At 74.7% G+C, this 57,671-nt stretch carries 42 protein-coding genes and 2 riboswitches (1 of these 44 running past the window's edge); of the genes, 18 read left to right on the forward strand and 24 right to left on the reverse strand.

What is annotated here, in order from left to right:
- The 4 genes in view from ACIRD3_RS02660 to ACIRD3_RS02675 are tightly spaced (at most 7 nt apart) and all read left to right on the forward strand, a layout consistent with a single transcriptional unit that may run on beyond the window.
- On the forward strand, nucleotides 1-353 hold the end of the coding sequence (locus tag ACIRD3_RS02660) for a glycosyltransferase family 2 protein (RefSeq protein ID WP_402210428.1). Its footprint begins 967 nt before the window's first position; the window shows 353 of its 1,320 coding nt (coding positions 968-1,320); its start codon lies off the left edge, out of view; it ends in the stop codon at nucleotides 351-353.
- Nucleotides 354-360: 7 nt separating this feature from the next.
- Nucleotides 361-1,944 (forward strand): lipopolysaccharide biosynthesis protein, encoded by a 1,584-nt coding sequence (locus ACIRD3_RS02665; protein WP_402210431.1) that lies wholly within the window; start codon nucleotides 361-363, stop codon nucleotides 1,942-1,944.
- On the forward strand, nucleotides 1,941-2,918 hold the full coding sequence (locus tag ACIRD3_RS02670; protein WP_402210434.1) for a glycosyltransferase family 2 protein: 978 nt from the start codon (nucleotides 1,941-1,943) through the stop codon (nucleotides 2,916-2,918). The genes ACIRD3_RS02665 and ACIRD3_RS02670 overlap by 4 nt, the downstream gene beginning before the upstream one ends.
- Nucleotides 2,915-3,730, forward strand: a complete 816-nt coding sequence (locus ACIRD3_RS02675; protein WP_402210436.1) for a polysaccharide deacetylase family protein — start codon at nucleotides 2,915-2,917, stop codon at nucleotides 3,728-3,730. The genes ACIRD3_RS02670 and ACIRD3_RS02675 overlap by 4 nt, the downstream gene beginning before the upstream one ends.
- A 94-nt stretch (nucleotides 3,731-3,824) precedes the next feature.
- Here the strand turns inward: ACIRD3_RS02675 and ACIRD3_RS02680 are convergent, their stop codons facing one another.
- From ACIRD3_RS02680 to ACIRD3_RS02695, 4 genes are read right to left on the reverse strand one after another with little or no spacing between them, the layout of a single operon-like run.
- A complete protein-coding gene (locus ACIRD3_RS02680) occupies nucleotides 3,825-5,165 on the reverse strand; it encodes a family 16 glycosylhydrolase (protein ID WP_402210439.1) in 1,341 nt (446 codons plus the stop codon).
- Nucleotides 5,162-7,114: a glycosyltransferase gene (locus tag ACIRD3_RS02685; protein WP_402210442.1), complete on the reverse strand. Its 1,953-nt coding sequence runs from the start codon at nucleotides 7,112-7,114 to the stop codon at nucleotides 5,162-5,164. Before ACIRD3_RS02685 ends, ACIRD3_RS02680 begins: the two co-directional genes overlap by 4 nt.
- On the reverse strand, nucleotides 7,093-8,403 hold the full coding sequence (locus tag ACIRD3_RS02690) for a phosphotransferase family protein (RefSeq protein WP_402210445.1): 1,311 nt from the start codon (nucleotides 8,401-8,403) through the stop codon (nucleotides 7,093-7,095). The genes ACIRD3_RS02685 and ACIRD3_RS02690 overlap by 22 nt, the downstream gene beginning before the upstream one ends.
- Entirely contained in the window at nucleotides 8,400-11,414 is a 3,015-nt protein-coding gene (locus ACIRD3_RS02695) for an HAD family hydrolase (protein WP_402210448.1), read from the reverse strand. The genes ACIRD3_RS02690 and ACIRD3_RS02695 overlap by 4 nt, the downstream gene beginning before the upstream one ends.
- A 376-nt stretch (nucleotides 11,415-11,790) precedes the next feature.
- Between ACIRD3_RS02695 and ACIRD3_RS02700 the strand changes: the two genes are divergently transcribed.
- The gene (locus tag ACIRD3_RS02700; RefSeq protein ID WP_402210451.1) at nucleotides 11,791-15,057 is read left to right on the forward strand and encodes a hypothetical protein; all 3,267 of its coding nucleotides are present in this window, start codon (nucleotides 11,791-11,793) and stop codon (nucleotides 15,055-15,057) included.
- Nucleotides 15,058-15,099: 42 nt separating this feature from the next.
- Here ACIRD3_RS02700 and ACIRD3_RS02705 read toward each other — a convergent pair whose 3' ends face one another.
- On the reverse strand, nucleotides 15,100-16,455 hold the full coding sequence (locus tag ACIRD3_RS02705) for a lipopolysaccharide biosynthesis protein (RefSeq protein WP_402210454.1): 1,356 nt from the start codon (nucleotides 16,453-16,455) through the stop codon (nucleotides 15,100-15,102).
- A gap of 296 nt (nucleotides 16,456-16,751) precedes the next feature.
- On the opposite strand from ACIRD3_RS02705, the gene ACIRD3_RS02710 reads away from it, so the two are divergent.
- The gene (locus ACIRD3_RS02710; protein WP_402210457.1) at nucleotides 16,752-17,828 is read left to right on the forward strand and encodes a GNAT family N-acetyltransferase; all 1,077 of its coding nucleotides are present in this window, start codon (nucleotides 16,752-16,754) and stop codon (nucleotides 17,826-17,828) included.
- A gap of 47 nt (nucleotides 17,829-17,875) precedes the next feature.
- Here ACIRD3_RS02710 and ribA read toward each other — a convergent pair whose 3' ends face one another.
- Nucleotides 17,876-18,505 carry a GTP cyclohydrolase II gene (gene ribA, locus ACIRD3_RS02715; RefSeq protein ID WP_402210460.1) on the reverse strand — a complete coding sequence of 210 codons (630 nt, stop codon included), beginning with the start codon at nucleotides 18,503-18,505 and terminating at the stop codon, nucleotides 17,876-17,878.
- A gap of 372 nt (nucleotides 18,506-18,877) precedes the next feature.
- Here ribA and gdhA point away from each other — a divergent pair, with 372 nt between their 5' ends.
- From gdhA to ACIRD3_RS02730, 3 genes are all read left to right on the forward strand, one after another.
- Entirely contained in the window at nucleotides 18,878-20,260 is a 1,383-nt protein-coding gene (gene gdhA / locus ACIRD3_RS02720; RefSeq protein WP_402210463.1) for an NADP-specific glutamate dehydrogenase, read from the forward strand.
- A gap of 183 nt (nucleotides 20,261-20,443) precedes the next feature.
- Entirely contained in the window at nucleotides 20,444-21,316 is an 873-nt protein-coding gene (locus tag ACIRD3_RS02725) for a GyrI-like domain-containing protein (RefSeq protein WP_402210466.1), read from the forward strand.
- 226 nt (nucleotides 21,317-21,542) lie between these two features.
- Complete coding sequence (locus ACIRD3_RS02730; RefSeq protein WP_402210469.1) at nucleotides 21,543-22,304, forward strand: VOC family protein; 762 nt, start codon at nucleotides 21,543-21,545, stop codon at nucleotides 22,302-22,304.
- On the opposite strand, the gene lnt is transcribed toward ACIRD3_RS02730, so the two are convergent.
- The 3 genes from lnt to ACIRD3_RS02745 all read right to left on the reverse strand — a co-directional run bounded on the left by lnt (nucleotide 22,280) and on the right by ACIRD3_RS02745 (nucleotide 27,923).
- On the reverse strand, nucleotides 22,280-23,779 hold the full coding sequence (lnt, locus tag ACIRD3_RS02735) for an apolipoprotein N-acyltransferase (RefSeq protein WP_402210471.1): 1,500 nt from the start codon (nucleotides 23,777-23,779) through the stop codon (nucleotides 22,280-22,282). The genes ACIRD3_RS02730 and lnt overlap by 25 nt on opposite strands.
- A gap of 365 nt (nucleotides 23,780-24,144) precedes the next feature.
- Nucleotides 24,145-27,771: a cobaltochelatase subunit CobN gene (cobN, locus tag ACIRD3_RS02740; RefSeq protein ID WP_402210474.1), complete on the reverse strand. Its 3,627-nt coding sequence runs from the start codon at nucleotides 27,769-27,771 to the stop codon at nucleotides 24,145-24,147.
- Nucleotides 27,768-27,923: a hypothetical protein gene (locus ACIRD3_RS02745; protein WP_402210476.1), complete on the reverse strand. Its 156-nt coding sequence runs from the start codon at nucleotides 27,921-27,923 to the stop codon at nucleotides 27,768-27,770. Before ACIRD3_RS02745 ends, cobN begins: the two co-directional genes overlap by 4 nt.
- Before the next feature lie 47 nt (nucleotides 27,924-27,970).
- Nucleotides 27,971-28,056, reverse strand: a riboswitch (cobalamin riboswitch).
- A 226-nt stretch (nucleotides 28,057-28,282) separates the two neighbouring features.
- On the opposite strand from ACIRD3_RS02745, the gene ACIRD3_RS02750 reads away from it, so the two are divergent.
- From ACIRD3_RS02750 to ACIRD3_RS02760, 3 genes are read left to right on the forward strand one after another with little or no spacing between them, the layout of a single operon-like run.
- A complete protein-coding gene (locus tag ACIRD3_RS02750) occupies nucleotides 28,283-29,683 on the forward strand; it encodes a hypothetical protein (protein ID WP_402210479.1) in 1,401 nt (466 codons plus the stop codon).
- On the forward strand, nucleotides 29,680-30,306 hold the full coding sequence (locus ACIRD3_RS02755) for a precorrin-8X methylmutase (protein WP_402210482.1): 627 nt from the start codon (nucleotides 29,680-29,682) through the stop codon (nucleotides 30,304-30,306). The genes ACIRD3_RS02750 and ACIRD3_RS02755 overlap by 4 nt, the downstream gene beginning before the upstream one ends.
- Entirely contained in the window at nucleotides 30,303-31,823 is a 1,521-nt protein-coding gene (locus ACIRD3_RS02760; protein ID WP_402210484.1) for a precorrin-2 C(20)-methyltransferase, read from the forward strand. Before ACIRD3_RS02755 ends, ACIRD3_RS02760 begins: the two co-directional genes overlap by 4 nt.
- A 149-nt stretch (nucleotides 31,824-31,972) precedes the next feature.
- Here the strand turns inward: ACIRD3_RS02760 and ACIRD3_RS02765 are convergent, their stop codons facing one another.
- Nucleotides 31,973-33,712, reverse strand: a complete 1,740-nt coding sequence (locus ACIRD3_RS02765) for a TIGR03767 family metallophosphoesterase (RefSeq protein WP_402210486.1) — start codon at nucleotides 33,710-33,712, stop codon at nucleotides 31,973-31,975.
- Between the two features lie 352 nt (nucleotides 33,713-34,064).
- Here ACIRD3_RS02765 and ACIRD3_RS02770 point away from each other — a divergent pair, with 352 nt between their 5' ends.
- Both ACIRD3_RS02770 and ACIRD3_RS02775 read left to right on the forward strand, forming a co-directional pair.
- Nucleotides 34,065-35,258 carry a cobalt-precorrin-5B (C(1))-methyltransferase gene (locus ACIRD3_RS02770; protein WP_402210488.1) on the forward strand — a complete coding sequence of 398 codons (1,194 nt, stop codon included), beginning with the start codon at nucleotides 34,065-34,067 and terminating at the stop codon, nucleotides 35,256-35,258.
- Nucleotides 35,259-35,427: 169 nt separating this feature from the next.
- Nucleotides 35,428-36,957: a UDP-N-acetylglucosamine 1-carboxyvinyltransferase gene (locus ACIRD3_RS02775; RefSeq protein ID WP_402210491.1), complete on the forward strand. Its 1,530-nt coding sequence runs from the start codon at nucleotides 35,428-35,430 to the stop codon at nucleotides 36,955-36,957.
- A 45-nt stretch (nucleotides 36,958-37,002) separates the two neighbouring features.
- On the opposite strand, the gene ACIRD3_RS02780 is transcribed toward ACIRD3_RS02775, so the two are convergent.
- The 5 genes from ACIRD3_RS02780 to ACIRD3_RS02800 form a co-directional block, all read right to left on the reverse strand.
- Nucleotides 37,003-37,509: a protein phosphatase gene (locus ACIRD3_RS02780; RefSeq protein WP_402210494.1), complete on the reverse strand. Its 507-nt coding sequence runs from the start codon at nucleotides 37,507-37,509 to the stop codon at nucleotides 37,003-37,005.
- A gap of 94 nt (nucleotides 37,510-37,603) precedes the next feature.
- Complete coding sequence (locus tag ACIRD3_RS02785) at nucleotides 37,604-38,359, reverse strand: cobalt-precorrin-6A reductase (protein ID WP_402210497.1); 756 nt, start codon at nucleotides 38,357-38,359, stop codon at nucleotides 37,604-37,606.
- 8 nt (nucleotides 38,360-38,367) lie between these two features.
- Nucleotides 38,368-39,129: a precorrin-4 C(11)-methyltransferase gene (gene cobM / locus ACIRD3_RS02790; protein WP_402210500.1), complete on the reverse strand. Its 762-nt coding sequence runs from the start codon at nucleotides 39,127-39,129 to the stop codon at nucleotides 38,368-38,370.
- The gene (gene cbiE, locus ACIRD3_RS02795; RefSeq protein ID WP_402210503.1) at nucleotides 39,126-40,364 is read right to left on the reverse strand and encodes a precorrin-6y C5,15-methyltransferase (decarboxylating) subunit CbiE; all 1,239 of its coding nucleotides are present in this window, start codon (nucleotides 40,362-40,364) and stop codon (nucleotides 39,126-39,128) included. Before cbiE ends, cobM begins: the two co-directional genes overlap by 4 nt.
- Before the next feature lie 183 nt (nucleotides 40,365-40,547).
- Nucleotides 40,548-40,973 carry a gamma-glutamylcyclotransferase family protein gene (locus tag ACIRD3_RS02800; protein WP_402210506.1) on the reverse strand — a complete coding sequence of 142 codons (426 nt, stop codon included), beginning with the start codon at nucleotides 40,971-40,973 and terminating at the stop codon, nucleotides 40,548-40,550.
- Between the two features lie 131 nt (nucleotides 40,974-41,104).
- Here ACIRD3_RS02800 and ACIRD3_RS02805 point away from each other — a divergent pair, with 131 nt between their 5' ends.
- A complete protein-coding gene (locus ACIRD3_RS02805; RefSeq protein ID WP_402210509.1) occupies nucleotides 41,105-42,205 on the forward strand; it encodes an EamA family transporter in 1,101 nt (366 codons plus the stop codon).
- Here ACIRD3_RS02805 and ACIRD3_RS02810 read toward each other — a convergent pair.
- The gene (locus tag ACIRD3_RS02810) at nucleotides 42,123-42,764 is read right to left on the reverse strand and encodes a dihydrofolate reductase family protein (RefSeq protein ID WP_402210512.1); all 642 of its coding nucleotides are present in this window, start codon (nucleotides 42,762-42,764) and stop codon (nucleotides 42,123-42,125) included. The two genes, ACIRD3_RS02805 and ACIRD3_RS02810, sit on opposite strands and share 83 nt — an antisense overlap.
- 159 nt (nucleotides 42,765-42,923) lie before the next feature.
- Between ACIRD3_RS02810 and ACIRD3_RS02815 the strand changes: the two genes are divergently transcribed.
- Entirely contained in the window at nucleotides 42,924-43,499 is a 576-nt protein-coding gene (locus ACIRD3_RS02815; protein WP_402210515.1) for a TetR/AcrR family transcriptional regulator, read from the forward strand.
- Between the two features lie 174 nt (nucleotides 43,500-43,673).
- On the opposite strand, the gene ACIRD3_RS02820 is transcribed toward ACIRD3_RS02815, so the two are convergent.
- From ACIRD3_RS02820 to ACIRD3_RS02845, 6 genes are all read right to left on the reverse strand, one after another.
- Nucleotides 43,674-44,237, reverse strand: a complete 564-nt coding sequence (locus ACIRD3_RS02820) for an EF-hand domain-containing protein (RefSeq protein WP_402210518.1) — start codon at nucleotides 44,235-44,237, stop codon at nucleotides 43,674-43,676.
- Between the two features lie 162 nt (nucleotides 44,238-44,399).
- On the reverse strand, nucleotides 44,400-44,810 hold the full coding sequence (locus tag ACIRD3_RS02825; RefSeq protein WP_402210520.1) for a cytidine deaminase family protein: 411 nt from the start codon (nucleotides 44,808-44,810) through the stop codon (nucleotides 44,400-44,402).
- Between the two features lie 294 nt (nucleotides 44,811-45,104).
- Nucleotides 45,105-46,790, reverse strand: a complete 1,686-nt coding sequence (locus ACIRD3_RS02830; protein ID WP_402210524.1) for a dipeptide ABC transporter ATP-binding protein — start codon at nucleotides 46,788-46,790, stop codon at nucleotides 45,105-45,107.
- A 49-nt stretch (nucleotides 46,791-46,839) separates the two neighbouring features.
- Nucleotides 46,840-47,832 (reverse strand): ABC transporter permease, encoded by a 993-nt coding sequence (locus ACIRD3_RS02835; RefSeq protein ID WP_402210527.1) that lies wholly within the window; start codon nucleotides 47,830-47,832, stop codon nucleotides 46,840-46,842.
- Between the two features lie 116 nt (nucleotides 47,833-47,948).
- A complete protein-coding gene (locus ACIRD3_RS02840; RefSeq protein ID WP_402210530.1) occupies nucleotides 47,949-49,724 on the reverse strand; it encodes an ABC transporter substrate-binding protein in 1,776 nt (591 codons plus the stop codon).
- 101 nt (nucleotides 49,725-49,825) lie between these two features.
- Nucleotides 49,826-50,797 (reverse strand): ABC transporter permease, encoded by a 972-nt coding sequence (locus ACIRD3_RS02845; RefSeq protein WP_402210533.1) that lies wholly within the window; start codon nucleotides 50,795-50,797, stop codon nucleotides 49,826-49,828.
- Nucleotides 50,798-51,101: 304 nt separating this feature from the next.
- A riboswitch (ZMP/ZTP riboswitch) is annotated at nucleotides 51,102-51,198 on the forward strand.
- A 21-nt stretch (nucleotides 51,199-51,219) separates the two neighbouring features.
- Between ACIRD3_RS02845 and ACIRD3_RS02850 the strand changes: the two genes are divergently transcribed.
- A complete protein-coding gene (locus ACIRD3_RS02850) occupies nucleotides 51,220-52,677 on the forward strand; it encodes a glycine hydroxymethyltransferase (protein WP_402210536.1) in 1,458 nt (485 codons plus the stop codon).
- 69 nt (nucleotides 52,678-52,746) lie between these two features.
- Here the strand turns inward: ACIRD3_RS02850 and ACIRD3_RS02855 are convergent, their stop codons facing one another.
- Nucleotides 52,747-54,174, reverse strand: coding sequence for an aldehyde dehydrogenase family protein (locus tag ACIRD3_RS02855; RefSeq protein ID WP_402210539.1), 1,428 nt, complete (start codon nucleotides 54,172-54,174; stop codon nucleotides 52,747-52,749).
- A 466-nt stretch (nucleotides 54,175-54,640) separates the two neighbouring features.
- Between ACIRD3_RS02855 and ACIRD3_RS02860 the strand changes: the two genes are divergently transcribed.
- On the forward strand, nucleotides 54,641-55,630 hold the full coding sequence (locus ACIRD3_RS02860) for a class I SAM-dependent methyltransferase (RefSeq protein ID WP_402210542.1): 990 nt from the start codon (nucleotides 54,641-54,643) through the stop codon (nucleotides 55,628-55,630).
- 121 nt (nucleotides 55,631-55,751) lie between these two features.
- Here ACIRD3_RS02860 and ACIRD3_RS02865 read toward each other — a convergent pair whose 3' ends face one another.
- Nucleotides 55,752-57,407 carry an APC family permease gene (locus ACIRD3_RS02865; RefSeq protein ID WP_402210544.1) on the reverse strand — a complete coding sequence of 552 codons (1,656 nt, stop codon included), beginning with the start codon at nucleotides 57,405-57,407 and terminating at the stop codon, nucleotides 55,752-55,754.
- Nucleotides 57,408-57,671 lie beyond the last annotated feature (264 nt).

Here is a 57,671-nt window from a genome sequence, read left to right on the forward strand (position 1 = left end):
TGGCCGGCCAGGCCCTCGCGTACGCCCCCGACGCCATCGTCTGGCACCGCCACCGGCGCACCATGGACGCGCTGCCCGACCAGGCCTTCGGCTACGGCGTCGGCTTCGGCGCCTATCTCGCGGCCGCCCTGCACCACGAACCGGCCATGCTGCCCGCGCTGTTGCGCCGCCTGCCCGGCGGGCTGCGCTACGCGGCCCACCGCGCCCGCACCCGGCCGGACCCCGGATGCGCGTCCGGGCACCGCCCGACCTGGCACCTGGCCCGACGGGAACTCCAGGGGCTGCTGTACGGCCCGGTGGGGTACGCGCGCAGCGTCCACCTCGCCCGGGCCGGCGCGCGGGCGGCGGGGTGAGCCCGCCGTGTCCGCGCCCACCACCGCCACCGGGCCGGCCGGGTCCACGGCCACCGGGTCCACGGCCACCGGGTCCACGGCCACGGCGCCCGCCCGGGGCCGGCCCTGCTCCTGCCCGCTTCCGCTGCCCTGCGAGTGCTCCTACGCCACCCTGCTGCGGGCCCGGTTGCGGGCCGCCACCGCCGGAGAGCCGCTGCTGCGCAACGGCCACGTGCTGACCGCCAGTTCGATCCTCACCGCCGGCTTCGGCGCGGTCTTCTGGATGCTCGCCACCCGCTGGTACGGCGCGCAGTACGTCGGTCTCGCCTACGCCGTGCTCTCGGCGGCGATGCTGCTCTCCGAGGTCGGCCAGCTCAACCTCGCGGACGTCCTGGTCCGCTTCCTGCCCACGGCCGGCCGGCGCACCCGCGGCCTGCTGGTCCGCTGCTACCTGGTCGCCACCGCCGCCGACGTCCTGGTCGGCGCCGTCTTCATCGGACTGGTGCCGGTGGTCGCCCCCGGACTCGGCTTCCTGCGCAGCCCGCCGGCCGCCGTCGCCTTCGTCGCCCTGACCGCCGGCTACACGCTCTTCGTCCTCCAGGACGGCGCGCTCACCGGACTGCGCCGCCCGGGCTGGGTGCTCGGCGAGAACGCGCTGTTCGCGGCCGTCAAACTCGTGCTGCTCGCCGCCCTGGCGGGCTGGGCGCTGCACACCGGGATCGTGCTCGCGTGGTCCGGGGCGCTGCTGGTCGCCCTGGTCGTCGCCAACCTGCTGCTGTTCCGCCGGCTGCTGCCCGCCGTCACCGCCCCTCAGGTCACCGCCCCTCAGGTCACCGCCCCTCAGGTCACCGGCCCTCAGGTCACCGGCCCTCAGGCCGCCGTCCCTCAGGTCACCGGCCCTCGCGTCACCGGCCCACCCGCGCCGGGCGGGACGGGCGGGACAGGCGGGACGAGCGGTTCGGAGGGTCCGGGCGGCGGCACCGGGAGCCCGGAAGTCCCGCGGCTCGCCCGCTACGCGACCGCGGACTACCTCGGCGCCCTGCTGCGGCTGGCCGCCGCCACCGTCGTGCCGCTGTACGTGCTGGACACGCTCGGTCCGGAGCAGAGCGCCTACTACTCGCTCCCCTGGGTGATCGCGTACACCTTCCACCTGATCGCCCTCAACATGGGCAGCTCGTTGATCGTCGAGGCCGCGCGGGCCCCCGGGCGGCTCGCCGAGCACGGCCTGCGGGTGCTGCGGCACACCGGCGCCCTGGTCGCGGCCGGCGTGCTGGTCACCGTGGTGGCCGCGCCCTGGCTGCTGTCCCGGTTCGGCGCGGAGTACGCCGACCACGGCACCGCCGTCCTGCGCCTGCTGGCCCTGGCCGCCCTGCCGAACCTCCTGGTCAGCCTCGCCGTCGACGCGGCCCGGGCCCGGCAGCGGCTGGGCCTGATCGTCGGCCTGCAGGGGGTGTACTGCGCGCTGGTCCTCGGCCTGACGGCCTGGCTGCTGCCGCGGCTCGGCCTGGTCGGCGCCGGCCTGGCCTGGCTGATCGCGGCCACCGCCGTCGCCGTCCCGCTGCTGTGCACCCTGCCGCGCTGGCTCCCGACCCCCGAACGGAGACGGCCGTGAACACCCCGGGACTGTCCGTCGTGGTCTGCGCCTACACCCTGGACCGCTGGGACGACCTGCGCGCCGCGATCGGCTCGCTGCACGCCCAGCACCGGCCCCCCGACGAGGTCCTGCTGGTCTGCGACCACTGCCCGGAGCTCGCCCGGCGGGCGGAGGCGGCCTTCCCGGGCGTCCGGGTGCTGCCCAACCGCCACCGGCGCGGCCTGTCCGGCGCCCGCAACACCGGCGTCACCGCGGCCCGGTGCGACGTCGTCGCCTTCCTCGACGACGACGCCGCCGCGGAGCCCGACTGGACCACCCACCTGCTCGCCCCCTACCGGGACCCGGACGTGGACGGGGTCGGCGGCCTCGTGGTGCCGCGCTGGGACGGCGGGCGCCCGCCCTGGTTCCCGGCCGAGTTCGACTGGGTGGTCGGCTGCTCCTACCGCGGCCTGCCCGAACACCGGGCGTCCGTACGGAACTTCATCGGCGCCAACATGTCCTTCCGGCGCACCGCACTGCTCGCCGTCGGCGGCTTCCGGACCGACCTCGGCCGCGTCGGCACCCGGCCGCTCGGCTGTGAGGAGACCGAACTGTGCCTGCGGCTGGCCGAACGGCACCCTCGGGCCCGGCTGCTCCACGAGCCCGCCGCCGTCGTCCACCACCACGTCCCGGCGGCCCGGTCCACCTGGGCCTACTTCCGCTCCCGCTGCTACGCCGAGGGCCGTTCCAAGGCCGTCGTGGCCCGGCACAGCGGGGCCCGGGCCGCGCTCTCCAGCGAACGCCGCTACCTCACCTCGACCGTCCCGGCGGCGCTCGCCCGCTGCCTGCGGCCGACCGCCGCCGCTGCCCGCGAACTCGCCGCCCTGGCCGGGGGAGTGGCGTACACCGTGCTCGGCTACGGCGTCGGGCGGATCACCGCAGGGTGGCCCGGACGCTCCCCGTCCCGCCCCGAGGCGGCGGTGGCCCCGGCGGTCGCCGGGGGCGCGCCATGACCGCCGTACCGGTCCTGCTCTACCACTCGGTCGCGGACGACCCGCCCGACTGGATCGCCCGCTACACGGTGACCCCGCGGGTCTTCACCGAGCAGCTCGACCGGCTGCTGGCCTCGGGACGCCGCGTCGTCCCGCTGCGCCGACTGGTCTCGGCCCTGCGCGGCGGGCCCCCGCTGCCGGAGCGCTGCGCGGTGCTCACCTTCGACGACGGCTTCGCCGACTTCTACTGGACGGTCGCCCCGATGCTGAGCGAACGGGACCTGTCGGCCACCCTTTTCGTCACCACCGGGTCCGTCCACGTCCCCGGACACCCGCCCGAGGGCGGCAGCCTGCTGCCGCCCGCCCCGATGCTGAACTGGCGCCAGGTCGCCACCCTCGACGCCCTCGGCGTCGAGATCGGCGGCCACACCCGCACCCACCCCCAGCTGGACGCGGTGCGCGGCCGGCGGGTGTGGGAGGAGGTGAGCGGCTGCAAGCGGGAGCTGGAGGACGCGGTGGGCCACCAGGTCACCGCGTTCGCCTACCCCCACGGCTATTCGAGCGTCGCGGTGCGCCGCAAGGTCCGGGAGGCCGGCTGGACCGCCGCCTGCGCGGTCGGCAACGCCTTCAGCTCGGAGGGGGACGAGCCGCTGCGGATCTCCCGGCTGATGGTCCGCGCGGACACCTCGGTCGAGGTCTTCCAGGGCTGGGTGGACGGCGTGGGCGCCCCGGTGGCGCCGTACCCGGAGCGGCTGCGGACCCGGGGGTGGCGGGCGTACCGCCGGGGCCGGGCCGCGCTCGGCCGACCGGTGGGCGGGCCGCCGTCGGCCTGAGCGGGCGTGCCGCCGGTGCCGCGAGCGCGTGCCGCGAGGGCGTGCCGTGCGAGGGGCGCGAGGGCGTGCCGGGCGAGGGGCGCGAGGGCGGGGCTCAGTGCTGCCAGACCTGCACCCAGTCCACCGCCATCCGCGCCGAGTCGACGTTCTGCGGCGGTGAGCTGGGGTAGCCGACGGCCAGGTTGATCAGCACCTCCATCGGGACGCCCGGGACCTTCTCGGGATCCGTCACCCGGTAGCGCTCCACGCCGTCGACGTACCAGGTGAGCGAGTCACGCTCCCAGTCGAGCGCGAACACGTGGTAGCCCGCCGGGAAGTCCTGCGGGCCGTAGCGCTCCCACTGGTCGATGTTCTCGCCGTTCGGCCCGGTGTGGTGCACGGTCATCTGGACGTACTGGGTGGTGGAGATGAACTCCGCGACGTCGAGCTCCGGCGGGGTGGTGCGGGAGGCCGGGAGGAGCCAGAAGGCCGGGAACATGCCGGCCTCGGGCGGGATGCGCACCGCGGCGGCGAAGTACCCGTACGTGAAGGTGTGCCGGGGCTGCGCGTTCCAGGAGTCCCGGCCGGTGGAGACCATGCCCGAGGCCCACGGGTAGGTCCTGCCGTCGCTGCCCGGGGTGTTCTCCCGGTTCGCGGTGAGCGTCAGGCCGCCGCCGCCCACCGTCACCTGCTGCGGCCGGTACCACTCCTGCTCGTGGTTGCCGGCGTTGGTGCAGCCGTTGTCGTTCCAGTCGTAGCAGGTGGTCCAGTCGGCCGGGTTCAGCCGGTTGCCGTCGAAGGCGTCGCCGAAGACCAGGTGCCAGGAGCCGGGCGCGGCCGGGGCGGCCGGGCCGCCGTCGGGGCCGCTCGACCCGCCGCCGCTCCCGGGGCTCGGCCGCGCCGTGCCGGGGTCGCCGCCCCCGGTGCCGCCCCCGGCGCAGGCCGCGACCAGCAGCAGGGCCGCCACCCCGGCCCCGCCCGTGCCCCACCACCGCCGTCGTCGTCGCCGGTGCTTGGGGGCGGGGTGCTTGGGGGCGGGGTGCTCCGGCGTGCGGTCCCGCGGGGGCGGGCCGTCGTCCGGGGGCCGGGCGCGGCGCGGCAGGCAGAGCGGCAGCGCCAGCAGTGTGGTGGCGCCGGCCGTCGCGGCCAGGGCCCAGCCGCTGATGAACCCGCCGGTCAGGTAGAAGGCCATGGTGATCACCGTGTCGATGGCCAGGCTCAGGGCCACCGTCAGCACCCAGGCCTCCAGCCGCCCCATCGGCGCGCCGCTCGCGGCCAGCCGGGGCCGGGCCGACCGCACCGCCGCCAGCCCCGGGCAGAGGAGCAGGAACGCGGTGCTCACGGCCACCCGTACCGGGTTGGCGTCGGCGAGCGTGTAGACGGCCAGCGCCACCCAGCCGGAGAGGGCCAGCGCCCAGCCGGTCCGGGTGTCGTGCGCGGACGGGCTGCCGTTCATGGGCCGCCTCCTGGCTGGACGAAGGGCTGCCCCGGCGGCTGGGCGGGCGGCTGGGCCGGTACCGGGCCGGCCGGGACCTGGTCGGGCAGCGGGTTGGGGACGAACCGGTAGACCTCGGCATCGGCGTTGCTGTAGAGGAGGTCGAAGCCCGGCGTCCGGGAGAGCACCTCGGCCAGCCGGTCCACCGTGTCGGCGGGCAGCAGGCCGGTCAGCGAGCACTCGGCGGCCTGGGCCCGGCTCAGGATCAGGTAGGCGGGCACGCCCGGGTGGGTGAAGCCGACCGCGGCCTCCAGCCCGCCCAGCGGGTCCTGCGTCAGCAGCTCTCTGGTCTTCCCGGTCGTCTCGACCAGCCGCACCTCCGGGTGGTCCTCGTAGTGCTCGTAGACCCCCGGCACGGCCCCGGTCACCGAGACCACCACCGAGTACGGCGGCGCGGCCGCGAACAGCTGCTTCGTCGCGGCGACCTCACGGCTGGTGAACCAGTTCATCCGCTCCTTGCTGTCGTAGCCGAAGAACAGGCCGCCCAACAGCGCCAGCAGCAGGACCAGCGAGCAGGCCGAACGCAGCCGCGGCCGCGGCGTGGGCCGCAGCACGAGCGCGGCGACCAGGAACGCGGTAGCGGGCAGCGCGAACAGGTAGGCGCGGAAGAGCATCTCGCCGCCGTAGCTGTTGGCCGCCAGCAGCGGCATCGGGGCCAGCGCGAGGTACGGCACCGGGGTGCGCCGGATCCAGGGGCGGCGGACGAAGCCGATCACCGCCAGCAGGACCACCGCCGCCGACAGCCCCCGGTCGATCCAGCCGACCATCACCTGGTCCGGCGAGACGATCCCGAGGTTGGCGAACCCGGAGCCGACGTTGGAGTCCGGTCTGATCAGCGCCCGGGTGAACTGGCCGAGGTTGGCCGCCAGGTACGGGCGCGCCACCGTGGCGTCCCACACCACCGTCATCGCCACCGCGGCCAGCAGCGGCGGCAGCACCACCCGCCGGTTGCGGCGCGGCACCGCCAGCGCGGCCAGCGAGCTGATCAGCATCAGCGGGGTGAGCTGGTGCGAGCAGACGATCGCGGCCTCCAGCACCAGGACCATCGGCAGCCGGAGCGGCCCCCAGCCGCCGGCCTGGACGCCGACTCCCGCCGCGGGCGACGCGGGCGCGGCGGACCGGTGCGCCCCGCCCGGCGGGGCCGGTCCGGGCGCGCGCGGGACGGGCCGGTCGGGCAGTCGGTGGACCACCGAGGCGATCACGGCGAGGTACATCACCAGCGCGAAGGCCTGCGGGGAGAAGTAGTCCTGGCCGACCCAGGAGCAGGAGTAGTAGATCCAGACCGCCCCCCAGACCAGCGTCCGGTCGGAGCTGATCGCCCGGTACAGCAGCAGCAGCGGGGCCAGCAGCAGGGCGTTGAACAGCGGAGGGCCCCAACTCGCGTACCCGAGCGCCGAGTGCAGGCCGGTGGCCCGCAGCAACAGGCCGTTGACGATGAAGAACCCCGGCCACTGGTTGTACGGGTCCAGCAGGCCGGCGTGCGGGACGGGACCGCCGTGGCGGAGCATCGCGTCGATCACCGCGACGTGCTTCCAGGCCCAGGGGTACCGCAGGTTGGCGTAGAGCAGCGTGGGCGTGGCGTGGATGACCGCGATCAGGGCCAGGGTGTACCCGGCGAGCCACCAGGAGCGGATGCGGCGGTTCCGCAGGGCGAGCACGAAGCCCGCGGTCAGCAGGCCGGCCGCGACCCAGTACAGGACGGGCAGCACCTGCAGCAGGCCGAGGTCGCCCATCCGGTCCAGGCGGACGCGGCGCAGCGACACCAGCCAGACGACCAGGGAGACCGGCAGCAGCGCCCGGGCCGCCAGGGTGGGCAGGCGGGCGGACCACCCGGGCGGGGCCTGTGCCGCCCCGGTGGGCGGGTCCGGCCTCGGCGCCGGCAGCGGCGTCACGGCCGGGTCGCCGGCCATCGGGCGGCCTCCTCCAGGAGCGGGGTCACGTTGCGGGTCACCCACCAGTGGCTGCGCGCGTAGCGGGGGGACTTGGTGAGGTTCGAGACGATGTGCCAGAGCCAGGTCAGCAGGGGCAGCACGGCCTCGTCCGGCGGCCCGGCCGGGCCGCCGCGGCGCAGGTCCACGAGGCCGGCGCGGGTGCCGCGGATCAGGGCGAGGTCCGGGCCGGGCAGCGCGCCGCGGCGCACCACCTCGCACACGGCGCTCCCGAGCTGGCGGCCCTCGCGGCGGCAGATCAGCGCGATCACGAAGGTGTACGCGTCGATGGCGCAGGGCCCGTCCGGCCGGGCCCCGCCCCAGTCGATCACCCCGGTGACCCGGCCGTCCCGCTCGTCCAGCAGGACGTTGCCCGCGTGGAAGTCGGCGTGGGTCCAGGCGACGGTGGTCTCGGTGCCGGCCAGACCGGCGCGCAGCCGGGTGCGGACGCCGGCCAGTCCGGCGGCCCCGGTGCCGGACCGGCACCAGGGGATGCCGGTGCCCAGCACGGCCAGCGGCTCGTCCACCCAGGCCGCCAGCCGCTCGGTGGCGGTCTCGGTGCGTCCGGTGGCCCGGTGCAGCCCGGCGATGGCGGTGAGCGCGCGCTCGGCGATCCGGACGGCGGCGCCCGGGTCCTGCCGCAGCAGCCGGTCGGCGGTGGTCCCGGGCAGCCAGCTCTCGGTGATCAACGGCAGTCGTCCGGTCAGCTCCCGCCGGACCGGGACGGGGACGAGCGTGCGCCAGCCGCCGAGCCGGTCGTCGTCGGCCAGCGTCTCCAGCACCCGCCACTCGTGGTCGAGGGAGGCGACGGCGTGGCCGCTCCGGGCGTGCTTGACCGCCAGCCGGGCCCGGGCCGGTGAGCCGCCGGGGCCCTCTGCGCCCAGGCCGCCCGCGCGGACGCCGTCCACGGCGCGGCGGTCGGTGCCGAGGCGGTCGGTACCGAGCCGGGGCGCTCCGAGGCGGTCCGCTCCGAGCCGGTCCACTGCGAGCCGGTCCACTGCGGGGCCGTCCAGGGAGAGCACCAGGACGTCGGCCAGGCCGGGGGCCCCGGGCCGCAGCGCGCAGCTGCCGTCCAGCCCCAGCCGGCGGGCGATCCGGTGGGCCGTGAGCAGGTCGACGGGCCGGTAGAGCAGCCGGGGGCGGCGCAGCGGCAGCAGGGCCCGGGGGGAGGCCGGCAGCGGGTCGTACCGGCGGGCGGTGGCCAGCAGGGACCGGAGCCGCGATCCGCGCGACTCGGGGGAGCGGGCCGGCCGCCGCACCGCGGGGCTCATCTCGCCGGATCCCTGCCGGTCGGTGCGTCCGCGGCGTCCGCGGCGTCCGCGGCTTGTGCGGCTTGTGCGGCCTGTGCGGCCTGTGCGGCCAAGGTGGTCGGGGCGACCCGTACGCCCGGCCGGGCCGCCGCCGCGGCACGGGTGCCCGGTGCGGCCCCCGCGGCGCGGCCGGCCTGCGCGGCCCGGACCGCGAGGCGGGCGAGGCGCGGCGGCGCGCCGGCCCGGCCGGCCTCCGGGACGGCCAGCAGGGCCAGCAGCGCGCGGGCGTCGGCGGGCGCGCGCGGTGCCCGGCAGCGCGGGCAGCCGCCGGGCCGGTGCCCGATCAGGGCGCCCACCGCCTCGGCCAGTCCGGCCTGGTAGGCACGCCGGGTCACCGGAACGCCCGCCGCGCGGACGGCCGGTTCCGCGTTCGCCGGAGCGGCGCCGTGCTCGGCCCAGCGGAGCAGGGCCACGTCGGCGACGCCGTCCCCGACCGCCAGCGCGGGCGGGCCGTCCGCCCCGAGCCGGGCCAGCAGGGCGTGGGTGCCGGCCAGCTTCCCGGCGCCGCGCGGGACGAAGTCGGTCTGGGCCTGGCCCGGTACGGTCTCGAAGAGCCCGCCGAACGGCGCCTCGGCGAGGAGGGCGGCGACGGCGTCCGGCGGCAGGGCGCGCCGTCGGCCGTCCCCGGGCGCGCGGACCGAGGCGCGCACGCACCAGCGGGCGAGCGGATCGGTGACGGCGGGCGGGTCCAGGGCGCCCAGCCGTTCGCGCAGCCCGCCGTCACCGGCCCGGCGGCGCGCGTCGTCGAGCAGGACCTCGGTGCTGCCGGCCACCGCGTCGACCAGGACCGCGCCGTACTCGGCCACCCCGCCGGGCAGCCGGTAGGCGGCGCAGCGGTCGGCGACCTCGGGGGCGGAGCGGCCGGTGGCGAGCACCGTGCGGTAGCCGTGGACGCGCAGCGCGCGCAGGGCCAGCATGCCCGCGGGGGCGGAGACCGGGAAGCCGAGGACGTCCGACTCCAGGACGCCGTCCAGGTCGAGGACGCAGTAACGACCGCGGGGCTCGGCGTCCGGGGCCGCGAGGTCGTCCAGGTCCGCGAGGTAGAGGCCGGCCAGGAACCGCTGCGCCGCGCGGGCCTGGGCCCGCCGGGCGTCGGCCCGGGTCCGCTCGGAGGGCGGCAGGCCGTCCCGGACGGCGGCGTACCGGGCCTGGACCAGCCGCAGCAGGCACCACCGGGCGGCGGAGACCTCTTCCCCGGTGAGCCGGCGGTACTCGGCGAGCAGCTCGGTCTCGTCGTCGGGCGCGGGGCGGGCCCGTCCGTCGTCCGGAGCGGCCGCGCCGGCGAGGTCGTAGGCGGCGTCGTAGCTGGCCAGGTTGAGGTGGCCGAAGGCGCCGTCGGCGTAGGCGGTCTTGCGCCAGCCGTCGCCGCCGTCGGCCGTCCACCGGTGGCGCGCGGTGAGGCCGTCGGTCACGCAGGGGCGGCGGGATGCCAGCAGGGTGCGGGTGAGCGGGTCCAGCAGGACCGGGCGCAGGACGGTGTGCAGCCGCCCGAAGACGGGCGCGAGCTGACGGGCGGAGGCCTCCCAGACCGGGTCGCGCCCGGCCAGCCGCAGGCTCCGGTCGGCGGGCACGGCCAGCAGCCGCTGCCGTGCGGCCACGTACCCGGCGACCTCGGCGGCGGGGACGCCCCGCCCGTCCGCCGGCCTGTCCGCCGGTCCGCCCTGCGGCCTCTCCTGCGACCCGTTAGCCGGTCCGTCCTGCCGCCTGTCCTGCGGCCGGTGGCGGACCAGCACGCCGTCGGCGAAGCCGAGCGGTTCCGGGACGAGCCCGGCGAGCGCCCCGGCCAGCGTGGGCGCGTACGCCCCGAAGTAGCCGACACCGGTCCACTCGGCGAGCAGCGGCAGGCTCCGTACACCGCCGTCCGGTCCGGCCACCCGGGCCGTGCACGGCACCGCCAGGTGGGTGCGGCGGGCGAGCCGCCCGGGGGTGCCGACGGTGAGGTCCAGCAGGCGCTGCCCGGGCGGCAGCAGCCGGGGCAGCAGGGCGGCCAGGGACTCGGGGGCGAGCAGCGTCCGCACGTGCCAGTCGCGGCCCGGCAGGGTCACGCAGGGCAGGCCGCGCAGGGCGGGCGGCAGCGCGCCGGCCTCGTCGAGGGTCGCGAGGACGGGGACGACCGCCGCCGGTTCGAAGCCGCGGCGGACCGCCAGCGCGGCCAGGCCCGCCAGGGAGCCGCCGGTCACCGGCGGGTCGTCGACGAGCAGCAGCAGGGCGGCCCGCCGCCGGAGGTCGCGCTCCAGGGCCGACCGCCCGGGCAGCAGGGCCGAGCCCGGGCGGGTGGTGGCGACGGTCGGGGACCGGTAGCCGAGCCGGCGCAGCTCCGCCGCGAGCAGCGGCGCGAGGTAGCTGCCCGAGGTGCGCACGCCGAGGACCAGCACCGGGCGGTCCCGGTCCGGGTGGCGGGCGGCGACCAGCCGGGCCAGCGCGACGCAGTCCCGCGGGTGCTGGTCGAAGCTGCGGAAGCAGGCGGGCGGGCGCTGCACCGCCCCGGCGAGCAGCCGGCGGGCCCCGGGCAGTCCGGACGGGAAGGCCACCGCGACGGCCGGCTCCGCGGCAGGACCGGCGTCCGGAGCGGCGTCCGGAGCGGCGCCCGGATCCGGCGTCCCGGGGTGGAGTGCCCGCAGCGCCAGGCGGTCGCGCAGCGCGGCCACCTCCCGGCACCAGCCGCGCAGCTCGCGGGCCGGCGGGGCGGCCAGCCACAGCCCGGTCGCCGCCCGCAGCCCGGCCCGGGCCGGGCCGACCGCGGCGGGCCGGCCGCCCTTCGCCAGGTGCTCCACCAGCCGGCGGGGCCGCCACGCGGTGCCCTCCAGCACGTCCTCGACGGCCTGGACCAGTCCGGCGCTCGTCAGGAAGGCGTCCAGCCACTGCCCACCGGCGGCGTACCCGAGCAGGCGGTCGGTCAGTTCCGGCACCGTGAGGTGCAGGTCCACGGGTGTCAGCGCCCCGTCGGCCGGCTCGGTTCGCGCTTCGTTCATCCCTGGACTCCCGTCAGCTCCGAAGGCGGAGACGAACGCCCTCGGGGCCGTGCAGTCGCTAGTCCTCACCACTCTAGGCAACCGGCGCCCCGGCCGCCCCCCTGAGCCACCCGAGTGACGGCGCGCGGACCGACCGTCACCGCCCGCCGCCCGTCCGGGGCCGCCGGCCGTCGTCCTGAGCCCGCCGCGTCGAGCCCGCCGGGGGTCCGGCCGGAGGCGGGTAACGGCTTGGCCACAGGGCTGCTCGAAAGCGGTCGAACTCGGCAACCCACCGTGTCCGCCTGCGACATGATGGCGACTCAAGGGACTGGCCGGCAGGAGGGGGAACGGCAGGATGGCCGACGGCGCGCCGACGGATGCGGGACCGCGCACACGGGTGGACCGGCGGCCCTGGGGCCGACCCGAAGCCGACACCACCCGGGTACCCGGACCGCCCTCGCGGCTCAAGCGGTTCCGGGCCGACCCCGACGCGCCGACCAGGGTCAAACCGCCCCGCGACCGGGGAACCGACCCCGAGGCGCCGACCAAGGTCAAGCCGCCGCGTGACCGCGGGGCCGACCCGGAGGCCCCGACCAGGGTCAAACCGCCCCGCGACGCGACGCCGGGGACGGTCACCCGCCGCCCGGCGCCCGCCCGCGGCGGCCACTTCGGCGGCGCCTTCCCCGCCGCCCTGCTGGACCGGTACGAGCCGTACAAGGTCGCCGGATCGGGCACCGAGGGCACCGTCTGGCACGTCCGGCGACTGGACGGCCGCGGGGACGCCGCGGTGAAGATCACCCGGGCCGGCCAGGCCATGGACGTCGAGCTGCTGGAGCACCTGCGCGACCGGGCCTACCGGCGGCACGTCCCGGAGATCTTCGACTACGGCCGGGTCGAGCACGCCGGGGTCGGCTGCGACTGGGTGGCGATGGAGTACCTCCCGCTCACCCTCGCCGACCGCATCGCCGCGCTCAGCGAGCAGCGGAACACCGACCCCCGGGTGACCGAGGACATCGTCCGCGAACTCGTCGCGATGCTCGACTTCTGGCAGCGGCGGATCGAGCGCAACCCGATGGACTTCAAGCCCTCCAACATCCTGGTGCGCCCCGGCGGCGGCCCCGGGCAGTTCGTGATCTCGGACTTCGGCGGCGTCGCCCGGCTCACCGCCAGCCGCAGCTTCTCCTCCGAGATGCAGGTGACCGTCGCCTACATGGCCCCCGAACAGCTCGCCGGGGCCAACCACCCGGCCGGGCCGTGGTGGGGCCTGGGCAACGTGCTGTACGAACTGTTCACCGGCCGACCGCACTACCTGGACGCGGACGGCTACCTGGTGAGCGACGAGGTGCTGCAGTACGACCTGGTCTTCGGCGAGGGGGTCAACCTCAACCTCTCCGCCGTCGCCGACCCGCGCCGACTGCTGCTGCTCCAGGGCCTGCTGACCAGGAACCCCGCCCACCGCTGGCGGGCCCCGCAGGTCACCAGCTGGCTGGCCGGCGGCAACCCGGCCGTGGTGCGCCCCCAGCCCGCCGCCGGCGGCAACGCGGGCGGCCACGTCCACCGGCCGGTCACCTTCCTCGGCGACCCGTACCACGCCCCGTCCGTGCTGGCCTGGACGATGCTCAACCGCTCCGGGGAGGCCGCCGAATGGCTGGTCGACGGCGGCGCGCAGCAGCTGCTGGTGTGGTTGCGCGACGAGGTCCGGGACACCCTCTTCGACCTGCACTACCTCCGCGCGGTCGACAGCGCCCGCGGCGCCCGCAGGAGCAGTGCCGCCGCGCTCGCCGTGCTCGCCTTCGGCGCCGCCTTCGCGCCCTCCGCCGCCCCGGTCTACCGCGAGCGCGCGATCGACTCGGCCGGCCTCACCCGGATCGCCGCCGAGCCGGACGCGGTCGCCTTCGTCGACGAACTGCTCGCCGCCTCCGTACCGGCCATCGCCGCCCGCTACGACTGCGACCACCCGGAGTGCCACGGCGAGCACTGCGGACGGCTGCTCGCCCTCGCCCGGGTCCCGCAGGTCGTGGTCGAGACGGACCGGGCCGCCCGGGAACTCGGCGGCGGCCGCCGCACCGGGGACGGGCTGAGCACCGACGAACGGGCCGAGGCGTACCGGCTGGCCGTCTGGCTGACCGTCCAGCCCGAGGAGCACCACCGGCTGCTGGGCCGGCTCTCCCCGCTGCCCGCGGCGCTGCACCGGCTGCCGCGCTCCTGGCGGGTGTCGGCCACCATGGCCGTGGTGGCGGCGGCCGTGGTGGACGTCGTGCTGGCCGCCTGGTCCGCCGTCACGGCCGCCGCATGGCGGCAGCCGGCCGACGGGGTGCGGCGCCGCTGGTCCGCGCTGCGCCGCCGCGCGGTGCGCGCCGACCCCGGGACGGTCGCCGGCTGCGCCACCCTGATCGCCGCCGAGGCACTGCGGGCCCGGCGCGCGCCCGCCGGGCAGGGCGCCACGGCCGGGCAGAGCGGAACCAGCGGGCGCAGCGGTACCACCGGGTGGACGGGCGGCGCCGCGGCGCTGACCGGGCGGCTGCGGGCCTGGCTGGCGCCCCGGGCCCGGATCTGGTGGTCGAACGCCCGGACCGCGCTGCCCCGCCAGGCGGCCGCGGCCCTGCTGCTGGTCGTCGTCCTCGCGCTGCTGCTCTGGGCCGGGGCGCTGGCGCGGATCAGCGTGGACGCCGGGAACCAGCTGAAGATCCTGCCGAACGGCCTGCTCGGCGACCGGCTGCGCACCGCCGGCGACCACGCGGCCCGGTGGGCGGCCCCGCAGCTGGGCGCGGCCCTGGCCGCCGCCGTCATCCTGGTCGGCTTCCCCGCCAAGGTCGGCCGGGGGACGCTGGCGCTGGCGGCGGTCGGCGCCGGGGCGATCGGCTACCTGCGGCTGGGGCCGCCGATGACGGTGCTCAAGCCGCCCCCGGCGGTGGCGGACCGGGTGGTCACCTTCGAGGGCGGCATGGGCAGTTGGTCGGGGGTGGCGGCCACCGCGGGCCTCGTCCTGGCCGTGGTGCTGGTCGAACGCGCCGCCCGGCTGATGCGGACGGCCTGGACCGCCCGGGAGCGGACCGCCGAGCAGTGGCGACGGCTCTCCCGGCCCGCCGGGACCGCCGGGACCGCCGGGCGACCCGGTACGGGCGGTACGGGCGGTACGGGCGGTACGGGCGGCAGGGTCGGTACGGGCGGCAGGGTCGGTACGGGCGGGTCGGGAGCCTCCGCGACGGACTGGGGGCCGGCCGGCGCCGGCGTGCGCGAGCGCGTCCGGTTCGCCCTCGGCAGCACCTTCGTCCTGGTCGTGCTGCTCTGGGCGGCCGTCGAGGTCCGCATGGCCGCCACCGGGCACCACCCCACCCCGGCGTCCTGGGGCACCGGCCAGGTCGGGGCCGGGTACCAGGCCGGGTTCACCGTCCTGCTGGCCGCCGTGTCGGCCGCCACCACGCTCGCCCGGCCCGCCAACGCCCGGCGGCTGTTCGCGCTCTGGCTGCTCGGCACGCTGGTGCTCGGTGCCGTACCCCCGCCGCTCGGCCCGGTGGAGGCGCTGCGCATCCCGGTGGCCGAGCCGCTGTACGGCGCCGTCGCGGAGCTCTGGGGCCACAGCGCCTTCTGGGCCGCCGTCCTGATCGCCCTGCCGCTCGGCTGCCTCGGCATCCGGTGGACCGTCCTGCGGCGCCGCCGCTGAGGGCCGGCCCCGTCGCTGCGGGCCGGCCGTTGCCGGCCCGCCCTAGGCGCGGGGTCCTTCGGCGGCCGGGCCGGGCGCCGACTGCCGGGCGGGCAGCCACCAGGAGCGGCGCCAGAGCAGCACCGCCGCGACGACGGTCTGGCCGATCAGCCAGGCCGCGCCCGCGCCGGTGATGCCGAGCACCGGCAGCAGCGCCTCGGTCAGGCCCAGCACCAGCAGCGACAGCCCGCCGAGCACGCCCACCACGACGCCCATCCGGCGCCGGGCCCGCGACAGCGCGACCACGGTCGTGTTGAGCAGGTTCGGCAGCGCGGACAGGGCGAGCAGCCACAGGACGACCGTGCCGTGGCGGGCGTAACCGGAGCCGAACAGCCGCAGCACCCACGGGGAGACGGCGATCAGCAGCACGACCGAGGCCACCAGCACCCGGCCGGAGTGCCGCAGCACCCGCCGGTAGTCGTCGAGCCGGGTGATGTCCCGGGCCGACTCCACGACCAGCGAGTAGCCCATGTTGGAGCTGAAGCAGTACAGCGCGAACGGCACCATCCAGGCCAGTGAGAAGTACGCGCTGTCGGCGGCGCCGAGCCGGTTGAGCACCATCACGACGGGCAGGTTGACCGCCGCCAGCCAGCACATCGCCCCCAGGTAGTCGGCCGCGAGGTAGCCGAAGGTCGGCGCCGAGGTGTCCGCGCGGGCCTTCGGCGGGGTCCGTTGGTGCCGGGGCACCGCGCGGCCGAAGACGAAGGCGTTCGTCACCACCAGGGCGAGGGCGAGCCCGATCATCCAGGAGAGCAGGATCCCGTTCACCGCGCCGACGGCGGCGAACGCGACCAGCAACCCGATCTTCTCGGCCGAGAAGAGCCCGTTCTCCAGCGCCACCCAGTCCGCCCGCCGGAGACCGGTGAGGACGCCGTCCTGCAGGTTGAAGATGGCGTAGGCGCCGGTGGCCACCACGAAGGCCGCGCCCAGACCCCAGCCGTGCAGGAAGCCGAGCCCCGGGGAGACCACGGGGATCAGCAGCACCAGCCCGGCGGCGAAGGCCAGGGTGACCGTCGCGGCCACCAGGTAGGCCAGCCCCACCAGCCGCCCGGTGCGCGGCCCGGCGGAGGGCACGAAACGCACCATCGCGTTGGCGAGGTTCAGCTGGCCCACCCCGCCGAGGAACATCATCGCGGAGACGGCGGCGGAGTTGCGGCCGACGGTGGCCGGGCTGTACCAGTGGGCCGCCAGCGCCCAGTAGAGGGCTCCGAGCAGCGAGGTCAGGACCGAACTGAGGGTCAGCAGGTGCGCGTTGCGCAGCAGCGGGTCGTAGCCCCGGGCGGAGTTGAGGAGCGCCCGGCCCCGCGACCGCACCGACCGGTGGGCGGCGGCCGACGGGCCGGCCCGGTTGCTCACCACCAGCTGCTCCCGTCCCCGGCCCGCCCGGTGGGGAACGCGACCCGCAGCCGGTAGGGGCCGGCTCGCCCATTTTATGACCGGGCCCCGGGGCGGCGCCCGGCCGTCGCGTGGTGGCGGGCCGGCGGGGGGCGTCGGGGTGCCCGGCCGTCGGGCGGGCGTCGGGGTGCCCGGCCGTCGGGCGGGTGTCGGCGTGCCCGGCTTGTCGGACGGGCGTCGGGCGGGCGGGCGCCCGGGGCGCGTGCCTAGCCTGGAGAGCGGGGGCCCGGAGACTCGAGCCGGAGAGGAGCCCCCGTTCCATGCCCAGGAAGCCTCCCGCCGGGGTCGAGGTGACCAGTCCGGTGCCGCGCGAGCTGTGGTGGGAGCTGATCGAGCGCGACGGCGGTGCGCTGGTGACGCAGACGCCGACCTGGCTCGACTGCCTCTGCGCGACCTGGCCGCTGGCGGACGCGAGCCGGCTGTACCGCTTCGACAGCGGGCGGCGGCTCCTCGTTCCACTGGTCCGGCACCGCCGCCGGGCGGCGCGGCTGCTGACGGAGGAGTCCTGGCCCGGGTGGGGCGTCGGCGGCGCCGTCGTACCGGACACCCCGGACGGAACGCCGGACCCGGGGGAGGCCCGGCTGGTCTTCGAGGACCTCGCGGCCCGGCCCGCGCTCCGGGTGGCCGTGCGGTTCAACCCCCGGGCGGCCCGTGCGGTCTGGGACGAGGCCGTCCCGGGCGCCTTCGCGGCGGTGGACCGCACCACCTACCTCCTCGACCTGGCGGGCGGCTTCGAGGAGGTGTGGGCCCACCGCTTCCACCAGGGGGTGCGCCGGGGGGTGCGCCAGGCCGAACGCGCGGACGTGGAGGTGGAGGTGGACCGGGGCGGACGGCTGGTGCCGCAGTTCCGGCGTCTGCACGAACGGTCGGTCGTCCGCTGGGCCGAGCAGCAGCACGAGCCGGCGGCCCTGGCCCGCTGGCGCCACCGGCGGGAGGAGCCGGCCCGTCTGCTGGAGGCGGTCGCGGAGCGCTTCGGCGACTCCTGCGCGATCTGGCTGGCCCGCTGCGGCGGGGAGCCGGCGGCCGCGATCGTCGTGCTGCGGCACGGCACCCACACCAAGTACTGGCGCGGGGCGATGGACCGGCGGCTGGCGCACCCGGTCCACGCCAACCACCTGCTGCACCGGCTCGCCGTCGAGGACGCGTGCGCGGCCGGGAGCCTCGTCTACGACATGGGCGACGCCCGGCCCGACTCCTCGCTGGCCGCGTTCAAGCAGAGCTTCGGCGCGCGGCCGGTGGCCTCCCCGGCCTACTACCGCGAGCGCCTGCCGCTGACGGCGGCGGACCGGCGGCTGCGCGGCGTGGTCAAACGGGTCATCGGCTTCCGCGACGCCTGACGGCCGCCGGGCGCTCCCCGACCGACCAGCGGACTCGGGTCGGCCGCTCAGCCGACCAGCCGGGACAGCTCGATCGAGTGCCCCGTCCGCTCCACCTTCGCCGTCAGGTACCGGACGTTGCTCGCCGAGAGGTGCACGCCCGTCGGCACCCGGTGCCGCACGGTGACCCCGAGGTCGGCCAACTGCGCCGCCTTGTCGGGGTTGTTGCTCAGCAGGTCGACGCCGGTGGTGCCGAGCGCGGCGAGCATCTGGGCGGCGGCGGTGTAGTCCCGGCCGTCCTCGGGAAGGCCGAGCGCGGTGTTGGCGTCGTAGGTGTCCAACCCGGAGTCCTGCAGGGCGTACGCGTCCAGCTTGTTGTACAGGCCGATGCCCCGGCCCTCCTGGCGCAGGTAGAGCAGGTACCCGCCGGCCTCGCTGATCCGCTCGACCGCCTCGCGCAGCTGCGGTCCGCAGTCGCAGCGGTCCGAGCCGAAGACGTCGCCGGTCAGGCACTCGGAGTGCAGCCGAACCAGCGGGGTCCCGCCCTCGGGGACGGCGCCGAGCGCGAGCGCCAGGTGCTCGGCGCCGTCGGCGAGGTCGTGGAAGGTGAAGACCTCCGCCTCGGCGCGGTAGCCGTCGGGGAAGGTCAACGGGATGCGCACACGCGAGCGCACCGTGGCGGGGCCGGGCTGGGGCATGGGCGGGCCTTCGGGGATCGGGGTGGACCGGGTCGGTTCGGATCCGGGCGGAACGGGCTGACCGGGTGGAGCGGGGTGATCGGCCGATCGGGCTGATCGGGCTGATCGGGTGTCGACCGTACTCGGTTGTTCCAATTTGAACAACTGGACCACTGGGGTCCGATGCGAACACGGAGGCGCGGGGAGGCGTACGGAGGCGCACAACACCCCGCCCGTCCCAGCTGTTCCCGCCCGGCGCACGAGATCGTTCCGGCATCCGGAAGGAGGCCGGTGCGGGGTGTGGACACCGCGAGACTTCCTCCCGTTTCCTGGGCACGGGAACGCCCGCGCACGACCACCCGACGACAAACGGAAGGTCCTGATCAGATGCCCATGAGCCGTCAAACCTCCACCTCCGCACCGTCCTTCGAGGCCGAACAGCGCGCGATCGAGGCCCTCTACGCGGACGTGGTCCGCCGCAACAAGGGCGAGACCGAGTTCCACCAGGCCGTGCACGAGGTGCTGGAGACGCTGGCCCCGGTGCTCGCCCGCCGCCCCGAACTCCGCGACGCCCGGATCATCGAGCGGATCTGCGAGCCCGAGCGGCAGTTGATGTTCCGGGTGCCGTGGACGGACGACTCCGGCGACATCCACGTCAACCGCGGCTTCCGGGTGGAGTTCAGCAGCGCCCTCGGACCGTACAAGGGCGGGCTGCGCTTCCACCCCTCGGTGAACCTCGGCATCGTCAAGTTCCTCGGCTTCGAGCAGATCTTCAAGAACGCGCTCACCGGGCTGTCGATCGGCGGCGGCAAGGGCGGCTCCGACTTCGACCCCAAGGGCCGTTCGGACGCCGAGATCATGCGGTTCTGCCAGTCCTTCATGACCGAGCTGTACCGGCACCTCGGCGAGCACACCGACGTGCCGGCCGGGGACATCGGCGTCGGCGGCCGGGAGATCGGCTACCTCTTCGGCCAGTACAAGCGGATCACCAACCGCTACGAGTCCGGCGTGCTCACCGGCAAGGGCCTGGGCTGGGGCGGCGCTCAGGTCAGGACCGAAGCCACCGGCTACGGCTGCGTGCTGTTCACCGCCGAGATGCTGCACAGCCGCGGCGACGGCCTGGACGGGCGCCGGGTGGTCGTCTCCGGCTCCGGCAACGTCGCGCTCTACGCGATCGAGAAGGCGCAGCAGCTCGGCGCGACGGTGCTCACCTGCTCCGACTCCTCCGGCTACGTGCTGGACGAGAAGGGCATCGACCTCGCCCTGCTCAAGGAGGTCAAGGAGGTCCGCCGCGGCCGGGTCTCCGAGTACGCCGAACTGCGCGGCGGCCACGTCACGTTCGTCGAGGGGCCGGGTGTGTGGAGCGTGCCCTGTGAGGTCGCGCTGCCCTGCGCCACCCAGAACGAGCTGACCGAGGCCGACGCGCTCGCCCTGGTGCGCAGCGGCGTGCTGGCGGTCGCCGAGGGCGCCAACATGCCGACCACCCCGGAGGCGGTGCGGGTGTTCCAGGAGAGCGGGACGGCGTTCGGTCCCGGCAAGGCGGCGAACGCGGGCGGCGTGGCGACCAGTGCGCTGGAGATGCAGCAGAACGCCTCGCGCGACTCCTGGACCTTCGAGCGCACCGAGGAGCGGCTGGCCGCGATCATGAAGCACATCCACGACTCCTGCTTCACCACCGCCGAGCGCTACGGCCGGCCCGGCGACTACGTGACGGGCGCGAACATCGCGGGCTTCGAGCTGGTCGCGGACGCGATGCTGGCCCAGGGCGTGGTCTGACCCGTACCCGTACCCGTACCCGTACCCGTACCGGGTCACCGGTGACCCGGCGATCGGTACACCGGTGACCCGGTACACCGGTGACCCGGCGATCGGTACCCGACCGGAGCGGGCACCGATCGTCGGGTACGGCAGGGTGGGTCCTTCCTACGGTGGTGATCAGCAAGGAAGGACGGGGTCGGAGTGCTGGAACACCTGAACCGGGCGATGGACCACATCGAAGGGCACCTGGACGGCGAGGTCGACGTGACCGAGCTGGCGCGGATCGCGATGACGTCGGAGTACCACTTCCGGCGGCTGTTCTCGATGCTCGCCGGGATGCCGCTCTCGGAGTACGTCCGGCGCCGGCGGCTGACCGTCGCGGGGGCCGAAGTCCTCGCCGGCGAGCGGACGTTGCTCGACGTCGCGGTCCGGTACGGGTACACCTCGGGCGAGGCGTTCGCCCGGGCGTTCCGGGCGATGCACGGGGTCGGACCGGGCGAGGCCCGGCGCGACGGTGCGGTGCTCGTCTCCCAGCCCCGGATGTCCTTCCGACTCGTCGTGGAAGGAAGCAGCAGTATGGAATACCGCGTCGTCGAGAAGCCGGACTTCCGGATCGTCGGCAGGAAGGCCCGGGTCACCCTGATCTACCAGGGGATCAACCCGGGGATAGCCGAGTTCATCAAGGGGCTCGGGAGGGAGACGGTCGAGCGGATCACCGCCCTCGCAGGCCAGGACCCGGTCGGCATCGTGTCGGTGAGCGACGACTTCTCCCCGAACCGCGAGGAGGGGTCCGAACTCGACTACTGGCACGCGGTGGTGGCGCGCGAGGACGCCGAGGTCCCGGAGGACCTGGACGTCCTGGAGGTGCCGGCGGGCACCTGGGCGGTGTTCACCAACACCGGGCCGTTCCCGCAGGCGCTGCAGGAGATGTGGGGGGACGTGGCCGCCCAGTGGTTCCCGTCCAACCCGTACGAGGCCCGGCCGGGCCCGGAGATCCTGCAGACCCGCTTCGTCCCGGGGACGGGTGATGCCGAGGCGGAGCTCTGGATCCCGGTGGCCCGGGCGCTGCGCTGACGGGTGACAGCTGACGACTGACGGATGGCGGCTGACAGATGACAGATGATGAAATCTGTTATCTGTCGGCTGTTATCTGAAATCTGTCAGCTGTCGTCCGTCGGCTGTTATCCGTCAGTCGTCAGCCCCCGTTCGGCCCACCAGCGCCCGCCCCCGGCCCTCCCCGCCCCGCATCCTGGGCGGGGAGGGCCGGGGGCCGAGCGCACGAGCTGGAGAATCCGAACCGATGAAGCTGACCTCCGTGACCACCGACGGCCCCTGCTGGGTCGAACTGGGCACCACCGACCCGGTCGCCGCCCGGGCCTTCTACCGCGAACTCTTCGGCTGGCGGGAGGACGACGCCGCGCGCCCCGCGGACGGCGACTACGTCCAGATGCTCCTGGAGGACACCCCGGTCGCCGCCATCTCCCCGCGCTACGGGCCGCGGCAGCCGACGGCCTGGACGGTCAGCTTCGCGGTCGCCGACGCCGACGCCACCGCGGCGCGGGTCGAGAAGGCCGGCGGCAGCCTCCTGAAGGAGCCCACCGACGTGCTCGACCACGGCCGCTTCGCGGTGGCCGCCGACCCCTCCCACGCGGTGTTCATCCTGTGGCAGGCCCGTACGTTCAAGGGCGCCGGGGTGTTCAACGAGCCCGGCTCGCTCGGCTGGGTGGAGCTGGTCACCCGCGACCCGTCCGGTGCGCTCGCCTTCTACCCGGCGGTCTTCGACTGGTCCGTCTCCCCGTCCGACTACTACACCCAGTGGGGCGTGGCCGGTCAGGACTTCGGCGGCATGCCGATGACGGACGACCGCTCGCCGGAGGCGCCGTCGTACTGGCTGCCGTACTTCTCGTGCGCGGACGCCGACCTCACCGTCAGCCGGGCGGTGGCCCTCGGCGCGGACGTGCTGGTGCCCGCCTCCGGCATGCCGGGCGGTCGGCGGACCGCCGTGCTGCGCGACCCCCAGGGGGCCGCGTTCGCCGTCTACCACGCGCCTCCGGTGGGCTGAGCCGGGCGCCCCGCGGCGGCCCGGCGCCGTGACCTTCCCGCCGCCACCGCCGTCACCCCGGCTCCAGCCGTGATCAGCAACGCGCCCAGCGGGACCACGTCGCCGACCCGGTCGTACCAGGTCAGCGTCCCGGGTGCGGTGAGCGGCAGCCGGACGGTCAGCGCGCCGGTGCCGTCGGTGCCGAGCCGGGCGAGCTCCCGGCCCTGCGCGTCGAAGGCCGCCGAGACCCCGGTCAGCGAGGCCTGGACGGCTGGCCGGCCGGTCTCGGCGGCCCGGATCGCGGCCAGCGAGACGTGCTGCTCGGGCGCCCAGGTGCGCTGGAAGGTCGAGGTCGAGGACTGGTAGACCAGCACCCGGGCGCCGTCCCGCGCGGCGGTGCGGGCCATGTCGGGGAAGGCCGATTCGAAGCAGATCAGCGCCCCGACGGGCAGCGGCGCGCCCGTCCGGTCGGTGGCCGGCAGCAGGTGGAAGGCGGTGCCGGGGGCCCGGTTCTCGCCCGCGGCCCGGCTGACCCCGGCGATCCAGCCGAGCACCGGCCGCAGCGGGATGTACTCGCCGAACGGCACCAGCCGGATCTTGCGGTAGCGGTCCACCACGCCCGCCGGGGAGACCAGCACCGCGTCCTTGGAGATCCGTCCGTCCGCCTTGCGCGCGTCCTCCCCGGCGATGATCCGGGCGCCGGTGGTCGCGGCGAGTCGGCGCAGCGCGTCCAGGGTGGTGGGGTCGTGGTCCAGGTCGGCGGTGGTGCTGCTCTCACCCCAGACCACCAGGTCCACCGGCTGCCCGACCAGGCCGGCGGTGGCCCGCGCGCTGGCGTCGAACCGGGCCTGCGGGTCCTCGACGACGCCGGGCTGGACCAGCGCCACCGTGACGGCCCCGGCCCCGGTCGGCGCCTCGCGCAGCGCGAAGAGCGCCGGACCGGAGAGCAGCGCCAGCACCGCGGCCGCGGCCGCCACGGCGCGCGGCCGCCAGTGCACCGCGGTCAGCGCGATCAGCACCCCGGTGTTCACCGCCGCCACCGCCGCGCTGACCAGCCAGATCCCGCCCGTGGAGGCCAGCCCGAGGATCGCCGGGTGCTGCCACTGGGTGGCGCCGAGCAGCGCCCACGGTCCGCCGAGCGCCGGCAGGGACCGCGCGTACTCGGCGGACACCCAGACCGCGGGAACGACCAGCAGCGCGAGCAGCGCCCGACGGGTGGTCAGCGACGGGCGCAGCAGCCGGTGCACGGCGTACCCGACGGCGCCCTGCAGCGCCCCGAACAGCACCGCGAGCACCGGCAGTCCGGGCCCGATGGACGGCACCAGCCAGTACATCGCGGTCAGGATGAACCCGGCCCCGAACCACCACCCGCGCACCGCCGCCTCCCGCCCCCCGGGCGCCCGCTGCATCAGCAGCAGCCCGGGGACGAGCGCGATCCACGCCAGCCAGGCCTGCCCGGGCGCCGGGAAGGCGAGCACCGGCACCGCCCCGGCCACCAGCGACCCGGTCCGTGCCCGGTACCGGTGCGGCGGGCGCGGCTCGCGTTCCTCCGCTCCCCGGACATCCGCTTCCCGGACACCTGCTCCCCGGACACCTGCTCCCCGGACATCCGCTTCCCGGACACCCGGTTCCGCGACACCCGCTTCCGCGACGCCCGGTGCCGCGACGTCCGCCTCCTCGGCGTCGTCGGCGGGGGTCGTGCTCAGGGCTGGACTGGTGGGACGGGTGCGGCGCGACATGCCCCGTATTGTCCGCTCGGACAGCGCACGCCACCAGTGTGCCCGTCACCCGAATGGGTGACGGGCACACTGGTGGCGCGGTGGAGACCCGCCGTTCCGCGGGCGCCTCCGGACGGCGGGCCTCAGCCCTCGCCGCCCTCCAGGTCCCCTTCCGTCTCCAGGAACGCGGCCTGCAGCTGCGCGATCAGCTCCGGGTCCGGCTGCTCCCACAGCCCGCGGCTGGCCGCCTCCAGCAGGCGCTCGCTGATGCCGTGCAGCGCCCACGGGTTGGCGCCCGCGAGGAACTCCCGGTTGACGGGGTCGAGCACGTACTCCTGGGTCAGCTTCTCGTACATCCAGTCCGCGACCACGCCGGTCGTGGCGTCGTAGCCGAACAGGTAGTCGACCGTGGCGGCCATCTCGAAGGCGCCCTTGTAGCCGTGGCGGCGCATCGCCTCGATCCAGCGCGGGTTGACCACGCGGGCGCGGAAGACGCGGGCGGCCTCCTCGGTCAGCGTCCGGGTGCGGACCGTCTCGGGGCGGGTGGAGTCGCCGATGTAGGCGGTCGGCGCCTTGCCGGTGAGGGCGCGGACGGTGGCGACCATGCCGCCGTGGTACTGGAAGTAGTCGTCCGAGTCGGCGATGTCGTGCTCGCGGGTGTCGGTGTTCTTCGCGGCGACGGTGATCCGCTTGTACGCGGTCTCCATCTCCTCCCGGGCCGGCCGGCCGTCCAGTCCGCGGCCGTACGCGTAGCCGCCCCAGACCGTGTACACCTCGGCCAGGTCGGCGTCGGTGCGCCAGTCGCGGCTGTCGATCAGCTGGAGCAGGCCCGCCCCGTACGTGCCCGGGCGGGAGCCGAAGATGCGGACGGTGGCCTTGCGCTCGTCACCGTGGACCGCGAGGTCGGCCTGGACGTGGGCCCGGACGAAGTTCTGCTCGTCGGCCTCCTCCTGGGCGGCGGCCAGGCGCACCGCGTCGTCCAGCAGGGCGACCACGTGCGGGAAGGCGTCGCGGAAGAATCCGGAGATGCGCAGCGTCACGTCGATGCGCGGGCGGCCCAGCTCCTCCAGCGGGATCGGCTCCAGGCCGGTGACCCGGCGCGAGGCGTCGTCCCAGACCGGGCGGACGCCGAGCAGGGCGAACGCCTCGGCGATGTCGTCGCCGGCGGTGCGCATCGCGCTGGTGCCCCAGAGCGAGAGCCCGACCGAGGGCGGGTAGGCGCCGTCGTTGTCGGCGGTGTAGCGCTCGATCAGCGAGGCGGCGAGGGCCTGGCCGGTCTCCCAGGCGAGCTTGCTGGGTACGGCCTTCGGGTCGACGGAGTAGAAGTTGCGGCCGGTCGGCAGCACGTTGACCAGGCCGCGCAGCGGCGAGCCGGACGGCCCGGCCGGGACGAAGCCGCCCCGCAGCGCGTGCAGTACGGCGTCCAGCTCGTCGGTGGTCGCGGACAGCCGGGGCACCACCTGGGTGGCGGCGAAGGCCAGCACCTCGCGGACGGCCTGCCGGACGGTCTCCGGCAGCTCGGCGGTGACCTTCTCGACCGCCTCGGGCGCCCAGTCCTGCGCCTCCATCGCCTCGACCAGGGCGCGGGCCCTGGCCTCGGCCGCGTCGGTGGCGCCGAGGGTCAGCGCCGCCTCGTCCAGGCCGAGCGCCTCGCGCAGGCCGGGCAGGGCGCTGACGCCGCCCCAGATCTGCCGGGCGCGCAGGATGGCCAGCACGATGTTGACCCGGTCGGTGCCGGTCGGAGCCTGGCCGAGGACGTGCAGGCCGTCGCGGATCTGGGCGTCCTTGACCTCGCACAGCCAGCCGTCGACGTGCAGCAGGAAGTCGTCGAAGCCGTCGTCCTCGGGGCGCTCGTCCAGGCCGAGGTCGTGGTCGAGCTTGGCGGCCTGGATCAGGGTCCAGATCTGGGCGCGGATGGCCGGCAGCTTGGCCGGGTCCATCGCGGCGATGTTGGAGTGCTCGTCCAGCAGCTGCTCCAGGCGCGCGATGTCGCCGTAGGAGTCGGCGCGGGCCATCGGCGGCACCAGGTGGTCGACCAGGGTGGCGTGGGCGCGGCGCTTGGCCTGGGTGCCCTCGCCCGGGTCGTTGACCAGGAAGGGGTAGATCAGCGGGAGGTTGCCGAGGACGGCGTCCGGGCCGCACTCGGCGGACAGCGCGGCGGTCTTGCCGGGCAGCCACTCCAGGTTGCCGTGCTTGCCGAGGTGGATGACGGCGTGGGCGCCGAAGCCGCCGTCCTCCCGCGCGGCCTCGATCCAGCGGTAGGCGGCCAGGTAGTGGTGGCTCGGCGGCAGGTCGGGGTCGTGGTAGATGGCGACCGGGTTCTCGCCGAAGCCGCGCGGCGGCTGGATCAGGACCAGCAGGTTCCCGGAGCGGATGGCGGCCAGCACGATGTCGCCGTCCGGGTTCTGCGAGCGGTCGACGTACAGCTCGCCGGGGGCCGGGCCCCAGTGCTCCTCGACCTGCTCGCGCAGCGCCTGCGGGAGGGTGGCGTACCAGCGGCGGTAGTCGGCGGCGGGGATGCGCACCGGGTTGCGGGCCAGCTGGTCCTCGGTCAGCCAGTCCTGGTCGTAGCCGCCGGCCGCGATCAGGGCGTGGATGATCGCGTCGCCCTCGTGGCCCTCGTCCTCCGTGCCGTCGAAGCCGGGGAGGTCGCTCCCCAGGTCCATGCCTTCTTCGCGCAGCCGGTTCAGCAGGCGGACGGCGCTGGCCGGGGTGTCCAGGCCGACGGCGTTGCCGACCCGGGCGTGCTTGGTCGGGTAGGCGGACAGCACCAGGGCCAGGCGGCGCTCGGCGGCCGGGACGTACCGCAGCCGGGCGTGGCTGACGGCGGTGCCGGCCACGCGGGCGGCGCGCTCCGGGTCGGCGGCGTAGACGGTCAGGCCGTCCTCGTCCAGCTCCTTGAAGGAGAACGGGACGGTGATCAGGCGGCCGTCGAACTCGGGGACGGCGACCTGGGTGGCGGTGTCCAGCGGGGACAGGCCGTCGTCGCTGGCCTCCCACTGGGCGCGCGACCAGGTCAGGCAGAGGGCCTGGAGGATCGGGCGGTCCAGCGCGGCCAGCGCGCCCGCGTCCCAGGCCTCCTCGTCGCCGCCGGCCTGCGCGTCGGCCGGCCGGGTGCCGCCGGCGGCCAGCACGGTGGTGACGATCGCGTCGGCCTCGCCGAGCGCGGCCAGCAGCTCGGGCTCGGCGCCGCGCAGCGAGGCGCAGTAGTACGCCGCGGCCCGGGCGCCCTGGTCCTCGATGGCCCGGCAGAGCGTCTCCACGAAGGCGGTGTTGCCGCTCATGTGGTGGGCGCGGTAGTAGAGCACCGCCACCGTCGGGCCCTCGGACGTACGGGCTTCGCGCTCCAGTGGGCCCCAGGCCGGCGCCGAGGCGGGCGGGGCGAAGCCGTGGCCGGTCAGCAGCACGGTGTCGGAGAGGAAGGCGCCCAGCTCGGCCAGGTTGGCCGCGCCGCCGTGGGCGAGGTAGGCGTGCGCCTCGGCGGCGATGCCGGCCGGGACGGTGGACAGCTCCATCAGCTGGGCGTCGGGGGCCTGCTCGCCGGTCAGCACCACCACCGGGCGGGGGCCGGCCAGCAGCGCGTCCAGGCCCTCCTGCCAGGCGCGGCGCCCGCCGAGCAGGCGGACCACGACGAGCTCGGTGCCCTCCAGCAGCGCGGGCAGGTCCTCGGGGGTGAGCCGGGCCGGGTTGCCGAGCCGGTAGCGCACCGGGCCCTCGGAGGCCCGGGCGCTGAGCAGGTCGGTGTCGGACGTCGACAGCAGCAGGATCATGTGAAGGCCCTCCCGGCCTCGTCGGTGGCCAGGACGGCCGGGGATTCGGCCGGGACGGCCGGGAAATCGGCCGGGGCGGCCGTGATGTGGGCCGGGGCGGCCGCGGTGGCGGCCGTGGACGCGTGCGCGGGCATGCGACAGCGCTGGTGCATTTCTGCCTTCCTCGGGGTCCGCGCCCCGGGCCGGTGGAGGACGGCAGGAGTTCCTGGCTCCCGCGGCCGACCGGTTTCCCGGTGAACCGCGGTCACAGTGGCGGGACCGCACCGGGCTTGCACCGGTTTCCTCCCCTGCGCCGTCGCTGGCGTGCGGACGGTCCGCCGGGACCGTCCGCCCTGCATCGTACGGGGTGTGGCTGACCTGGGGGAGAGTGAGCTTTCGGCCGCGGGCTCAGGCTGCTCGGCGCGGCCGCCCGGCGCCTGCCCGGCGCCCCGCCCGGCGTGCGCGCCGGGTGCGCCGGAGTGTGATGCAGCGGACGGAGGCAACCGATCGGATCATCTGTATGCTCGCCGCCATGCCACCGACACCCGACGCCACCGCGCCGGGCGTCGCCGTACCCGCCCGGGAGGTGCCCGACCGGGGGCGTGCCGACGCCTGCCCCGGGGCCCTGCGACTGCACCCTGCCGACGACGGCGCCCTGGCCCGGATCCGCCTGCCCGGCGGACTGCTGACGGAGCGTCAGGCACTGGCCCTGGCCGAGGCCGCCGAGGCCCTGGGCGACGGGCAGTTGGAGACCACCTCGCGCGGAAACGTCCAACTGCGCGGCCTCGCCGCGCAGTGCGGGGCGGACCTCGCCGAGCGGCTGCGCGCCGTCGGGCTGCTCCCCTCGGAGACCCATGAGCGGGTCCGCAACATCGTCGCCTCGCCGGCGGCGGGGCTGGACGGCACCCCCTCGGCCGATGTCCAGTCCTGGGTACGGGAACTGGACGCGCGGCTGTGCGCGAGCGACTGGGCGGCCGGACTCTCCGGCAAGTTCCTCTTCGCGCTGGACGACGGGCGCGGCGACGTCGCCGCGCTCGACGCCGATGTGACATTGATCGCAGGCTCGCCATCGGGGGCACGGGGTGCCGCCGCGGACCGGACGTCGGCCGGTGACCGGCCCGCCGTGCTGCGGCTCGGGCGCGCCGACCACGGGCACCCGGTCGAGGCCGGGCAGGAGGTCACCGCCGTGCTGGCCGCTGCCCGCGCCTTCCTGGACGCGCTGCGCACCAGCGGGCGCAAGGCCTGGCACCTGCGCGAGGTGCCAGACCTGCTGCCGGCCGGCCCGGTGCCGCTGCCCGCCTTCGCCGGTGCGGCGCCCGTCCTGGGCGTGCTGCCCGGCGGGCTGTCGGTGGGGCTGCGCTTCGGGCGGGCGAGCGCCGCGCAGTGGCGGGCGCTGGTCGCCGCCTCGGGGGCCGCGACCGCTGCGACCACTGCCGCTGCTACGACTGCTATGACCGCTGCGCCCGGCTCAGCCGCGGTGGGAGCCACCACCGGTGGGCTGCGGCTGACGCCCTGGCGCGGCGTGGTCCTGCCCGGTGCGTCGGCCGACCGGCTGCCCGCGCTCGCCGAGGCCGGCTTCCGTACCGGGCCGGGCTCGCCCTGGGAACGGGCCACCGCCTGCACCGGACTGCCGGGCTGCGCCAAGTCGCTCGCCGACGTCCGCGCGGACGCGGCCCGGGCGCTGGACGCCGCGGCTGGGGCTCTTGCCGGGGTGTCCGCCGAGGCTCCGGGCGGTGTTCCCGGTGCGCTGCCCGTCCACTGGTCGGGTTGTGAACGGCGCTGCGGCCACCCGGCCGGGCGGTGGGTGGACGTGCTCGCCACGGGGCACGGCTACCGGGTGACGGTCAACGGACCGGCGCCTCTTGCTTCCGTGGACGTGTCGAACGAGGAGATGGCCGAGGCGGTCGCCGAGGCCAGGAGGACCACGAAGTGATCGAGTACGAGAAGGACGGCGCGTCCATCTACCGCCAGTCCTTTGCCACCATCCGTGCGGAGGCCGATCTGGCCGCCCTCCCGGCGGACGTCTCCCAGGTCGCGGTGCGGATGATCCACGCCTGCGGGATGGTCGACCTGGTCGAGGACCTGGTGTACTCGCCCGGCGTGGTCGCCTCCGCGCGCGCCGCACTGCACGCCGGTGCGCCGATCCTCTGCGACGTCAACATGGTCGCGAGCGGCGTGACCCGCAAACGGCTGCCCGCCGACAACGAGGTGATCTGCACCCTCACCGACCCGTCGGTGCCCGAACTCGCCCGCGCGATGGGCAACACCCGCAGCGCCGCGGCCATGGAGCTGTGGCTGCCCCGCCTGGAGGGCGCGGTGGTCGCCGTCGGCAACGCGCCGACCTCGCTGTTCCGGCTGCTGGAGATGATCGAGGCGGGTGCGCCGCGCCCGGCCGCGGTGATCGGCGTCCCGGTCGGCTTCATCGGCGCCGCCGAGTCCAAGCAGGCCCTGGCCGAGCACCCCTCCGGCCTGGAGCACCTGGTGGTCCGCGGCCGGCGCGGCGGCAGCGCGATGGCCGCCGCCGCCATCAACGCGATTGCGAGCGAAGAAGAGTGACGGACGATCAGAAGCCTTCGACCGGGCGGCTGTACGGCGTCGGGCTCGGCCCGGGCGACCCGTCGCTGGTGACCGTCCGCGCCGCCGAACTCATCGGCAAGGCCGACGTGGTGGCGTACCACAGCGCCCGGCACGGCCGGTCCATCGCACGCTCGATCGCCGAGCGCTACCTGACGGGTGGTCAGATCGAGGAGAAGCTGGTCTACCCGCTCACCGTCGAGACCACCGACCACCCGGGCGGCTACCGCGGCGCGCTGGACGAGTTCTACGAGGAGGCCGCCGCCCGGTTGGCCGCCCACCTGGACGCCGGGCGCGACGTCGTCGTCCTCGCCGAGGGCGACCCGCTCTTCTACGGCTCCTACCAGCACATGCACAAGCGGCTCGCGCACCGCTACCCGACCGAGGTGGTGCCCGGCGTGACCTCGGTCAGCGCGGCGGCGGCCCGGCTCGGACAGCCGCTGACCGAGGCCGAGGAGACGCTCACCGTCATCCCGGGCACGCTGCCCGAGGAGGAGCTGACGGCGCGGATCGCCTCCGCCGACTCCGCCGTGATCATGAAGCTCGGCCGGACCTTCCCGACCGTCCGCCGCGCCCTGGAGCGGGCCGGGCGGCTCGCGGACGCCCAGTACGTCGAGCGGGCCTTCATGGCGGGGGAGCGCATCGCGCCGCTCGCCGAGGTCGACGGCGAGACGGTGCCGTACTTCTCGGTCGCGGTGCTGCCCAGCAAGGTCGCGCCGCTGGAGCCCGAGGTCCGGCTGTCGGAGGGCGTGGGCAGTGTGACCGTCGTCGGCACCGGGCCGGCCGGGCCGCTCTGGCTCACCCCCGAGGCGCGCGGCGCGCTGGCCGAGGCCACCGACCTGGTCGGCTACACCACCTACCTGGCCCGGGTGCCGGAGCGTCCGGGCCAGCGGCGGCACGGCTCGGACAACAAGGTCGAGTCCGAGCGCGCCGAGTACGCCCTGGAGCTCGCCCGGCGCGGACACCGGGTCGCGGTCGTCTCCTCGGGCGACCCGGGGGTGTTCGCGATGGCCACCGCCGTCCTGGAGGTCGCCTGCGAGGAGGCCTACCGGGACGTTCCGGTGCGGGTCCTGCCGGGAGTGACCGCAGCCCACGCGGCCGCCTCCCGGGCCGGCGCCCCGCTCGGGCACGACTACGCGACGGTGTCGCTCTCGGACCGGCTCAAGCCCTGGGACGTGGTGGCCAAGCGACTGCGCGCCGCCGCCGAGGCGGACCTGGTGCTCGCGCTGTACAACCCGGGCTCGCAGTCCCGCACCACCCAGGTCGGACTCGCCCGGGACCTGCTGCTGGAGTACCGCGCACCGGAGACCCCGGTGGTCATGGCGCGGGACGTCGGCGGGCCGACCGAGCGGGTGCGGATCGTCCGGCTCGGCGAACTGGACCCGGCCCTGGTCGACATGCGGACGATCCTGCTGATCGGCTCCTCGCAGACCCGGGCGGTCGAGCGGGGCGGCGGCGTGGAGGTCGTCTGGACGCCCCGGCGCTACCCGGAGGGGTGACGGCGGCCGGGTGACCGGTGGCGGGTGACAGATGACAGCGAACAGATGATGAAATCTGTTCGCTGTCAGCTGTCAGCTGTCAGCTGTCAGCTGTCAGCTGTCACCTGTTCGCCGTCAGCCGTCAGCCGTCAGCCGTCAGCCGTCACCCGTCACCGGGTCGGCTTGGCGAGCAGCAGCTCCGTGTTGTGGTCCTCGCCCGCGCCCAGCAGCGCCGTCACCCGCCCGTTCGGGTCGTTGTACGACAGCTCGCGGTAGAGCGCCGCGAGGTTGGCGTCCGAGGTGCTGCCGAAGTCCGTCCCGTACGGTGCGGAGGATTCGATCAGCGTGGTGAACAGCGAGACCGTGCCGTCCCCGTTGTCCACGACCTCGATGATCCGGCCGTGCTGCGGGTAGTCGATGTGCGAGGCGGTGTTGATCTCCCAGAACGCCCGCTCCGGCACCGCGTGGCCGTGCGGCGTGATCTTGTTCATGTGGGTGTGCCCGTTCACCCACCCGACCACGTTCGGGTAGCGCTGCAGCAGCGCGACCAGCTCGTTGCCGTCGTGCCGCTTCTCGAAGATGTTCCGCGGGTCCGGCAGCAGGTTGCCCATGCTGGTGCTGGTGTGGTGGCTGAAGACCAGGATCAGGTCGTCCGTGCTGCCGCCCGTCACCCGGTTGCCGTTGGTGTCGTACCAGTGGCCGCTGTGCGCCTTCAACTGCTGCTCCAGCCAACGCAGTTGCGCGGTGCCCAGCGAGCCGTCGGCGAACCCGGCCTGGTTGGTGGTGTCCAGGCTGATGCCGACCACCTTCTCCGAGATGCGGAAGGTGTAGTAGAGCTTGCCGCTGCTCACCATGTCCGAGGTGAAGCCGTGCCCGTAGGGGCCCGCTCCGGTGGCCGCCGGGTTCAGGTGGGCCTTGGCGAACTCCTTGAGCGTGAAAGGCTTCCGGCGCTCGTCCGGGGTGATCCGGCGGACCGCCTCGCCGTCGGCGATCAGCTTGGCGAGCAGCAGGACGGCGCCCGCCGGGTCGCGGCGCAGCGAGTCCATCAGCTGGGCGGCCGTGGCGTCGTCGCAGCCCTCCAGCTTGTACTGGCCGGTGTAGAGGTCGTTGAGCAGGCCGAGGTCCGGCAGCGTGCCCTCGATGCTGTCGTCGTGGTTGCCGACCGTCGTGTACCAGGGCGTGCGCAGGCCCGGCGCGTCGAAGGGGCGGCCGGCGGCGGACAGGAAGCCCGGAATCTGCGGGAAGCCCTTGGCCTTGTAGCCGTCGCCGTAGGAGAGTTCGGGGTTCCAGAAGGCCGCGTTGCCGGAGTTCTGCACCCCCTCGTAGCGGTTCGGGTCACCGGTGCTCTGGGCGAGCCTGCCGCCGCCCATGACCTTGAGGTACCAGTCGAGTTCGGCGAGCTCGTGGTTATCGGTGTTGTCGCCGGTGGCCATCACCATGCTGAACGGCATCCCGGTGTAGGGGCCACCGGCGAGCGAGTTGACCCGCTCGACGAGGGCCGAGACACCGCGGGCGTTCAGGGCCTCCTGCGGCCGGTAGGCGCTGCCGTTGAACTTGGCCAGGTACTCGAAGCGCACCGGGGACTCGGTGTCCACCAGGTGCAGGTCGCTGAACTGGACGAAGCTGGCCAGTCCCGTGCGGCGGTCGTCCCGTCCGGCGGCCGGCGCCGCGAGCTCGCCGCGTACCACCAGTGGCCAGCCCGGTCCGGCCGTCAGCCGCTTGTAGCCGCCGGTGCCGACGGGCGTGGCCACCTGCTCCAGAGTGGTCCCGGTCACGGTGACCGCCCGGGCGGCCGTCGCCGCCAGAGCCTGGTCGCGCGCCGCGGCCGAGGCGAACTGCGCGCCGCCCAGCGACAAGGCCGACCACGCGGCGGCCACCGACGTACCGGTGAGGAACGTACGCCGACTCATCCCTGCCACAAAAACCCCCACAGACTGATGGCCCGGCGGGATGGACAACCCCTGTGCCGGGCCGATGTGTCATGAACTCCGCTCCTGGCGGACCGCCAGATTACTCACTGGTAGGCCCCGGGGGCGAGGGCCGTGCAGCGAACTCTTCGGGAACGTGGAGCGGCGACTGCGCCGCAGCTCGCGCATGCGGGCCCGTGGTCCGTGCACCCGCTCCGGCGGTTCGCGGCGCGGGTCCGCGCAGGCCACCCCGGTCGGGCCCCGGCCGGGCGAATGGGGGAAAATCGGCGGCGGCGGCCGGTGCGGCCGCCCGGGAGAGCAGGACGGCGCGGGCGCCGTCGGAAGCGAGGCGCAGGTGGCCGCAGCGGGAGCCGGGGCCCAGCCGGGGGCCGGGGCTGGATCCCAGCCGGGAGGCCGGGCCGGTCAGCTGAAGAGCAGCGGGCTGCGGCACGGCTGGACGACGGGCGCCTGCGCCACCGCCGCCACCAAGGCCGCGTACACCGCGCTGCTCACCGGCGAGTTCCCGGACCCGGTGGTCATCACCCTGCCCAAGGGCCAGCGGCCCGCCTTCGCCCTGGCCGCCGAGCAGCTGCTCGACGGCGGACCCGGGGCGGCCGGGAGCGCGATGGCCGGAGTGGTCAAGGACGCCGGAGACGACCCCGACGTCACCCACGGCGTGCTGATCCGCTCGACCGTGCGGGCCGGCGAGCCGGGGGCCGGGGTGGTGTTCCGGGCCGGTCCCGGGGTGGGCACGGTCACCAAGGCCGGGCTGCCGCTGGCCGTCGGCGAGCCCGCGATCAACCCGGTGCCCCGGCAGATGATCCGGGACGCCGTCGCCGAGGTGGCCGCCGAGCACGGCGGCAGCGGGGACGTGGTGGTCGAGATCTCGGTCGACCACGGCGAGGAGATCGCCCGCTCGACCTGGAACCCGCGGCTCGGCATCCTCGGCGGCCTGTCGATCCTCGGGACCACCGGGATCGTCGTCCCCTACTCCTGCTCGGCCTGGATCGACTCCATCCGGCGCGGTGTGGACGTGGCCCGGGCGGCGGGGCGCACGCACGTGGCCGGCTGCACCGGTTCGACCTCGGAGAAGGTCGCGGTCGCGGTGCACGGCCTGCCCGAGGACGCGCTGCTGGACATGGGTGACTTCGCCGGCGCCGTGCTCAAGTACCTGAAGCGCCACCCGGTGCCCCGGCTGACCATCGCGGGCGGTTTCGCCAAGCTGTCCAAGCTCGCGGCCGGACACCTGGACCTGCACTCGGCGCGTTCCCAGGTGGACAAGGGGTACCTGGCCGAACTGGCCCGCCGGGGCGGGGCGGACGAGGCGCTGGCCGCAGCGGTGGCGGCGGCCAACACCGGGCTGGAGGCGGTGCAGTTGTGCCGCGCGGCCGGGGTCCCGCTCGGTGACCTGGTCGCCGAGGCGGCCCGGGCGACGGCGCTCGACGTGCTGGTGGGCTCGCCGGTCGCGGTGGACGTGATCTGCATCGACCGCGCGGGCACGATCGTCGGTCGGGCCGAACCGCTCGGCCCCCGGGGAGCGTCGAGTTGAGTGCCGCGCACCCCACGCTGCCCCCGCTGGGTTCATACAGCCGAAGCTCAGCAATATCGTGCGGTGATGTGAAGATCTGACGACCATACGGGGTGAGAAACGGACAAATGTGGCGCCTTGCCCGCCGTTGATTCTGCCGCCATCTCAACCGTGAGATATGGTCTGCCGAGTGACAGGCGACTACCTCACCCGTATCGGCACCCTCATCCGTACCGCGCGCCAGCACCGCGGCTGGTCCCAGGCGCAGCTCGGAGAGGCCCTCGGCACCAGCCAGAGCGCGGTCAACCGCATCGAACAGGGCAAGCAGAACGTCAGCCTTGAGATGATCGCCCGCATCGGCGAAGCCCTCGACAGCGAGATCGTCTCCCTCGGCTACTCCGGCCCGATGCACCTGCGCGTCGCGGGCGGCACCCGGCTCTCCGGCGCGATCGACGTCCGCAGCAGCAAGAACGCCTGCGTCGCGATCCTCTGCGCGTCGCTGCTGACCACCGGCCGCACCACGATCCGCAGCGTCGCCCGGATCGAGGAGGTCTACCGCATCCTCGAAGTCCTCACCAGCATCGGCGTCAAGAGCCGCTGGATCAACGAGGGCCGCGACCTCGAACTCACCCCGCCCGCCGAGCTCGATCTCGAGGCGATGGACGTCGAGGCCGCCCGCCGGACCCGCAGCGTGCTGATGTTCCTCGGCCCGCTGATGCACCGCGCCCAGCACTTCGCCATCCCGTACGCGGGCGGCTGCGACCTCGGCACCCGCACCGTCCAGCCGCACCTGACCGCGCTGCGCCGCTTCGGCCTGGAGGTCGCCACCACCGGCGGCGCCTACCACGCCTCGGTCGAGCCGGGCGCCCCGCTGGACCGCCCGATCGTGCTGACCGAGCGCGGGGACACCGTCACCGAGAACGCCCTGCTGGCCGCCGCGCGGCACGACGGCATCAGCGTCATCCGCAACGCCTCGCCCAACTACATGGTCCAGGACCTGTGCTTCTTCCTGGAGAAGCTGGGTGTGAAGATCGAGGGCATCGGTACCACCACCCTCACCGTGCACGGCGTCCCGGAGATCACCTGCGACGTCGACTACACCCCGGCCGAGGACCCGGTGGAGGCGATGAGCCTGCTCGCCGCCGCCGTCGTCACCTCCTCCGAGCTGACGATCCGCCGGGTGCCGATCGAGTTCCTGGAGATCGAGCTCGCGGTACTCGAAGGCATGGGCCTCGACTACGACCGCACCCCCGAGTACCGGGCCCACAACGGCCACACCCGCCTGGTCGACCTCACCGTGCGCCCGTCCAAGCTGACCGCGCCGATCGACACCATCCACCCGATGCCGTTCCCCGGCATCAACATCGACAACGTGCCGTTCTTCGCCGCCATCGCCGCGGCCGCGCACGGCACCACGATGATCCACGACTGGGTCTACGACAACCGCGCGATCTACCTCACCGAGCTGACCCGCCTCGGCGCGGACGTCAAGCTCCTCGACCCGCACCGCGTCCTGGTCCAGGGCCCCACCCGCTGGCGCGCCGCCGAGATGATGTGCCCGCCGGCCCTGCGCCCGGCCGTCGTCATCCTCCTCGCGATGCTCGCCGCCCAGGGCACCTCGGTCCTTCGCAACGTCTACGTGATCAACCGCGGCTACGAGGACCTCGCCGAGCGCCTCAACTCGATCGGCGCCCGGATCGAGACCTTCCGCGACATCTGACGCGCGGAGAGGGTCATCTGACGGTCAGTCATCCTGCTGCCGGTCTCACTCGTCGAGGCCGGTCAGCAGGATGGCCACGTCCAACCCGGTGTTCAGGTACTCCACGAACACCGGGTTGTTCAACGCCCAGGGTGACCGCCCCTCCCGCACCAGCCGCACCGCCTCGCCGGTGTCGCGGCCGAGGCCGACCAGTGCCTGCGCCACCACCAGACCCGAGCGGTTGTAGCCCGAGTGGCAGCGCACCAGCGTCCGGCGGCCCCGGCGGACGGCCGCCGCCGTGAGCTCGGCCGCCTCCTGTACGGCCAGCAGCTGTCCGGGGGAGAGCGGATCGTCCGGCACCTCCCGGACGACGTGCTCCACCCCCGGGCCCGGGCCGTGCCCGGGGCGTGTGTACAGGCTGACCACCAGGTCGAACTCGCCCCGGACGACGGCGGGTTCCCGTTCGCCGCCGGACGGGGTGAAGTAGTGCCCGCCCATCCACAGCCCGGGGACGATCTCGTTCCACGGGGCCGACGGCCCGGGGGTGTGGCGTTCCTTCCGGCGGGTCCGCACGGTGCTCCCTCTCTGGGTCCGTTCCGCGCTATTCGCCGGTGCCGCCGTCGTGGACGTTGCGGAACCGGCCGCCCGGTCCTTCCGCGGACCGGACTCAGCCCCGCTGCTCCAGCCAGCGCACCGCGCCCTCGACGTCCGGGACGACCGGCACGCCCTCCGGCACCGGCGGGCGCTCCACGATGATGACGGGCAGGCCGAGCCCGCGGGCGGCGGTCAGCTTGGGGGCGGTCGCGGCGCCGCCGCTGTCCTTGGTGACCAGGACGTCGACGGCGAGCCGGCGCAGCAGCTCCTCCTCGCCCGCGATCGTGAACGGGCCGCGGTCCAGCAGCACTTCGAACGAGGGCGGCAGTGGCGGCTCGGGCGGGTCCACCGAGCGGGCGATGAAGTGGGCGCCGACCACGTGGGCGAAGGCGGCGACGCTCTGCCGGCCGGTGGTGAGGAAGACCCGCTCCCCGCGCAGCGGCAGCAGCTCGGCGGCCGCGGCTAGCGAGGGGACGGGGAGCCAGCGGTCCCCCTCGACGGGGGTGAAGCCGGGGCGGCGGAGCACCAGCAGCGGCACGCCGGTGGAGGCGGCCGCGAGGGCGGCGTTGTGCGAGATGCCGGCCGCGAACGGGTGGGTGGCGTCCACGACGGCGTCCACCCGCTCGGCGCGCAGCCAGTCCGCCAGGCCGTCCGCGCCGCCGAAGCCGCCGATCCGCACCTCCCCGACGGGCAGCCGGGGTTGGGCGACCCGGCCGGCCAGTGAGCTGGTGACCCGCAGGGACGGGCGGCCGTCGAGGGCGGCGGCCAGCGCCCGCCCCTCCGTCGTCCCGCCGAGGACGAGCAGGTGGCGGACCGGGCCCGCTGGCATGCCGTGCATCACGCCCCGCAGGGCTCGTGCGGGCGCTCGCGGTCCGCCGAGTAGAGGTGGCTGTCGCGGAAGTGCTCGGCGGCCAGCGTGCGGCCGACGATGATGACGGCGGTGCGGACCACGCCCGCCGCCTTGACCTGCTCGGCGATGTCGCCGACGGTGCCGCGCAGCACCAGCTCGTCCGGGCGGCTGGCCATCGCGACGACGGCGGCCGGGCAGTCGGCGCCGTAGTGCGGGAGCAGCTGCTCGACCACGTCGTCCACGTACCCGGCGGCCAGGTGCAGCACCAGCAGGGCGCCGCTGCGGCCGAGGGTGGCGAGGTCCTCGCCCTCGGGCATCGGGGTGGCGCGCTTGGCGATCCGGGTGAGGATGACGGTCTGGCCGACGGTCGGCACGGTCAACTCCCGCTTCAGCGCGGCCGCGGCAGCGGCGAAGGCGGGCACGCCGGGCACCACCTCGTAGGGGATGCCCATGGCGTCCAGGCGGCGCATCTGCTCGGCGACGGCCGAGAACACGGACGGGTCGCCGGAGTGCAGCCGGGCCACGTCCTTGCCCTCCTGGTGGGCGCGGGCCATCCGGTCGATGATCCCGTCCAGGGTCATCTGGGCGGTGTCGATCAGGAGGGCGCCGGGCGGGCACTCGTCCAGCAGCTCGCGCGGGACGAGACTGCCGGCGAACAGGCAGACCTCGGTGCGGGCCAGGATGCGCTGGCCGCGCAGGGTGATCAGGTCGGCGGCCCCCGGGCCGGCGCCGATGAAGTAGACGGTCACGAGGCGTCCTCCTGAGGGGGGTTGGGCTTGACGGCGGACCACTGGGTGACCGGCATGGCCTGGCGCCACCCGGTGAAGCCGCCCACCGGGACGGCCGTGGCGACGGCCAGCTTGACGAGCTCGCCGCCGTGCCGCCGGTACCACTCGGTGAGCAGCGCCTCGGACTCCAGGGTCACGGTGTTGGCGACCAGCCGGCCGCCCGGCCGCAGGGCGGCCCAGCAACTCTCCAGCAGGCCGGGTGCGGTGAGGCCGCCGCCGATGAACACGGCGTCAGGGGTGGGGAGTTCGGCGAGCGCGGCGGGGGCGGGGCCGGTCACCACGTGCAGCCGGGGCACCCCGAGCGCGGCGGCGTTGCGGGCGATCCGCTCGGCGCGCACCGGATCGCGCTCGACGCTGACGGCCCGGCAGTCGCGGTGGGCGCGCAGCCACTCGATGGCGATCGAGCCCGAGCCGCCGCCGACGTCCCAGAGCAGCTCGCCGGGGGAGGGGGCGAGGGTGGCCAGGGTGGCGGCGCGGACGTGGCGCTTGGTGAGCTGGCCGTCGCTCTCGTACGCGGCGTCGGGCAGGCCGGGGACGAGGGAGCTGCGGGGGCCGTCGGCGAGTTCGACGGCGATGAGGTTCAACGGGTCGCCGGCCGGGTGCGGCCAGCCGTCGGCGGGGCCGTCGAGCTGCCGCTCGTCCGCATGGCCGAGCTGTTCCAGGACGCGCAGCCGGGCGGTGCCGTAGCCGCGCTCGGTGAGCAGCGCCGCGACGGCGGCCGGGGTGGCGGCGTCGGCGCTGAGCACCAGCAGGCGGCGGCCGGGGTGGAGGGCGAGCGCGAGGGTGGCCGGCGGGCGGCCGACCAGGCTGACCACCTCGGTGGCCTCCAGCGGCCAGCCGAGGCGGGCGCAGGCGTAGGAGACCGACGAGGGGTGCGGCAGGACGCGCAGGCGTTCGGCGCCGACGGTCTCGGCGAGGGTGCGGCCGATGCCGTAGAACATCGGATCGCCGCTGGCCAGGACGATGACCCGGCGATCGGCGTGGGCGGCGAGCAGCCCGGGGACGGCCGGGCGCAGCGGGGACGGCCAGGGGAGGCGCTCGGCGGTGACCTCGTCGTGGGGGAGCAGGTCCAGCTGACGGCGGCCGCCGACGACCACTTCGGCGTCGCGCAGCGCGGCCCGGGAGTCGGTGGCGAGGCCGGGCCAGCCGTCGGCCCCGATCCCGACGACGGTGATCGTGGGTGGCAGCTCGGGCACCGGGTGGCTCCTCCTCGTTCGGTCCAGCGGTCCAGCGGTCCAGCGGTCCTGCTGGCCGAGGCAGCCTACCTGGCGGTATGCGAGCGCTCTCCGGGCGGTCCGGGCCGGACGGCGGGGGCGGGTGACGGATGACAGTAGACAGATTTCAAAATCTGTTCGCTGTCATCTGTTATCTGTCACCTGTCACCGCTCCGCCCAGTCCCCCGACTCGATCAGGGCCGGCCGCTCCCGCAGCCGCAGCTCGACGGCAGGCCCGGCGAGGTAGACCCAGGCGTCCCGCAGCTCGCCCGGCGCCGTCCGCACCGCCATCCGCCGCCGGACGTACAGCCCGGTCCCGTCCGTCCGGCACTCCTCCAGCAGGTCCAGGTCCGCGAGCGCGCCGGCGTACGCGCCGGGGCGTACCGTGATCAGTTCACCCACGATCCGGCGCCCGGGCGTCGCATCGGGCACCGCGTACGGGAAGCCGGGGCCCTCGTGCAGCGCGGCGCCGTCCAGCGCCGCCGGGCGGATGTCGGCGCAGCGTCCGGCCAGGTGCACGGCGTGGTTGCGGTTGCCGCTGCGCAGGGTGCCGTACACGAAGAAGGGCAGTGGTTCCTCGGATGCGGACACGGGTTCGACCTCCTGGTGGGGAGCGCCCACGGTACGGCTTCCGGTCCGGTCCGCGATACCGACTGGCGCGCCGGGCCGTGGATGCGCTGTCATGTCGGATGTTCGGCCAGCACCGTCCAAGGGGGACACACATGACATCGCCCGCCTCCTCACAACCGGCCGCCACGGCCCCCGCCGACGCGGTTCCGGCGGACCTCGTGAAGGCCGCCCCTGCGAAGGCCGCCCCTGCGAAGGTCACCCCCGGGAAGGTCGGCCCGGGGAAGGCCGCCCCCGCCGCCCGCCTCGGCGGCGCGGTCTGGCTGGCCCTCGCCATCGTCTACGTGGTCTGGGGCTCGACCTACCTGGCGATCCGGATCGTGGTGGAGACGATGCCCTCCTTCCTCTCCGCCGCCGCCCGCTTCCTCGCCGCGGGCCTCCTGCTGGCCGGCTACCTGCTGGTGCGCCAGGGCCCGGCCGGCCTGAAGGTGACCGGACGGCAACTGGCCTCGTCCGCCCTGGTCGGCGTGCTGCTGCTGACCGGCGGCAACGGACTGGTGGTGCTGGGCGAGACCTCCGTCCCCTCCGGCCTGGCCGCCCTGCTGGTGGCCGCCGTGCCGCTGTGGATGGTGGTGCTGACGGCCTTCGGCGGCGGCGAGCGCCCGAGGCCCGCCGAACTCGCCGGGGTGCTGCTCGGGCTGGTCGGCCTCGGCGTGCTGTCGGCCCCGGCGATCGGCGGTTCGATCGAGCCGCTCGGCGTGGTCCTGATCATCTGCGCCACGCTGCTCTGGGCCTCCGGCTCGTTCGCGGGCAAGAAGCTCCCGATGCCGGGCAACGTGCTCGCCGCGAGCGCGTACCAGATGCTGGCCGGCGGCCTCTGCGACCTGCTGATCGGCCTGGTCCGCGGCGAGCAGCGCGGGCTGGACCTCGGGGCCGTCTCCGGCCGGTCCTGGCTGGCCCTCGCCTACCTGGTGCTGTTCGGTTCGCTGCTCGCGTTCACCGCGTACGCCTGGCTGCTGCGCTCGGCCCCGCTGACCCTGGTCGGCACCTACGCGTACGTGAACCCGGTGGTCGCGGTGCTGCTGGGCTGGCTGATCCTGGCCGAGCCGCTGACCGGCCCCACCCTGGCGGGCGGGGCGATCGTGGTGGCCGGGGTGTGTCTGGTGGTGAGCGTCAGCAGGCGTCCGGGCCGTCCGGTGAGCCCGCGTCCGTCGGCGTCCCGGTCGACGCCGAAGGAGCCGTCCGCGCGTAGGTGAGGATCACGTTCCCGCGCTCGAAGACCCGGCTGTCGGTGAGCGTGAAGGCGCGCGGCTCGAAGCCCGTGCGGAAGAGGGGGGTGCCCGACCCGGCCACCACGGGGTACTGCTTGATGATCAGCTCGTCGATCTCGGGCAGCAGCTGACCGGCGAGGTCGGCGCCCCCGCAGAGCCAGATGCCGAGCCCGTCCTCCTGCTTGAGCCGACGGACGACGCTGAGCGGGTCCTCGGCGGTGACCTCCACCGCCGGGTCCGGGCTCGGCGTCAGCGTGCGGGAGAAGACGATCTGGCGCAGGTGGGCGTACGGGCTGGTGAGCCCGACGGCCAGCCCGTGCTCGTAGGTGCCGCGCCCCTGGAGCACGGTGTCGAAGCGCTTGTTCGGCGCCTCCGCGATGCCGGCCGCCGTGCGGCCGGGGGTGGGGATGGTCTCCGGGTACGCGGAGAAGAGCGTCGGGGCGTAGTCCTCGGTGAGGTGCGCGAAGAAGAAGTCGTAGCCCCCGTCCGGGTCGGCGATGAAGCCGTCGATGGTGGTGCCGATGAAGTAGCTGAGCTTGCGCACGCAGGTCCTTGCGGTCGAGGAACGGGATCGGGACGCGGCGCGGGCCGTTTCGACGGCCTCCCGCGAACCACGACAGTCATAGTACTCCGCATGTAGTGGTTGGCAAGGGCTTTCGATCCCGCCTCCGGGCCCCGTCGTCGCGGGAGGGAGAATCGGCCCATGGTCCAGAACCCCGCCCGCCGTACCGCCCTCGCCGACGCCGCCATCGAGGTCCTCGCCCGGGAGGGCGCCCGCGGCCTGACCTTCCGCGCGGTCGACGTCCAGGCCGGCGTCCCCAACGGCACGGCCTCCAACTACTTCGCCAACCGGGACCACCTGCTCCACCAGACCGCGCGGCACATCCACCACCGGCTCGTCCCGGACCCGGCGGTCCTCGGTGAACTCCTGCGCGCGCCCCGGGACCGCGCCCTGGTCGCGGCCCTGATGCACGACCTGATCCGACGTATCACCGCCGACCGGGCCGGCTACCTCGCGATGCTCGAACTGCGCCTGGAGGCCACCCGCCGCCCCGACCTCCAGGCCCAGCTCACCGGCACCATCCGGGACGACCTGGAGGCCAACATCGCCTACCACCTGGACGAGGGCTTCCCCGGCGACCGGGAGACCGTCGTCGTGCTCTACCTCGCCATGACCGGCCTGGTCCTCGAACACCTCACCCTGCCCGAGGTGTTGGGCGTGGACGGCCTCGCGGCGCTGATCGACACCATCGTCGAGCGGATCGTCCCGGCGGCCTGACCGGCCTGACCGGGCGCAGGCGTGGCCGCGGCGGGGAGCCGCACGACCGCGGAACGACCGCGGAACGACCGGCGCCCGCCCCCGCGCATCCGGCGCGCGGGGACGGGCGGCGAGTCCGGGAGCTCCCGGCGCTCCGGCGGTCGGGCGCTCCGGCGTCCGGGCCGAACGCGTCGCTCAGAGGGCGTGCGGCGGCTTCCCCGTCCACCAGTTGCCGGGTGCGTCCGGGTCGCGGCTGGTCCAGTACTGGATGATCGCGTCGGTGAACTCGGCCGCGGAGAGCACGCCGTCACCGTCGGTGTCGAGGTGGCGGAAGGCCTCGTCGGCGTCGTCCCGGGAGAGGCCGGCGAAGTGGCCGCGCTGGAAGACGAAGAACTCGCCGGCGTCCACCGTCCCGCTCCGGTCGGCGTCGGCGACGGCGAGGAAGGCCTCGGCGAGCGCACCGAGGCTGTCCCGGGCGGCCTCGGGGTCGTCGGCGAGCGAGCCGGTCGAGGCTATGAACTGTTCCCGGGTGATCGCCTCGGTGCCGGCGGGCAGCCGGGCGAGGTGCAGGTCGTGCCAGATCGTCAGATAGGCGCGGACGATGACGGCCTCCGCGTCCGAGCCCTCCTGGTGGCCGAGCGAGCGGGCCACCGAGTGGCCCATCAGGACGTGGTCCCGTTCGGTGAGGCGTCCGTCGCCGTCGGCGTCGAGGTGATCGAAGCCGTGATTGATCTTTGCGATGAGCAGGTCGTCCGACAATGTGTCCCCTCGGCTGGCGATTCCTGTCCCCCCATGTCACATCGCCTGCACGCTAACGCTTCGAACCGGGCTCGCGCAGCCGAACGAAGGGCGAACGACGGTCCCCACCACGCCCTCGCGCCCGCCCGCCCGGGCGTCGCGCCGGCCCGTCCTTCCCGCCGGTCAGTCCACCTGGTGGTCGGCCCAGACGTACGCCTCCGGCAGCAGCTCCCGCACCGGCACGGCGCGCAGCTCGGACCCCCGGCCGACGATGACCCGCAGCTCCGGGAAGTAGTCCAGCATCACCTGCCGGCAGCGTCCGCAGGGCGGGATCACCCCGCGCTCCCGGTCGCCGACCGCGACGACGGTCGTGAGCTGGTACGCCCCCTGCCCGGCGGCCGACCCGATCAGCACCAGCTCGGCGCACGGCCCGCCGGTGAAGTGGTAGGCGTTCAGCGCGGTGACGATCCGCCCGTCGGCGTTGCGCCCGGCGGCCGCCACCGTGTGGTTGTCGCCGCGCGCGTACCGCCGGGCCACCTCGCGGGCCGCCTCGACGAGCTCCACGTCCACGGTCGACCGCTCACTGCTCGCCATCGTCCTCGCACCTCTCCGATCGGGCCTGACTGGGTCCGATCATGAACCGCCCGCCCCGGATCGTGCCAGCTCATCACGCCGCGCGCCGCGCGCCGCGCTCCCGGGACCGCCCGCCCGGGAGCGCCTCCGCGTTCCCGAGCCGCCCGCCCGGGAGCGCCTCCGCGTTCCCGAGCCGCCCGCCCCGGGCCGGCCCGCCCCGGGCCGGCCCGCCCCGGGCCCGCCCGCCCCGGGCCCGCCCGCCCCGGGCCCGCCCGCCCCGGGACCGCCCGCCCGGGAACCCGGACCCGCCCCTCCTCAGTGCACCGCCGCCAGCAGCTCCCGGGTGTACGCGGTGTGCGGAGTCCCGAACAGCCGGTCCCGGTCGGTGGACTCGACCAACCGCCCCCGGTGCATCACCGCGACCCGGTCGCAGAAGTGCCGGACCACCGCCAGGTCGTGCGAGACGAACAGGAAGGCCACGCCCAGGCGTTCCCGCAGGTCCATCAGCAGGTTGAGCACCTGCGCCTGCACCGACACGTCGAGCGCCGACACCGGCTCGTCCGCGATGATCAGCCGGGGCTGCGGGGCCAGGGCGCGGGCGATGCCGATCCGCTGGCGCTGCCCGCCGGAGAACTCGTGCGGGTAGCGGTCCAGGTGTCCGGCGCCCAGCCCGACCTGCTCCAGCAACTCGGCGGCGCGTTCCCGTCGTTCGGGTGCGGACAGCGGAGTGTGCAGGCGCAGCGGGGTGTCGAGGGTCTGGGCGACGGTGCGGCGCGGGTTGAGCGAGGCGTACGGGTCCTGGAACACCAGCTGGATCTCCCGGCTGAGCCGGCGCCGCAGTTCCCGGTCCGGGCGGGTGGCGTCCCGGCCGTCGTACGACACCCGACCACCGCTGGGCCGTTGCAGTCCGGCCAGGACCCGGGAGGTGGTCGACTTGCCGGAGCCGGACTCGCCGACCAGCCCGACCGTCTCGCCGGGGGCGATCCGCAGGTCCAGGCCCTCGACCGCCCGGACCGGCTCGGAGCGGCGGCCGGGGAAGCGCCGCCGTCCGGGGAACCGTACGCTGAGGTCCTCGACCTCGACCAGCCATCGCGCGGGCGGCCGCTCGACCACCCTCGGCCGGAACGCCCGCGTCGGTGACGGTTCGTCAACGGTCGGCAGCGCGGTGCCCGGCGCGGAATCCAGCCGGAGCGCCGCCCCCACCAGGGCCCGGGTGTACGGCTCGCGGGGTGCGGACAGCAGCTCGGCGGTCGGCGCGGACTCCACCCGGACGCCGTCGCGCAGCACCAGTGTGCGGTCCGTCGTCCCGGCGACCACACCGAGGTCATGGCTGACCAGGAGCACGGCCGTACCGTGTTCGCGCTGCAACTCGCCCAGCAGGTCGAGCACTTGCCGCTGGACCCGGGCGTCCAGCGCGGTGGTCGGCTCGTCGGCGATCAGCAGCTGGGGGTCGTTCATCAGCGCCATGGCGATCATCACGCGCTGGCGCATCCCGCCCGAGAACCGGTGCGGGTAGTCGCGTGCCCGGGCCGCCGGGATGCCGACCCGGTCGAGCATCGCGACCGCCCGGCGCCGGGCCTCGGCGCGGCCCGTCCCCGGGTGGTGCAGCCGGTACATCTCGGCGAGTTGGGCGCCGACCGGGTGGAAGGGGCTGAGCGAGGTGAGCGCGTCCTGGAAGACCAGCGCGGCCCGGCCGCCCCGGACCTCGCGCAGCACGGACTCCCCGGCGCCGACCAACTCGCGCCCGCCCAGGCGGATCGAGCCGGTGACGGTGGTGGTGCGCGGGTCGTGCAGGCCGAGGACGGCGAGGCCGACGGTCGACTTCCCCGAGCCCGATTCGCCGACCAGGCCCAGGACCTCACCCGGGGCGAGGTCGAAGGACAGCCCCTGCACGGCGGTCACGGGCGCGCCCCCGCGCGGGTCGGCGAAGGTGACGGTCAGGTCCCGCACGCTCAGCAGGGGCCCGGCGCCACCCGCACCGCCGACATCGGCAGCACCCACACCCGCACCACCGGCACCAGGAACAGCGGACTTCATCACAGGACTCCCCTCAGCTCAGCCGGACACGCGGGTCGAGCCAGGCCACCGCGAGGTCGGCCAGCGCGACGAACAGCACCACGAAGCAGGCGGCCAGCAGCACCGCACCGACCACGGCGGGCAGGTCCTGCCCGGCCACGGCCTGCGCGGCGAACCGCCCGACCCCGTTCAACCCGAACACCGTCTCGGTGATCACCGCCCCGCCGAGCAGGGCACCCGCCTCCAGCCCGAGCAGCTGCACCAGCGGTCCGGCGGCGCCGCGCGAGGTGTACCTGAGGTGGGCGCGCAGCCGTCCGTGGCCCTTGGCGCGGGCCGTGCGGACGTACTCCTCGTTCATCGTCTCCAGCAGCTGCGAGCGCGAAAGCCGGGCGAAGACAGCCGAGTTGACGAATCCGAGGACAAGCCAGGGGAGCAGCATCCCGCCCGCCCAGGCCGCCGGGTCCTCGGCCGGCGGCGTGTACGAGGGCAGCGGCAGCAGCCCGGTGGAGTAGACCAGCGCCCACTGCGCGACGTACCCGAGGAAGTAGATCTGCACGCTGGCGCCGACCAGGGTGAAGCCGGACAGCAGCCGGTCGGTGCGCCGCCCGTGCCGCAGCGCGGAGACGAACCCGGTGCCGAGGCCGAACACCAGCAGGACGGCCAGCGCTCCGGCGGTCAGCGAGAAGGTCACCGGCAGGTGGTCGGCCAGCGCCTCGCTGACGGGCTGGTGCAGCCGGTAGGAGTAGCCGAGGCAGGGCGCGGCGCAGTGGAGGGGGGAGCCGTCCACGTCGTTGATGTCCCGCCCGGCGACGACCCCGACGAGGTAGTCGGTGTACTGGGCGACGAGCGGCTGGTCCAGGCCCATGCTCCGGCGCACCGCCGCGACCTGTCCGCTGTCGCAGCGCGGGCCGCAGGCGGCGCGGGCCGGGTCGGCGGGCGCGGCGTAGAAGAGGGCGAAGGCGGCGGCGGAGACCGCGACCAGGACGGCGAGGGCCTGGACGGTCCGCCGCAGGACGAAGGAGAACATGGCCGATCCGGGGGTCGACGTGGGCGGGGAGCGGGAAGCGCGACGAGGAGCGACGGGCCCGGCCACCGCCCGCCACCGACCGGCAGCGGGCGGAATGGGCCCGGGCGCTCGGGCACTCAGGACTTCAGGTACAGCCAGGCCAGCGAGACCGTCCCGTAGATCGGGTGGATGAACGCCCCGCCGAGGTTGCTGCCGCGCAGCTGGTTGACGGTCGGGTAGGCGAACGGCAGCACCGGCAGGTCCTTCATCACGGTCTGCTCCAGCGCGTACAGCTCCTTGGCCTTGGCACGCGGTTCGCCGATCCCGTTGATCCGGTCGATCTCCTTGTCCACCTCGGGGTTGCGGTAGCGGGCCGAGTTGATGTCGCTGCCGGCCCGGCCGTCGAAGGAGAACGGGATCAGCGTGGACGGGGTCGGCCAGTCGACGGAGGAGGTCTCCTCGAACAGGTCGTACGGGGAGTCGGCGCGGTGCACCTCGTCCAGGAAGGCCTTGGGGTCGATCGGCTTGGGGACGACGGTGATCCCGGCCTTGGCGAAGCCGTCCACCAGCACCTGCGCGACCCGCTGCCCGTTCGGCGTGTTCCGGTACGCGTAACTCAGGCTGCCCGGCGCCTGCTTGGCCTTGGCCAGCTGGGCCTTGGCGGCCTCCGGGTCGCCCTCGGGCTTGGCCGGGAGGAGGTCGTACGCCTGCCAGTCGATCAGCGCGGGCGAGCTGAGCGTGGTGGCCAGTTCGCCGGTGCGGGCGCCGCCCTGGACCTGCCGGGCCTGCCGGCGGGGGTAGGCCAGGTGCAGCGCCTTCCGGACCTCGACGTCCGGCACCCGCTCGTTGTTGATCACCAGCTGGGTGACGAAGGCGCCCTGCCGGCCTGAGACGACCAGGTCCTTGGCCTTCGGGTCGGTGTCCGCGGTCTGGTACAGCTCGGGGGAGAGGGTGTCGGAGGCGGTGGTGGCGTCGGCGCCGCCGTCCCGCCCGGAGAGGATCTCCTGGTTGAGGTTGAGCGCCTCCTTGCCGTAGGTGAAGACGAACCTCTCCGGGTACTGGTGCCGGATCGGGTCGCTCTCGGCCTTCCAGTACGGGTTGCGCTCCAGCACCATCCGGGTGTTCTGGACGTGCTCGACGATCCGGTACGGGCCGGTGGCGAACGGCCGTCGGTCGTACTCCGTGCCGGTGTCCTTGTCCCGGCGCACCGGCGAGGAGGAGGACTGCGCGGCCATGTACGGGACGTCGGCCTGCGGCTGAGGGAAGTGGAAGACGACGGTGCGCTCGTCCGGCGTCTCGATCGCGGCCAGGTCGCCGTCCTGCGGGCCCGCGTACCTGGCGCGCGCCGCCTCGTAGTCGGGCGCGCCGGTGAGCCACTGCGGCCAGTACGGCGGGCCGACCTCGTAGCCCTTGCCGAAGCTGCGCTCGATGCCGTACTTGACGTCCTGGGCGGTGATCGGCTGACCGTCCTCCCAGGCCACACCCGGCTTGAGCCGGTACGTCCAGGTGCGCCCGCCGTCGGCCGGGGTGCCGGTGTCGGTGGCGAGGTCGCCCACCAGCGTGGCCTTGCCGTCGACGACCTGGTACTGCGTCAACTGCCGTCCCCAGAGCAGCGAGGCGTTGTAGGCGGCGCCCGCGTAGACCTTCTGCGGGTCGAGGTGGCGGAACTCCACGCTGTTGTACACGTTCACCGTGCCGCCGGCGCGGGCGCCCGGAACGGCCGGTGCAGGACCGGCGCTCTGCTGCTCGGTGCCGAGCGTCGCGGTCAGCGGCGAGGTCTCCTTGGCGGCGGCTCCGGCGGCTCCGGCGGCTCCGGCGCCCGCGGCCCCGCCGGTGCTGCCCGCACCGGCCGAGCAGGAGGTGGCCAGCAGGGCGGCGGCGATGACGGCGAGGGACGGTCTGGTCCAGCGCATGGCGAATCTCTCCTCGCCCCGGCGGATCGCGCCGGGGAGGGCTCGGGTGATGGATGGGAGGGGAAGCGGCGTGAGCGGGCGCGCGGCCGGGCTCGAAGGGCTCAACGAACGCCGGAGCGCGGGTCCAGCGCGTCCCGGACGGCGTCGCCGAGCAGGTTGAAGGCGATCACGAAGAGCAGCAGCGCCACCCCGGGGAAGACCAGGTAGGTCGGGTCGGCCTGGAAGACCTCCGACCCGCGCGCGATCATCCGCCCCCAGTCCGGGACGGGCTCGGTGACGCCGACGCCGAGGAAGGACAGCGCGGCCTCCGAGGCGACGAAGGTCGGGACCGCCATGGTGGCGTGCACCAGCAGCTGCGAGCGCACGTTCGGCAGCAGTTCGTGGACGACGATGTGGAACCGGCTCGCTCCCTGCGCCCGGGCGGACTGTACGAAATCCCTTTCCCGGAGCGAGCGCACGGTGGCCCGCAGGGAAAGCGCGAGCGGAATCCAGCCGAATGCGGAGAAAACCAGGACCAGCACCAGGAACTGCATCCACTCCGGTTCCGCGGCGCCCGGATCGACCAGCCGGGACTGGATGACGGGGCTGAGCGCGAGCAGCAGGAGCAGGGTCGGAAAGGCCAGCAGCACATGGGCGAGGAATCCGAACAGCCGGTCCGCGACCCCGCCGAGGAAGCCGACCGCGACACCGGCCAGTACGCCGAGGGCGGTGGTCACGGTGGCGGCGGCGAAGGCGATCAGCAGGGAGGTGCGGATGCCGTACAGCAGCTGGGTGAACACGTCCCGGCCGAGCCCGGGCTCCAGGCCGAACCAGAAGTCGCCGGAGATCCCGCCGTTCGGCAGCGTCGGCAGGCCGCCGTCACTGAGCAGGCCCGGGGCGTTCTGGCCGTAGTGGTCGACCGGGTTCTTCCCGTACAGGGCGGCGATCAGCGGGGCCGCCGCGGCGAGCAGCAGGAACAGCAGCACGACGGCCAGGGCGGCGGCGCCGACCCGGTCCCGCAGGATCCGGCGGAGCGGGGTGCGGGCCGTGGCGGGCTCAGCCGAGGGGACCGGTACCGCGTCGACCACTGCCATGAGGCGTAACCCCCGAATTCTCCGCCGCCCCATGGGTGAGGGCATGCTCGCGTGCATTTCCGGTGCGGCCTCCGGGGGTTTCCCGTGGGCCGCTCGAACGCCATTGGATCGGATGCGTCCGAGGTTCCGCAAATCATCGTGGGCGCTTCGTCCGGTGATTCCTTCGGAACTGTTTCGGGAATTGTGTCGGCTTCATTTCGCCGCAACACCGGCGTCGCGGGGGAACGGACATACGCCGTCAAACCGGACCCGGTGTTCCGCATTCTGAGACCTCCGCCACAGCCCTTCCGGTGTTGGTACGATCCCGATGGGCCGCGACTGGCGCGTAGGGATGGAACCAACCATCGGGAAGCGGCCCCGTGAATCCTCACGTGAAGTTGCCGAGCGCCTGGGCCGTCCGCAATCCCCACCAGGAGACCGCCATGGCCCAGCAGCCCCACACCGCGGCGACCCCCGCCGCCGACACCGCCTTCCGCAGCGCCCTCGACGTGGTCGCCGGCGTCGAACCGCGGATCGCCGCCGCCATCGGTCAGGAGCTCGCCGACCAGCGCGCCTCGCTCAAGCTGATCGCCAGCGAGAACTACGCCTCCCCGGCCGTCCTCCTCACCATGGGCAACTGGCTCAGCGACAAGTACGCCGAGGGCACCGTCGGCCGCCGCTTCTACGCGGGCTGCCGCAACGTCGACACCGTCGAGGGCATCGCCGCCGAGCACGCCCGCGAGCTGTTCGGCGCCGACCACGCCTACGTCCAGCCGCACTCCGGCATCGACGCCAACCTCACCGCCTTCTGGGCCGTCCTCTCCCAGCGGGTCGAGAGCCCGGCCCTGGAGCGCGCCGCGGTCCGCAACGTCAACGACCTCACCGAGGAGGACTGGGCGCGGCTGCGCCAGGAGCTCGGCAACCAGCGCATGCTCGGCATGTCCCTGGACACCGGCGGCCACCTCACCCACGGCTTCCGTCCCAACATCTCCGGCAAGATGTTCGAGCAGCGCAGCTACGGCACCGACCCGGCCACCGGCCTGATCGACTACGACGCGCTGCGCGAGACCGCCCGCGAGTTCCGGCCGCTGATCATCGTGGCGGGCTACTCCGCCTACCCGCGCCTGGTCGACTTCCGCCGGATGCGCGAGATCGCGGACGAGGTCGACGCCACCCTGATGGTCGACATGGCGCACTTCGCCGGCCTGGTCGCGGGCAAGGTGCTCACCGGCGACCACGACCCCGTCCGGCACGCCCACATCGTCACCACGACCACCCACAAGTCCCTGCGAGGCCCGCGCGGCGGCATGGTGCTCTGCACCTCCGAGCTGGCCGAACACGTCGACCGGGGCTGCCCGTTGGTGCTCGGCGGCCCGCTCTCGCACGTCATGGCCGCCAAGGCCGTCGCCTTCGCCGAGGCCCGCCGCCCCGAGTTCCAGGCCTACGCCCGCGCCGTCGTCACCAACGCCCAGGCGCTCGCCGAGGGCCTGCTGCGCCGCGGCGGTACGCTGGTCACCGGCGGCACCGACAACCACCTGGTCCTCGCCGACGTCTCCGGCTACGGTCTGACCGGCCGCCAGGCCGAGGCGGCGCTGCTCGACTCGGGCATCGTCACCAACCGCAACTCCGTCCCGCAGGACCCGAACGGCGCCTGGTACACCTCCGGCATCCGCATCGGCACCCCGGCGCTCACCACCCGCGGCCTCGGCACCGCCGAGATGGACGAGATCGCCGACCTGATCGACACCGTCCTGCGCGCCACCACCCCCACCGCGGCCGCGGGCGGCGGCCCGTCCAAGGCCGGTTACGCCCTCGACCCGGCCCTCCGTGACGCCGTCGCCAAGCGCGCCGCCGACCTCCTCGCCCCGTACCCGCTCTACCCGGGCGTCGACCTCGTCTGAGACCACCGCGCAGCACCCCGGGGCGCCGAGCCGTCAGGACGCCCGACGCCCCCGGGTGCTCCAACCCGCCTAGTACTGCAGCGACTTGTACCGCAGGAACTCCTCCAGCCCGTGTCGGCCCAGCTCCCGCCCCAGGCCGGAGTCCTTGTAACCGCCGAACGGCGCCAGCGGGTTGAAGCGGCCGCCGTTGAGGTCGACCTGCCCGGTGTCCAGGCGGCGGGCGAAGGCGGCGGCGGTGTCGGTGTCGCGGGCCCAGACACCGCCCGCCAGGCCGTACGGGGTGCCGTTGGCGAGTTCGACGGCGTGGTCCTCGTCGCGGTAGGGGAGGATCACCAGGACGGGGCCGAAGACCTCCTCCTGGGCCACCGCCATCTCCGGTGTGACGTCGGCGAGTACGGTCGGGCGCACGTAGTAACCGGTGGGCAGTCCGGCGACGGGCTCCGAGCCGCCGACGACCAGCCGGGCACCCTCGGCCAGGGCGCCGTCGATGTAGCCGCGCACCCGGGCCAGCTGCTCGGCGTTGACCAGCGGGCCGATCCGGGTCCGCGGGTCGGTCGGGTCGCCCGGCAGGTACGGGGCGGCGGCCTGGGCCGCGCGGGCGACGGCCTCCTCGTACTGGTCCTCGTGCACCAGCAGACGCGTCCAGGCGCTGCAGGTCTGGCCGGAGTTGGCGAAGACCCCGGCGACGTTCGCCTTGACCGCGCGGGCGACGTCCGCGCCCGGCAGCACCACGTTGGCCGACTTGCCGCCCAGCTCCAGGGCGACCCGCTTGAGGCCCCGGCCGGCCGTCTCGGCGACTCGCCGGCCGACGGCGGTGGAGCCGGTGAAGGAGACCACGTCCACCCCGGGGTGGCCGACGAGGGCCGCGCCCGCCGCCTCCCCGGTGCCGGTGACCAGGTTGAACACCCCTGCGGGGAAGCCGGCTTCGTGCACCAGCCGGGCGAACAGCCGGGCCACCAGCGGGGTGTCCTCGGCCGGCTTGAGGACGACCGGGCAGCCGGCCGCCAGCGCGGGGACGACCTTCGCCACGATCTGGTGCAGCGGGTAGTTCCACGGCGTGATCGCCCCGACCACGCCGGCCGGTTCGGCGTGCACCACCGAGTTGCCGATCCGCTCCTCGAAGGAGTGCTCGGCGAGCAGGGTCAGGTAGGAGCTCGCGACGGTCAGCGGCAGCCCGGCGTGCACGGCGGCGGTGAAGCCCACCGGGGCGCCCAGTTCGGCGACCACCGTGTCGGTGATCTCGCCCTGGGCGGCGGCCAGTGCGTCCCGCAGCCGGGTCAGCGGGTCCAGCCGCTCCTCGCGGGTGGTCGCGGCCCAACTCCTGGCCGCCCGGCGGGCCGCCGTCACCGCCGCGTCGACGTCGGCCGTCCCGCCGGCCGGCACCGTGGCGAGCACCTGCTCGGTCGCCGGGTTCAGCACGGCGATCGAGCCCGGGTCCCCGGAGGGCCGCCAGGAGCCGTCGATGTACTGGTCGCCGTACTCCGCGTACTGATGCACCGATCGTCCTTCCATCCGCTCGACCGCCGAACCGGCAGCGCTCGTCGGAGGCCAGTCAAAACGGCCCGGCGACCGGACGCAAGGGCCCGCCCGCCCGGCAGGCTCCAGCGCCACCGCCCGCCGCCGGACGTCGAACCGCCGGTCCGCGTGCCGGGCGGCGGGCCGCGCGGCCCCGGCCGCCTCCGGGCCCGTGACCAGGTACGAGGGAGTCACTCCCGAAACCCCGCCGTGTTCATGACCAGGCGGCGACGTGACGGTTCGGGAAACTCTTCGTGCCGGGTCCTCCACACGACGGCCGATCCCTGGGTAGATTGCCTCGAACTCAGTAGCGGGGGCGTACTGCTGACAGCGGTTCGGTGGTGATCGGCGCAGGGGGACCGGTGCGTTCGACGGCCGGACGGGAAGCCCGCCCCGTGCTGAGCTCCGGTTCAAGATCCGCAGGTCACAGTGCCCAGAAGGAGCTTTCATGACCGACGCCGCGTTGTCCGGTGAGTCGAACCGCGCCACCGAGCCGGCAACCCTGGACGACGTCCCGGGCTGGTTCTGGGACCACGACCGGCATTCCTTCGACTGGTTCCTGGGGCGGCAGGAGAAGGCCGGCGTCACCGGCGACCTGCTGGAGATGGGCGCCTACCTCGGCCGCAGCGCCATCGTCATCGGCGAGCACCTCCAGCCGGGCGAGACCTTCACCGTCTGCGACCTCTTCGACTCGGACGCGCCCGACGACGAGAACGCCGCCGAGATGGACATGTCGTACCGGAAGACACTGACCCGGTCCGCCTTCGAGTCCAACTACCTCGCCTTCCACGACGAGTTGCCGGAGATCATCCAGGCTCCGACCTCCGTCCTGTCGCGCGGACACATCGCGACCGGCACCTACCGCTTCATCCACATCGACGCGTCCCACCTCTACGAGCACGTCGTGGGAGACCTCCAGGTGGCCCGGGTCGCGTTGCGGGACCAGGGCGTGGTCGTGCTGGACGACTACCGTTCCCAGCACACCCCGGGCGTCGCGGCCGCGACCTGGGAGGCGGTGTTCAACCACGGCCTGAAGCCGATCCTGCTCACCGAGTGCAAGTTCTACGGCACCTGGGGGGACCCGGAGCCCTTCCAGCGCGACCTGCTGGACCGGGTGGACCTCGCGGTCGGCTGTCAGTTGAGCGCGGAGAGCCTGAACGGCGGCCGGGTGCTGCGGATGACCGGCGACTCGCAGGGCATCGCCGCCTTCCGCGGCTCACGCCACCGGGACCGGCTGGCCGCCGAGAACGCCCGGCGCGAGGCCGAGCGGTCCGCGGAGGACGCCCTCCAGGCCCGGGACGAGGCCGCCCGCGACCTCGCCGCCCGGCGGGCGCGCGCGGCCGAGGCGCGTCGCCCGGCCAACGTGGCCAAGCGCGCGGCGCGGGACCTCCTCCCGCCGGTCGTCACCACGGCCATCCGCCGCGCCCGCCGGGGCTGACCCGCCCCGGGAGCGGGCAGCCGCACCACCCGGCACCCGTACGGCCCGGGCACGCCGAAGGGCCGGTCGGAACACCGACCGGCCCTTCGCCGCGAACGTCACGAACGTCCCGAACGCGGGGTCACACCCGCGAGGGCTCGCCCGCCTCGACGGGCGCCGCGGCACCCTCCGCGCGCTCCGCGTCCAGCTCCTGCCGGACGGCGGCCAGCGAGGGGTTGGACCAGGCGCTGGCGACGCCCCAGTAGTAGAACGCGAGCCCGATCGCGGCGACGATCAGCAGGTCCCAGCCCTCCGGCAGGTACCCCTGCCCGCCGAAGTCGCTGCTGCCGGCCCAGGAGACACCGGCCATCACGAACAGGTACGCGACCATCCAGGCGCCCGCCAGCAGGTGCGGCTTCAGCTCGGCGAACGGCTTGCGCAGCTCGTACCAGGCCCAGATCGGCAGACCGGCGGCCATCAGCAGGATGACCTTCCCGGTGAGCGGCCAGCGGGCCCAGTACAGCACCAGCGAGCCGAAGACCATCGCGACCGGGGCGATGACCGGCATGGCGCGCAGCCGGACCGGCCGCGGCAGGTCCGGGGCGAGGCGGCGCAGCGCCATCACGGCGACCGGGCCGGTGATGTACGAGATCACGGTGGCCACCGAGACGATCTCGGCCAGCGAGCCCCAGCCGCGGAAGACCGCGAGGAACAGGAAGGCGACCACCAGGTTGAGCACCAGGGCCGGGCGCGGGATGCCGGTCTTGGCGTCCACCTTGCCGAAGAGCTTCGGCAGGTGGCCGTTCTCCTGCACGCCGTGGATCATGCGCGAGGTGGTGGCGGCGTAGATCATGCCGGTGCCGGACGGCGAGACGAAGGCGTCCGCGTACAGCAGGATCGCCAGCCAGTTGATGCCCCAGGCGATGGCCAGGTCGGCCAGCGGCGAGGTGTAGGAGAGGCTGCTCCAGCCGCCCGACAGGTCGGCGGCGGGGATGGCGCCGAGGAAGGCGATCTGCAGCGCGACGTAGATCACCAGGGCGATCAGGATCGAGCCGATGACGGCCTTCGGCAGCGACTTGCCGGGGTTGCGGGCCTCCCCGGCCAGGTTGAGCGGGGACTGGAAGCCGTTGAAGGCCCAGACGATGCCGGAGACGGCGACGGCGGTGAACACCGCGCTCCAGCCGTTCGGCGCGAAGCCGCCGTGGTCGGTGAAGTGGGCGGTGTCGAAGTGCGCGAGGAGCAGGGCGCCCGCGGTCAGCGTCGGCACGACGACCTTGAAGACGGTGATCGCCGTGTTGGTCTTGGCGAACAGCGTGATCGCGAACCAGTTGAGGGCGAAGTAGACCAGCAGCAGCACGCTGGCGAGCGCCACCCCGCTGAGGGTCAGCTCCTGTCCGTCGTAGAGCCCCTTGGCCCAGCCGAAGTGCCAGGAGCTCATGTACTGGACGGAGGCGGTGGCCTCACCCGGGATGACCGAGACGATGGCGATCCAGTTGGCCCAGGCGGCCAGGTAGCCGGCCAGCGAGCCGTGCGAGTACTGGCCGTAGCGGACCATGCCGCCGGCCTTGGGGAACATCGAGCCCAGCTCGCTGTAGGTGAGGGCGATGGTCAGCGCCACCGCGGCACCGATCACCCAGGCGAGGATCGAGGCCGGACCGGCGAGCTTGGCCGCCCGCTCGGCACCGAACAGCCACCCGGACCCGATGATCGACCCCAGCCCGACCGCGGTCAGGCTGATCGTGCCGAGCGACCGGCGGTAGTTCTGGTGTGATGCCGTCGAGGATTCTGCCTCACTCAACGTATCGGTCCTCTCGCTCGTGGTTCATCGGGTGGTGTCGGTGTTTTTGCGGTTTTGCGTCCGTATTCCGGACAAACGCACAGCAGCTTATGGTCCGAAAACGGGCGAATACCTCAGGGGAAGCTCAAACCGTTCGATCGTTGCCATCTCGTGTCCGGTTTCCGGACCGCCCGGCTCCGGCGGAGAGACCGGCGCCACACCGCCCCGGCGGTCGGCGCTCGGGGGCGGGGAGGAAGGCCGCCCGGAAGGCAAGCCCGGAAGGCG

The sequence above is a fragment of the Kitasatospora sp. NPDC093550 genome (genome assembly GCF_044764985.1).
Taxonomy (GTDB): domain Bacteria; phylum Actinomycetota; class Actinomycetes; order Streptomycetales; family Streptomycetaceae; genus Kitasatospora.

Excerpts from the sequence above, each read along its gene's own strand:
- ACIRD3_RS02675 (WP_402210436.1), top strand. The coding sequence starts at position 2,915 with ATGACCGCCGTACCGGTCCTGCTCTACCACTCGGTCGCGGACGACCCG.
- ACIRD3_RS02680 (WP_402210439.1), bottom strand. The coding sequence starts at position 5,165 with ATGAACGGCAGCCCGTCCGCGCACGACACCCGGACCGGCTGGGCGCTG.
- ACIRD3_RS02685 (WP_402210442.1), bottom strand. The coding sequence starts at position 7,114 with ATGGCCGGCGACCCGGCCGTGACGCCGCTGCCGGCGCCGAGGCCGGAC.
- ACIRD3_RS02690 (WP_402210445.1), bottom strand. The coding sequence starts at position 8,403 with ATGAGCCCCGCGGTGCGGCGGCCGGCCCGCTCCCCCGAGTCGCGCGGA.
- ACIRD3_RS02695 (WP_402210448.1), bottom strand. The coding sequence starts at position 11,414 with ATGAACGAAGCGCGAACCGAGCCGGCCGACGGGGCGCTGACACCCGTG.
- ACIRD3_RS02710 (WP_402210457.1), top strand. The coding sequence starts at position 16,752 with ATGCCCAGGAAGCCTCCCGCCGGGGTCGAGGTGACCAGTCCGGTGCCG.
- ribA (WP_402210460.1), bottom strand. The coding sequence starts at position 18,505 with ATGCCCCAGCCCGGCCCCGCCACGGTGCGCTCGCGTGTGCGCATCCCG.
- gdhA (WP_402210463.1), top strand. The coding sequence starts at position 18,878 with ATGAGCCGTCAAACCTCCACCTCCGCACCGTCCTTCGAGGCCGAACAG.
- ACIRD3_RS02730 (WP_402210469.1), top strand. The coding sequence starts at position 21,543 with ATGAAGCTGACCTCCGTGACCACCGACGGCCCCTGCTGGGTCGAACTG.
- cobN (WP_402210474.1), bottom strand. The coding sequence starts at position 27,771 with ATGATCCTGCTGCTGTCGACGTCCGACACCGACCTGCTCAGCGCCCGG.
- ACIRD3_RS02745 (WP_402210476.1), bottom strand. The coding sequence starts at position 27,923 with ATGCACCAGCGCTGTCGCATGCCCGCGCACGCGTCCACGGCCGCCACC.
- ACIRD3_RS02750 (WP_402210479.1), top strand. The coding sequence starts at position 28,283 with ATGCCACCGACACCCGACGCCACCGCGCCGGGCGTCGCCGTACCCGCC.
- ACIRD3_RS02765 (WP_402210486.1), bottom strand. The coding sequence starts at position 33,712 with ATGAGTCGGCGTACGTTCCTCACCGGTACGTCGGTGGCCGCCGCGTGG.
- ACIRD3_RS02785 (WP_402210497.1), bottom strand. The coding sequence starts at position 38,359 with ATGCCAGCGGGCCCGGTCCGCCACCTGCTCGTCCTCGGCGGGACGACG.
- ACIRD3_RS02805 (WP_402210509.1), top strand. The coding sequence starts at position 41,105 with ATGACATCGCCCGCCTCCTCACAACCGGCCGCCACGGCCCCCGCCGAC.
- ACIRD3_RS02815 (WP_402210515.1), top strand. The coding sequence starts at position 42,924 with ATGGTCCAGAACCCCGCCCGCCGTACCGCCCTCGCCGACGCCGCCATC.
- ACIRD3_RS02825 (WP_402210520.1), bottom strand. The coding sequence starts at position 44,810 with ATGGCGAGCAGTGAGCGGTCGACCGTGGACGTGGAGCTCGTCGAGGCG.
- ACIRD3_RS02835 (WP_402210527.1), bottom strand. The coding sequence starts at position 47,832 with ATGTTCTCCTTCGTCCTGCGGCGGACCGTCCAGGCCCTCGCCGTCCTG.
- ACIRD3_RS02840 (WP_402210530.1), bottom strand. The coding sequence starts at position 49,724 with ATGCGCTGGACCAGACCGTCCCTCGCCGTCATCGCCGCCGCCCTGCTG.
- ACIRD3_RS02845 (WP_402210533.1), bottom strand. The coding sequence starts at position 50,797 with ATGGCAGTGGTCGACGCGGTACCGGTCCCCTCGGCTGAGCCCGCCACG.
- ACIRD3_RS02850 (WP_402210536.1), top strand. The coding sequence starts at position 51,220 with ATGGCCCAGCAGCCCCACACCGCGGCGACCCCCGCCGCCGACACCGCC.
- ACIRD3_RS02860 (WP_402210542.1), top strand. The coding sequence starts at position 54,641 with ATGACCGACGCCGCGTTGTCCGGTGAGTCGAACCGCGCCACCGAGCCG.